We start from the raw sequence: 56,055 nt of genomic DNA, 5'->3' as shown, positions 1-56,055 counted from the left end.
TTTTCAGAAGTTCTTATGGGGGTTGTACCTGTGATTGTCGCAGCCTTCACATACCCGCTTGGGAACCGTAAAATGATGGAGGTTTGCGGAGGCAGGCTGGATACGTTTCAACGGATATTGGGAATGACGATCGCCACGACCCCATTTTGGTTGATTCTCGGATGCTTTGCCCTTTTCAAAACGGGGACACCCAGTTCGTCTCAAGTGGCACAAACGTTTATCGTCGCCATCTGTTCCGGCGTGATTGCAACCTCCCTCTTTTTCCTCGCAACGAATATGGCGAGAAACCATCCCGGCAAGCTTGCGGCAGTAGAAGCAACACAGTCCACACAGATTCTTTTCGTCATCATGGGAGAAGCTTCGATCCTCTCTGTTCCATTTCCAGCAGGATCTGCTCTGATCGGCATCCTCTTGATTATCACCGGTATGATCTTTCATACGATTAATGTGAAACGAATGAATGCCGGAAGTATGAAGCCGATAAAGTCGGCAAGTAAAAAAAGAGGAGCATCCCACCCCGGGATACTCCTCCTTTCCATTTATTTAAATACCTGCCTTCTCATCCACTGGGTCGCAGCCCATTTATCCCCGATGACAACCGGTGCACCACCATGAAGCGTCAAGTCGTTCAACTCCTGATTATCATAGAAGTATTCAAAGTAAACGGCCATCCCTTTTTGAGGTGAGACGGAAAGACCCAGCTTCGGGAAGTACGTTTCGCCGCCTTCCTCGACGTCGTTCAGGTACATGACGAGAGTACTAATTCTCGGGTTTTTAACCGGTCTAGCTGATGCAGAAAAGAAATCGAAATGAGCCTTGTATTCCTGCCCCGGCTTATAGTTCAGGATTTGCAAACCTTCCCCGTGTTCAACGGGGATATTCATGATTTGAGAAACACGCTTTTCAATTCGTGTCACGACATCATGACTCTCTTCCAGAAAGACAGAACTGCTCGTTCTCAGTCCATCAACTGTACGCGTATTCCCGATTTTCGAGCGTTCCACCCGGTCCTTTGACAATTGAATGAGTTCATCACATTCTTCATGGCTCAGCACGTTTCCAAGTACGACAATCAGCGGTTCATCCATCTTCGCGATGATCTGAATATCCCTGTCTTCCGTCTTGATCTTATTCCCCGTATGGTGAAAAATCGTTTGTTCTTTTACAGCTACATCAGTAGTATCCATTGCCAACTTTCATCAACCTCTTATCGAATTTTTAACATTCAGAATTTTTATATTGGTGGAAGCTTCCTTTGTTTCTTCCAATCTAGAAAAACGATAGCAACAATAGCATAACTGTATATTTGATTTGGCTGTTTCCTCCTGCATGTCAAAATATGAGAGTGTATTTTTATATATTTTACACCCGGATTGAGGGGAATTCTATCTTTATTTTTTCTTTTTACTGATGAAAAATAAGGGAAATGACAAGACCTAATAGAATTGTAGGATTGGCGTGAGTTCAGGGGGATTAAGTCCATATAATTGTGTAAAAAGAAAGAGTCATTTTATTCCTTCTTGTCAACACTGTTTTCAACCACGATAAACAATGAGAAGAGGAATAAAATGACTCAATTACAGTTTAACCTAGATTTGGATTCTTTAAAAGAAGCAGTGATTAACTCTAATATCGAAACCGTTGTAAGATCTGCCATCGTTCTTGTTTTAAATGAATACATGGAAAGGGAGAGAGACCAATACCTTAAAGCAGCCTCTTACGAACGATCTACTGATCGTTTAGATTATCGTAATGGCTACTATGAACGAGACTTTACAATGAGTGTTGGAAAAGTCAAATTGAAGGTGCCACGAACCCGTAATGGAGATTTTTCGCCTTCCGTATTTGAAAAATACTCACGGTGTGATCAAGCGTTTGTCCTTTCTATGATTGAAATGGTGATCAATGGTGTTTCGACTCGTAAGGTTACTCATATTGTAGAACAGCTTTGTGGAGAAACAGTTTCTAAATCATTCGTTTCTTCCCTGACTCAAAAGTTAGATCCTATCATTAATGATTGGGCTAAGCGACCTTTGAACGGAACTTATTTTCCATATATATTTGTAGATGCCATGTATGTAAAAGTCCGCGAACACCATCGTGTCGTTTCAAAAGCCGTCTACATTGCGACAGCTTTATCAGAAAAAAATAATCGTGAGATTTTAGGCTTAATGGTCGATCATGCCGAGAGCTACGAGAGTTGGAGTAGATTCTTTCAACAGCTGAAATCCCGCGGTCTACAATCCCCTAAGCTCGTGATTTCAGATGCCCATAAGGGCCTTCAAAAGGCGGTCCTACGTGAGTTTATTGGTACCAGTTGGCAGAGGTGTAATGTACATTTTAAACGAAACATCATCCAACACCTCCCAAAGAAAGATTCTAAAGAAATTAGAACCATGATAAAGAGGGTGTTTGAAGCTGTCAAAATTGAAGATATGAGGAACTTTAAAGAAGAGCTGATGAGTCAGTATAGCGAGGATACCAAATATGAAAAAGCGCTGGCCATCTTTGATGAAGGCTTTGAAGATACCATTCAGTACATGGACCACCCTGATGAAATTCGGCCGCATATCCGCAGCACCAACTGCTTAGAACGTTTGAACCAAGAGGTTCGAAGAAGAGAAAAGGTCATACGGATTTTCCCTAACACGCAGTCAGCCTTTCGATTAGTCGGAGCCGTTTTGTTCCATTATCAACAAACTAATTATTCAAAGAGAAAATCCTTTTAGTAAGCCCTAAGCATTTTTGAATGAAACTTCCCATTCAAATGGTTTCATATCCAGGTCAGGCTGTCAAAGTGAAGAGCCTTTGACAGCCTGACCTGGATATGAAGGAATATCTTCAGGGAAGTTTCGCAAAAAAAATGTTGAATTGAATAGTTATAGCTGATTAATAGTTGAAAAAGACAAGTAAGGAATTTACACAATATTAAGGACTTGACTTTCAGGGGCGTCACAGAAAGGACACGTATGAGTTTTATGCGTCAGAATTGAGATTTATGCGTCGGTTTCAGCGATTATGAGTCAGCTTTCGGTTTTATGCGTCACTTTTCAACTTTATGCGTCGATTCATCCCATTTATTCGTCCCACCCCACTCCATAAAAAAAGACCGCCGAATCCCATTCGGCAGCCCTTCAACTCTATTTCTTCAATCCTTCATACTGAACCAATACTTCTTTCACGATTGCACTATCCACATCCAGTCCGCTCACTTCTTTCAACACGTATGCAGGTCCGTGTTCCTTGATCATGCCCTGGATTTCCATTGCCTGCTCATCTTCCGGATTGTCAAACAATAATGCTGCGGCAATCGCTTTAGCGAGATAGGAATAAGAAAGTCCCGCTTTCTGAGCTTCTGTCGTCGGGCGAATCAGACGGTCGTCGGGGCCTAGTTTCCTAATCGGTGCTCTGCCGACACGGGTAACATCGTCGTTCAGGTACGCATTTTTGAAGCGTTCGATGTTTTTCCCAATATAGGCAAGATGCTCTTTTTCATCCAGCCCGTATTGTTTAACAAGATAAGCTCCAGTCTCTTTCAATGTCTCCTTGACCTGTTCGGCGATGCTGTCATCCGCCAAGGTCTGATCGATGGTTGACTTCCCTTCTAGATAACCAAGGTATGCAATGACCGCATGCCCTGTGTTCACCGTGAACAGCTTACGCTCGATGAACGGAGCAAGGTCTTCGACGATGGTCATCCCTTCAACATTTGGGATATCTTCCTTCGTCTCTACCACCCACTCATAATAAGGCTCAACAAGGACATCCAATGAACTCTGATCCTGCATCGGCACAATGCGGTCGACGGCTGAATTAAAGAAGTATACCTTTCCTTCAAGCTTCGTGATAGTTTCTTCATCAAGATTCTCTAAAATGTGTTTTTTCAAAATATCAGTGGCACCAATTTGGTTCTCACATGCGATCACATATAGGGGATCTTCAGAAGCATCCACACGTTTAGCAATCCCTTTGGCAATCAGGGGTGCGATTCGTGGAAGGATGTTCGGTCCGATCGCCGTTGTCAAAAATGTAGATTGTACGATCGTGTCAATGACTTCCCCTTCCTGATGAAGGTTGTTCAGACCTGACACATTCTCGATCGTCTCTGTTTCCATTGATTCCGTCGCAAGCTTCACTTGGTAGCGACCTTCTTCATTCAGTTTGTTGATCAACTGCTCAGCGATATCCACAAAGGTCACGTGATAACCTGATTGGGAAAACAATGCTCCGATAAACCCTCTGCCTATGTTTCCTGCTCCAAAATGTACGGTTTGTTTCAACGTCATCATTCCTTTATCAAATTAGTTTGTAAGTAATCCAGAAAGAGATCTTCTAATTTCTTTCGTATGATGGCTTCGTTCGTGGACGAATAAATCATCATGCTGATATGATCTTCGATTAAACTTGTACTGATCAGGCTGAGGATCTCCTGTTCCCGCCTGCTCAATTCTTCAGGTGCAAGCATAAGAAGAAGGCTCTTCATCTCCATTTCCTGCCCGTCCATCCCTTTGATCTTGCACGGTACATCCAGATGGGCTACCTGGAAGATGAGCTTCTTCACGTTGTCATCCCGGCAGTGAAAGAGTCCCATATTCGTATTCGGGATCCCAAGGCCACCCTTTTTCTCCCTTTCCATCAGCTGTTGCATGACGACTAGAGGCTCTTGAAGAAGGTCATTCTGTTCACCCTCTTCCAGCATTTCGTTCAGAATTTGAAGATGATTTCCACCAGAGTGCTTCCGGTATACCCGGAAATTGGTGAGGATGGCTTCCATGCTGGAATGAACCTCCTTGATTTCCTGGAGAAGTGTCCGGACTTCGGTCTTCTCCCCTGATTGTGCGGAGGACTTCAAATATTTTTTCCTGGTCAGCTTTTCTACATTATTCTGAAGATAACTTTGAATGAACCCGATATCCTTCTCGCTCAATAACGGGCTCACCAGAATATAGTCCACTTCCGTAAATGGGAGTCTGACCGTGGAAATGACGATATCATAGTCATCCAAGTTCGCCGTTTGGAAATCCTTAATGGACAGGATTTCAACCTTGTTAATCATCGTCAGTTCACGCTGGATGCGGCTTGCGAGCATCTTGGATGTGCCGATCCCCGTCGGACAGACGACCACGGCTTGAATACTGACCTTTTCTTCGTTCATCAGCATCGCCGAACCGAAATGGAGGACAATGAAGGCCACTTCATCGTCTGGGAATGAAATATCCTTAAATTCCATCTCAAGACTCTTTTTCACAGCTAAAAATAGCACAGGGTATTTCTTTTTGATTTCATCCGTCAATGGGTTGAATAAATCCATTTCTTGCTGAAGTCTGAAGATGGACGGCCCCATATGGGCAAGCAGTCCCTGGAACAAGGAAAAGTCATCAGACAGATCCACATGGAGATTCTCTGATACATCCCTGATGACATTCTTGATGAGATGCCCAAGCAGAATGCTGTCATAATAGACGACGTCGGGATCCTGTACCTTGGATCCTTTTAATATGACGGTAAGAAACTGAATATCTCGAATCGTCATCCTCACCGAAAGTCGTTGCTTCAGTTCTTCGACAATCGTATTCATCAATTCAAATTCAGTGGAACCATGACCATCAACCGGTTCATCATGCTGCAATCCGAAGCCGTTTTCCGTACGCTGGATCGTCAAGCAAATATGAACGACCAGACCGATATAATCACTGTCCGTTAAGGTGATCTGCTTTTCTCCCAAGTAATGATTCACCACCTGGTCGACTGCGGTTAAATAGGCTGGATCGAAATATCCGAGCACCGGCTCATCCAGGTGATTCCCCTTCTGCATTCCATACAGGGTCTCAATGATCTCTTCATAAAAATAGACAAGAAAGAAGCTTGCCAGTGCATGTCGTTTTTCGGCTTCATCTGCTGTAAGCTCTACCCCGACCCCTCTCTTACGCGTCAGGGTGATGCCGAATTTATGCAGCCAATCTGCCAGCTCATCAAGATACGAGGTCAAGGTCGTAACACTGATCCCCAGCTGATTTGCCAACACCTGTTTTTTAAAAGAAGGGCCTTCATGAAGAAGGATGATCAATAGATTCAGCTTTCGCTCCTCAGGTGTTTCGTCTGTTGGACTCACATCCGCCAGACTCTGGATCAACTTATAAATATGTTCATTCTTCCCATTGATGAACAGTCCTTCATTAGCTGTCCGCTTCAGTTCTAAGTGATATTCTTTTAAAATGCTTTCGATTGATTTGAGATTTCGCTGAACGGTTCTCCCGCTCACATTCAAAAACGCAGAAAGAGAGTATACGGTATGCTTTCCCGATGTTTTTACAATCAATTCAATGATGGATTTTTCTCTTGACGTAATAAACATACTATCCCCTCTTTCCCTCAAATAGCTTTTCTTGATACAAAGTAGAACAGAAAGGCAGGGATCCCGCCTTTCTGAATGATTGTTCTAGTTGCTGTTGATGATGTCTTTCAGTTCTTTGGCTGACTTCGCTTCAACCATCTTATCGACGTTTTCCTGCTCGGAGCAGACAACGGCGATACCTGAAAGGATCTCCAGATGCGTACCGTCTTTACCGGCGATACCGAAGATCATCTTCGCTTTTTCACCGTTGAAGTCCACGCCATTCGGAACTTGAATGACCGTGAAACCTGATTTGATGACGGCTTTCTTCGCGTCTTCCGTCCCGTGTGGAATGGCTACATTATTACCCATATAAGTAGATGTGATTCCTTCTCTATCAATCATAGCATCTACATAGCTTTCTTCCACATATCCTGCTTTAACAAGAGCTTCTCCAGCGAATCGGATTGCCTCTTCTTTTGTGGCAAATGATTGATTCATGAAGATGTTCTCTTCAAGTAGAAGATCATCATCGTGATCTGCATTCGGTTCAGCATTCACTGCTTCTTCCTCTGCTTCTTCTACAACCTCTGCCTGTTCATCCGTGATTCCGTCCTGAAGACTTGCAATCAGCTTGTCATACTCAGGGCTGGATAAGAAGTTATCTACGGAAATATGATACACATTAGGAAGTTTACTTTTCGCACGTGGCGTCAGTTCTTCCTGTGTGATGACGACTTGCGCATCAGATGGAAGATTGCTGATGGATGTATTTGTTACACTGACATCCAGATTTGCTGCCTTCACTTTTTTACGTAGAAGGGAAGCACCCATGGCACTTGAGCCCATACCTGCATCACAAGCAAAGACGATTTTGTTTACTTCTTCAGGCAGTGTTCCCTTGCTCACATGACCGGCAACGGAACTCTTCTTGCCTTTCATTTCCTGCATTTTCTTTGTTGCACCTTCAATATCTTCGTCTGTCGCTTTGCTTGATTTCAAGACGATGGCAGACACGATGAAGGACACGACTGTTGCAACAAGTACCGCTGCAAAGTTAGCCAGATACGCCATTCCCTCAGGAGGTGTAACGGCCGTAATCGCAATGATACTCCCAGGTGATGCCGGTGATACCAGTCCACCGCCCAATAATACAAGGGTGAAGACTCCACTCATTCCACCTAGGATGACGGAGATGAATAGCATCGGCTTCATTAATACGTACGGGAAGTAGATTTCATGAATCCCGCCAAGGAAATGAATGATGGCTGCCCCTGGTGCCGATTGTTTTGCTGTTCCTCTTCCGAACAACATGAAGGCTAGTAGTACACCAAGACCTGGTCCCGGGTTAGCCTCTAATAAGAATAGAATCGATTTTCCACCCTGTTGTACCTGCTCAAGCCCGATTGGTGATAAAACACCATGGTTAATGGCATTATTTAAAAATAGAATCTTCGCAGGTTCGATCAGGATACTTGTTAAAGGAAGTAATCCTGCCGCAACAAGCCAGTCAACTCCGGCAACGAGTACATTTGTGAAAGAGTGTACTGCAGGTCCGACTCCCAGGAATGCTAAGATAGCAAGGATCCCCCCAAGGATACCCGCCGAGAAGTTATTCACGAGCATTTCAAAACCTGCTCTGATCTTCCCTTCAATCATTCCGTCGAATTTCTTGATGACATATGCTCCTAAAGGACCCATAACCATGGCACCTAAGAACATCGGTGTATCCGGTGCACCGACAATGACACCCATTGTCGCGATCGCACCCACGACCCCACCACGCTGGTCGTGTACGAGCTTACCTCCTGTATACCCGATCAATAGCGGTAACAGATACGTAACCATCGGCCCTACTAGTTTGGCAAGGCTTTCATTTGGAAAGAACCCAGTTGGTATGAACAACGCTGTAATTAAACCCCAAGCGATAAATGCACCGATATTCGGCAGAACCATAGAACTGAGGAAGTTACCAAACTTTTGTACCGCAACTTTCATATTCGATTGCGCCACTTCTCTCATCCCTTTCATGAATAAATAATAATTTCTTATTTTTTATGATAGGCCTTACAGCATAGAGCATTCAAGGATGATGAAAACTAACTTTGTCACCCTGGTGACGACAAACCTATTGTTTCTCGGTCGGGGGAAGTTATTCTGTAGTGAATTAGGTCATAAAAAAAAAGAGAACAGCATCGTACTGTTCTCTTTGTGAAACGAGGCTGCAGGAGCCAAGGTACCTGTCCCCTTGGGTCCCTTTACTCATCCAACTTCAATTTCGTTTTATTATCAATGTATTTGGTCATGCTGTATCCTTCAATGACAAGCTGTTTCGGCACAATGTCTTCATCGGAAGACTGATTATAGTATTCAATTGATTGCTCTGTATCAAAATAGCGGGGTCGTTCCTCTAGATTAAAGACATACTCCTCAGGTTTGTGAATATTCCCGTCTCTGTCCATCAGCACTCCGTCACCCCCATTTATACCAATAGAGATATTATCATCCGCTCTTTCATTATAATCAAAGAAACCGAAATGAATATTTTCGTACTTTCGTTCCTTGTTCACATCATGGGTCAATTTCACATGTGCGGGATTCCCAACTTCTATATTATTAATCGTGACGGTGTTCCCTTGATACTGGAATGTTTGTGGGAGATCGTTTGCGGAACCCAACTCAACCGTTTTGCGATCGTCTACCGTTAGATGGATAGAGTCGAATTGGACCGTCACCTCATCTGGATCGTCAAAATAGAGTGTATCGAAGCTTGACGTAAAGGAGTCCCAGCCCTGTTGATCATATGAGTCAACATACATATTCCCTCCGTATATATTTGCTTTTTTCTTTTCTCCATCGACAGTGATAGAATCAAAGTTGATTCTATCAATTCGTTCTTTCTCCCGATCATTTTGAAAACCATATTGTAGAAGTGTAGTAGTCGGAGCTATGGTCAGTTGATCCAAGCGTACAGGGATCCCGCTTACTTCCACCACCTGATTCAGCATATGTACCCGGGAAGATTGCTTTTCAAATGGGATATCGAAGCTCCAATCTCCTTCAGCAAATTTCATCTCCATACCTCCGGCCATTCCCTCCTTCGGATCGGCTAGCACTTTCATAAGTCTTGCCACGTTCAGTTTAATGGTGCCCTTATCAACGGAAACCGGCAACAGACTCATTGTTCCTCTGTATACATTTTTTTCGTCATTATGTATGTCATCCTGATCGATTGGAGGGGAGTAATATTGGTTATTCGAATCCATCTTCAGAACATCCCGTTCATTCTCGATAAAGATGCCTTCATAATTACTCATCATATACCGTTCATCTTTCTTCTCATTCTCCACTTCATAGAAAACAAGCGTCTGCACGTCGTCAGCCACAACGCTTTTGATTGTGATCTTGACGCCATTACTTTCCGCCTCGAGATCCAAACGTTCAGCGAGACCTTCCTGTAGAAAGGACCGCAGCTGTTCATTCTCTTCTGTATAGGAATAATAGAGCTTCGCAAATCCTCCGGTCACCAATCCCGTTATGAAGAGGATGGCGAAAACACCAGCAACAGAAAGCAGAATCGACTTTCTTTTCTTCTTATGTCTTTGCCTGCGTTCTTCCCTTTCGAGTAGCCTTGATTTGATTCTGTCCATGAAACCTGCAGGAACATGTGTATCTTCCCCCAATTGGGTAAGTGCGAGGGTTACTTCCTGGAACGAGGCAAGGTCCTCCTGACAATTCGGGCAATGATAAATATGTATTTCGAAATCCACTTTTTCTGGGCGATCCATATTTCTTCCTAGGTAATCCAGATAATGCTCTTGATAGTTGTGACAGCCAGCGACCCCGGTATCAGACCCCATCACTTCCCGCAGCTTTCGAATTCCTGAGAATAGATGGGATTTCACCTCATCAACGGTGATGTCTAGGATACTGGCAGCTTCTTCATTGGAACACCCTTTCACATACACCAATGCCACAGCCTCTTTGTCCCCTGCATCAAGGTGTTGAAAAACGCCAAATGAATCTTCTCCATCTGTACTCGATGGGCGGCGTGACATCTCCAAACATTCCTTTAGGAAAAAGGATATGGCAGAAAACCCCTTACTGCGTTTATGCGCTTCTTTCTCAAAATGGATGATCGTACGGTAAAATGCATCCTCTATATCTTGTTGACACTCTATGAAAACCCTACCCATGGCGTAGAACGAATCCTTTTCCCCTTCAAAACGGTTAAGAATCGTTTCCATCTCCCTTTTATTGATCCATTTAGCCGTTACGGTACTGGTTTCCACTTTTACCATAGCTGTCTCCCCCCTTCCAAATACCTACATTTAATTATTTCAAAATTCCCAATACTTCACAATCCTTTTCTTGAAAATCATCTTCGAAACTCTGAAATCTAATTGACGAATCTCCAAGATCTCATCTATAATTTTTTTACCAAAGTGATATTTATTAGGATATGAAAGAGGCGTGAGAATGAAAACAAAGGATAAGTTCATGGACTATTTTCACTCGCAGTCGGAGGAAATCATTGATAAATGGTTAGGGATGCGTGAGGTTGATCAACTTTCAATTTTTGATGCGAATGCTTCTACAGAGGTTGAAGAAAAACTGAAGCAGGAATCGGGAAGTTTTATCCGTTTTATGACGGGTACCATTGCAGATAAGAACGAGGAGCTTCCCCAGGAGCTCCTCGACTGGTCAAACACTATAGCCAAAGAACGTGTGAATGATGGAACAAGCATTGATAAAGTATTGGATCAATTTCACCGATTCAGATTCCTGTATTTTCATTATTTGAAGACCTGGTTGATTGAAAACGAAGAATTAAAGCAGGAAGACCTTTTTGATATGATCGAAACCTATCATTCTACCTTCGATAAAGTGATTAAAACCTTTGTCATCTCATATAAAACTCATTATGAAAATAGATTAAAAGATCAGATGGGGCTGATCAATGAATTAAGCTCCCCCATCATCCCACTGTCTGAAACGATCGCAATCCTTCCCATTATCGGGGACATTGATACAACGAGGGCCAAGTATATAATAGAGCATGCCCTGGCGGAATGTGTCAAAAAGGAAATCCAGCATCTCGTGGTGGACCTTTCAGCCGTCCCAATTATTGACACCATGGTGGCTCAGAAAATCTTTGAATTGATGAACTCTCTCACATTGGTAGGAGTCCATCCACTGATTACGGGGATTCGGCCTGCCATCGCTCAAACCGCCGTCCAGCTCGGGATTCCTCTTGGGGATTTGAACATTCACTCCACCATGATCCAGGCATTGAAGAACCTCGGATACAGCATTAAAGAAAGTAACTGACCAAATGAAAGAGGTCTGGACCCCACTCGGCCCAGACCTCTTTCATTTTTTATTTATAAACGATCCATTTCACCCAACACTGAATGCATATCCAGCTTCACCATCTCCTGTGCTTTAGAAAATGTAAATGCCTCATTCGATACCCAGTGATTATATAATTTAGACAGAGCGTTCCGATGATAGACCGTTCCTTTCACCTCTGTGAAGAAGTAGATGATCAACAGGTTGGTCACATCGGTTGGAAGTGATCTCTTCCGCTCAATCCCTTTTAGAGAGAGGATGTCCAAGCCCCTTAAGGGACTGCCGATCACGGTTTCAGCCATATGAAAATGGTCGGCTGTTCCGCATAGCGCCACGAGTTCTGGATTCAATTCGTCAAATTTCAAGTGAATTCCCCTTTTACATAGAAAGTGTACATATATGTAACACTTTAATCTTACTAGAGTATAAGATTACCTGCTATGTAGTATAACAAAAAAAGGTCACAGAGAGACACTTCTGTGTGTTAATGTTTACTTAACCAAAATTCCATGACTTTCTCATTTGATGAAGGATAAATCAGATTTTTCACCTGATGTTCCATCAAATAACACTCAGTGACCCACTCAGGGAGGACAGCACATTTTTCCTTCCATAGTCGGGTTCGCTCTAACGCATCCTCAACACGCATCTTCACCCATGTATCGGCCACCATGTTCCCTTTATCCCCTGTCGCTTCCATCACCAGTGGATGGACGGACCGGTTGTAGTATGGGGTGCCGTTATCCAGGTGACTCATGTTCCTTACCCATATGACACTTTCCTTAGGCAAAAAACCGATATTCCGGTTCTCTGTTGCAGGCTGAGTATATTCCTCCAAGTAACAGAAGCAGCCAGACCACTCCTGATCAGCCTCTTTTGGCAAGGTGATTTCGGTTGTATAAACCGGTTGCCCCGTATAAAAGAGATTCTGCACCTCCCGATTGATAAAAACCGGATTTCTTTCACCATCCATGCAGTCAGAATTAGGTGATCCACATCTGAATCCATAGTGATGATTCCGGATCATTTTAACGAATTTCATGGTGCCCCCTCCTTCTAGGGTGAATTTCACTAAGGGACTATCTTACCAAATTCACTCTATAATGGGGGTATTTCCCTATATAGATTGGTTTTAAACAAAAAATTTCATCATTAATAAAAAAAAGAGCGATGATTCCACCGCTCTTTTCTTCACCTTACCCCTGTTCGTTTAATGCCCTTTCAAGAGTAGAGGTAACTGAAATATTCTCAAATGAAATTCCAAGTTGAATCGCCGTTTGTGCAATTTCAGGACGGATGCCTGAAATCGTGCTCTTTACCCCGATTAAATTCAAGCTTTCTATGATTTGGAATAGCTGGTGGGCAACCATCGTATCTACCATGATGACTCCGGATAAATCAATGAATAGATGCTCTACATCCTTTTCGACACACTCAGCCAGAGTATTCTCCAGGATGTATCTGGCCCTGCCCGTATCGATGTCTCCGATCAACGGAAGAACACCGGTTTTTCTATTCAACAAGATGACTGGTGAACTTAATTCCTTGATCATCTCCTGCTGAGCATTCAGACGTCTTTGTGAGTACTCATAATTCTCTTCTGCGAACTTTGAGATAACGAGACTAAAGGTCTGGATGATCAAGTTTCTTAATGACTCAATTTCCTCGAGGGAATATTCACTGCCATGCAAACGGATGAATTCCTTTAAGATTTCTAAGTATTGCTCCTGAGTCCTGAAAAATTCCCTCAGGATATAATGGGTCGGGGTTTGCAAATGTTCTTCATCCTTGGCAATTTCCTCGATCCATTGCTCGAAATTGCATAATGTATCCTGACCCACATCTTTAAAAAGATCACAAAAGCGTTCGTGGAACGCGTGGTTTTGTTCCTTCAATGTTTGGATAACATTCGAATCCTTGGAGGCGTATACGCCAGACGAATCACTTTTGTCCAGGGAGTCGTACCACATTTCCGTCAGTTGCCACGTGCGTTCGCTCATAAACTCATAAAACTTTTCCGATACCTGCATATTCGACCTACTTTCCTTATGAAGAGCTAAATAGATTTGATGGTCCGTTCTTGAGTATTTTTTTATTCCTCTAAGTGTAATGTACTATGTCCCACACATAAAAGAAAGCAAAAAGTTCAGCCAATAGCCCCTAGTATTTCCGCCTCACATTTATTGAGACAAAGGGCATGATTTTTTAGGAATTCACTGGAAAGAAAGATAGACCTTTTACATTTTTTCTCAAATCCTAACCATAATCCTTTGACGATTTCAGAGTAAGAGATTTACAGTTTAACGTGAACCCGTAAATGGGATCATCACGATCAACCCATTTCTTGGAGAGCGCTCACCAGGAATGTAATAAAAGAAAGAAGGCGTATGGATTATGTGTGGAATTGCAGGCTGGATTAACTGGTCAAGAGAACTTACAAATGAGGGACGGACCTTGAAGAAGATGACCGATGCCATTGAACATCGTGGCCCCGATGCAGAAGGAAGCTGGATACAGGGTCATGCTGCACTCGGTCACCGGCGACTGATTGTCATCGATCCGGACGGCGGGACGCAGCCCATGCTCTATCAGAACGGAAAAAACACCATTGCTTTGACCTATAATGGAGAGCTTTATAACTATCTGGAGTTGCGGGATGAACTGGAGGAGAAACATCACCGGTTTACGACAAACTCCGATACAGAAGTACTTCTTCATGCCTATCTTGAATGGGGCGAGGATTGTGTGCATCATTTCAACGGCATCTTCGCTTTCGGAATCTGGGATGAAGGAAAAGAAAGACTCATGCTCGGACGCGATCACCTTGGAGTGAAGCCGTTATTTTATACCATAAAAGATGATGCGATTCTGTTCGGTTCGGAAATCAAGGCTTTACTTGCCCACCCGGACGTTCAGGCGGAAATCGATACGGAAGGCTTGTCTGAAGTATTTGGGCTCGGTCCGATGAAGACACCTGGAAAGGCCATTTTCAAAGATATATATGAAGTTCGTGCAGGCCACTATATGACCGTTACGAAAAAAGATCGTAACACCGTGCAATACTGGAAACTGGAAAGTAAGGAACATACTGATGATGTGGAGACTACGGTCGAAACGATCCGCGGACTGCTTGAGGACACAGTCAAGCGACAGCTGATCGCTGACAAGCCACTTGTGTCCATGCTTTCAGGTGGACTTGATTCCAGTGGACTTACGGCGATAGCCGGTAAGGAGTTCAAGGAAGAAAATAAAGTCCTCCCTACCTATTCCATCGACTTCGTCAACAACGAGGAAAGCTTCAAGGAAGACTTCCTTAGACGGGACCTAGATGAACCGTGGGTGAAGCGTGTATCCGATCACGTCGGCACCGATCACACCTCTATCGTCTTTGATGCAGAGAAACTTGTGGACAATCTCTTAACCCCTATGAGAGCACGTGACCTTCCGGGAGTCGGGGAAATCGAGACATCCCTTTACCTGTTGTTCAAAGAAATGAAGAAAGAAGCAACCGTTGCTTTATCAGGAGAATCTGCAGACGAAGTGTTCTCTGGTTATCCATGGTTCCATCAAGATGAATTCCTTGAGGCTGATGTATTTCCCTGGCTTCTGAACATCGGCGGGATCGCCGGTGTGCTGAAGGAAGACCTGAAGGACAAACTGAGAATCCAGGAATACCAGAAGAAACGATATCAGGAAGCACTTTCTGAGCTCCCTCTATTAGAGGGCGAGAGTGATGTCGAGGCGAAGCAAAGAAGGATGTCCTATATGTTCATCACCCGCTTTCTGCCGTTCATGCTCGACCGGAAAGACCGGGCGAGTATGATGACCGGATTCGAGGTACGGGTACCATTTTGTGATTACCGCCTTGTAGAATATCTATGGAATATCCCATTCGAAATGAAGAATATCGATGACATCGAGAAGGGGATCCTCCGCCGAGCATTTGAAGGCTATCTGCCTGACGATGTACGGAATAGACGGAAGAGTGCATATCCAAGTACGAAGGATGACGCTTATCTTGACGGGGTTAAGAAATGGATGATGTCCATATTGGATGACCCATCTTCACCGATTCTCCAGTTGATTGAGGTGGAGACTGTCAGAAAGATTGCAGAAGGAAAAGGCAGCCTGCCTGATTCCAGTGCGAAGGGTTTATTGGATTATTTGATTCAAGTGAATGGATGGCTGAAAGAGTACAATATTAAGATTGCCATCTAATGTAAAGGAGCCAGAGGGACAGTTCCCCTGGCTCCTTTCTTTGTGAAGACCTTATGGAAACGTCGAATTCTACAATTATTTATCAATTTCCGGGGAAATAGTTGTAGAAGTTTGTAAGATGAATGTGCCTGTTTTTCGGATGCTGCCCCCGATCATTCTCCTGTCTACTCCTGAACAGTTTATTTCTTCTTGCCTCTCCCTTGCTCAAATGGAATAATATACCTATAAATTGTTTTATTTCCAAGGAGGAATGTCCTATCCGCACATCACCTGAAGTCGAACATTATTTCCACACCATTGAAATCAGTACTTTCCATGTGAATGAATCCGAAGACACTCTTGTGTTTAGTACCAATCTAAACGGAAACTATAACCTTTGGGCGATGGATCTTCCCCACCTGTTCCCCTACCCCCTGACGACCATCAACCAGAACAGCAGCCTCATCCACATCGGTCAGGATCAGATCGTCGCAACATTTGAGGTGGATGGAGATGAAAATTACCATCTGCATTATATGTCTCTATCAGGAGGAACCCCGGTTCCCTTTCATGAGGAGGAATCCGGTTCCACCTGTTATCATGCCTATTTTACAGATAATCAGGAAATGTATTACTCTACCAATCACGAAAATCCATTAATGAACATCTACAAAACAGATTTACAAACAGGGCAAACCATGTTAATCCAGGAAGGAAAAGAAGCCCCCATCGTGGTGGCAGCCGTATCTGCCGATGGAAGCTATGTATTCACAGAAACCTACTCCAACACCTATGCCACTGCCTTCTATCAGTCTGGCAATAAGAAAATCCCGATGGTTCCGGACCCTGCAAGTCCTCATATGATCAATGATGTTCTTCTGACAAAGGATTTCGTCTATTTCACGACTAACTATGGAGAAGAATTTTCATACCTGGCTTCTTTTAACCTTTCAACCTATGAATTTCACCCTGTCTTTACGTTAGAAAAAGAAGAATGCACATCGATTCAATACTGCGAGAAGTCGAATAGAATCCTCGTCACTACAGAAAAAGGCGTCAAAGACCATCTATATGAGTATGATTTGTCGACATTGAAGGTGGAGCGCATCAGTATCCCATGTGATGTCATCAAAAAAATAAAGATCACCAAGAAAGGGAACCTGTTTCTGCTCGGTCTTTCAGCTGATAGAACCGATGCGATTTACAAAAGAGATACGAGCGGCGAGTGGACCCAGATGACAAATGCCAAAGTACTTGGCGTTTCAGAGGAAAGCATGATCAAACCGGACATCGTGCATTATGAAAGCAGTGACGGACTTGAAATCGAAGCCCTGCTATTCAAACCGGAAAAACCAAACGGATATAGTATTCTTTGGCCCCATGGTGGACCGCAGCAGACGGAGCGGATGAAATACAGACCCCTGTTTCAATACCTGGTCCAAAGCGGCTACACCCTCTTAGCCCCCAACTTCAGGGGCAGCAAACGCTACGGAGCTTCCTTCGAGAAAATGGTGGAACAGAACTGGGGGGACGGACCTCGATATGACTGTGTGGCAGGGTTGGATTGGCTCATCAAGGAAGGGATTGCCGAAAAAGGAAAGATCATCGCGATGGGCGGAAGCTATGGAGGGTATATGAGCCTGCTTCTTGCCGGGCGGCATCCCGAATACTTCTGTGGAATCATAGACATCTTTGGCATTTCCAATCTCCTGACCTTCCTTCAGAAAGCAAAGGCAAGCTGGAAGCCACTGATGGATCAAATGGTCGGAAATCCGGAAAAAGACTATGACAAGCTTATCAGGGATTCTCCTATTACCTATATCGATCACATGAACTCGCCAATGTTCATTGTTCATGGGGAGAATGATCCGAGGGTGAAAACCGAGGAGTCGGCACGCATTGTAGATCAGTTAACAAAGAAAGGAATCCCTGTTGAATATCTCCTGTTCTCTGATGAAGGGCACGGATTTACGAAGAAGAAAAATGAAATGCAGGCTTATAAAGCGATTCGCACATTTCTGGATGGATTGGTAGAGGCAGGGATTTAATGCCACTACATTCTGCAAAAGGGGGTTTCTGGTTGGAAAATATCGGCGTTTCCCTCACGAACATTGCTGCAGCACTTATCTATATCGGTCTCTGCATCCCGTTACTTCTAGGGAAAGCCAGCATGAATACCATTTACGGTATCCGTATATCAAAATCATTTGAGTCCGATGAAGCCTGGTATAAGATTAACCGGTATGGCGCCATGCAGATGATCCTTTGGTCTTTCCCTTTATGCCTGGCCGGAATCGTCTTTCTGTTCTTGCCTCCTTTTACGGGGACAGCTGAGGTGATACTGGTATTTTTACCGTGCATATGGATCATTCCACCTATTGTAGGGATTTTCTTTTATGCCAACAGACTGTAAACATTTCATCCACCAAAGAAGATCTGTCCACATCAGTGCCAGATCTTCTTATTTTTTCGATATATTTTTGGTTCCCCCTTGCTCTGAAACCCGTTTCATACATTACATTAAAGGAGAAGGTGAGAAATCACATTCAAAAGATTGGCGTAACGCTTCTAAAGCGGCGTGACAATCTCGTTATGAAGAGGCAAGGACAAAAGGGCTGTAGCAAAAAAATCCGAACGATGATTCGAAATTCTTTAATGGAAATCGAACTTGTTCGGATTTTTTTATTGTTCTTAAAGAATATAATGGGTATTTTGCAGGTTCTAGCTGTTGATTGGAGTGCATGACGAAGACTCCTGCGGGAGCGATAGCGACGAGGAGGCTCGCCTTCCGCCCGAGGAAAGCGAAGTCTTGCACGGAAATCAACAGCGGTGTAACACGTAATCCTCATAAAATCATGAATACAGAATGTTTGTCTTTAGATTAAATTTATCTAGTTTTGTCCCAGCCTCTTTTTTCATGTCCGTCTTTGCGAAATCCCTCCTGATATGGAATAATGATTACGATTTGGATGAATGATTCATCCAGGAGTTGGAGGATGAAACATGAAAGCACTTGAAAAATATAAGACAATACTATTCTTAACCTTCCTGGCTATCTGTGTTCTCGCTTCTTTATATTTCGTCACCCACAATCAAGGGCTTTATGACCGACCGATTGCGGAAGTGACAAGCTCTAAGATTGTAGAAACGACAGATATGGAGGATATAACCGGAAATAAAGACAAGGTATACATACAGGAGTTGAAAGCCGTATTAAAAAACGGAAAACATAAAGGAGAGACCATTCTCTTATCCAATAAATATTCCATGTCGGGTGCCAACGATCAGCGATATAAACCTGGGAACGAATTATTTGTTACGATTGATGATCATCAAAAAGGCAGCAAGCTGACTGGAAATATTGATGATGTCAAACGGGATCTATATCTTATGATCATCACCTGGGCCTTTATCCTTTTCTTATTGATTGTAGGGAAAAAGCAGGGGCTGTTCTCCCTCATCACACTGGCAGTGAACGCCCTCATCCTTTCTTATGCGTTGGATGCTTATCTGAACTCGCAGAATATCAGTCTCTTGCTAGCTTGTAGTGTAGGAGTGATTCTCTTCACCCTCATTTCCTTGTTAATGGTAAATGGCTTTAATGAGAAGACCTACGCAGCAGTGGTGGCGACCCTGATTTGTACTTTTATGACGCTACTCATCAGCTATGTGGTCATCCGTTTCACTGCAGGTAATGGACTTCGATATGAGGAAATGCAGTACCTCACCCGGCCGTATCAAATGGTGTTTATGGCAGGGATCTTGGTTGGGTGCCTGGGTGCCGTGATGGATGTGGCGATTACCCTGTCTTCCTCGATCTTTGGACTTTTTGAGAAAAACCCTGACATTTCCACGGAAGCTCTTCGAAAGTCAGGATTTGATATTGGAAAAGATATCATGGGGACGATGACAAACATTTTGTTTTTCGTCTATATCAGCGGAGGCATTCCCATGCTCATCCTTTATTTTAAAAATGCATCACCGCTCGGATTCACCCTTTCCATGAATCTTTCTCTGGAAATGACAAGGGCCCTCACTGGAGGCATCGGCATCGTACTTGCGATTCCCATCGGCATTTATACGGCTATCTACTTTGTTAACAGAAAGCGGGTGACATCATGACGGTTCAAGTATGGCTTGCCATTATCCTTTTTGCCCTCATGGTCGGAGTCGGAGGCAAGAAAGGGGCGAGGTCCTTTGTAGCTTTATTCCTTAATACAGGTGTACTTCTCCTCGCCATCATCATGATGAATGACCCTGATATGAATCCGGTCGTCCTGACATTGTTCGCATGCGTTTTGATCAGCTGTATTTCATTGTTCTACATCAGTGAAATCAATATTAAGACCGTAACGGCCTTCATCTCAACGATTGTCACAACAGGTGCCCTGATCTTTTTCATTTTGGAGCTGACCGACGCGGCGATGATCCAGGGATTCAGCGAGGAAGAAACCGAAGAAATCGGGGCTTTCTCCCTGTATGTCGGAGTGGATTTTGTGAAAATCGGGGCTTCCATGATCATCATGAGTACGATCGGAGCGATCATTGATGTTACTATCGCCATTTCATCCCCTATGCAGGAAATGGCTTACCACAACCCAACGATCAGCAGAAAGGACTTATTCAGATCCGGGATCAGCATTGGAAGGGATATTCTCGGAACAAGCGCCAATACGTTGTTCTTTGCCTTCTTTGGTGGATATATGGGGCTCCTGATCTGGTTCAAAGATCTTTCGTATTCCATCGGGGAAATCGTAAACTCCAAAGTGTTCACATCCGAAATGATCTTCATCGGTGCAGCAGGACTCGGAGTCGCCCTTGCCATCCCCGTCACCTCGGCCATCACGGCCTATTATCTCGTGGGACGAAGGGACAGGTCCCCTGTCCCAGATGAACCTCCGGTCGATCAATAGAAGGTCCGTCCCTCATAAGGGAAAAAATAATGATAAAAAAACCCGATTCTAAAAAAGAGTCGGGTTTTTCCATTTACTTCATCTCATTTTCATACCTCTTTATTTTCATCTGTATTTTCTCCAGATTGGCTTCCATATCCTTTATTTGCTGACGGACATTTCGTTCCTGCTCGAGCATCATCTCCATACGTTCAGGAAGAGTCCGCTCCCCGTCCATCGTCCACTGAACAAATTCCCTGATCTTTTTAATCGGCATCCCCGTGTTTTTTAGACAGAGAATCATCTCTAGGAATTTAAGTGAGCCTTCGTCGAAGGTCCGGTCACCGCTATCGGTCCTTTTGATGAAGGGCAGCAGCCCTTGGCGATCGTAGTAATGCAGTTGTGAAATGGTCATATTGTTCATTTTTGCAACTTGCCCGATCGAATAGTCCATTGTTTATCATCCTTTTACCATGGAATGATTCCATTATAATTAAGAATTTTACCATGATAGTCTGTTTCACTCAACGCATATTGAACAATGACTTCGGCTCCTTCAGCCGTCGTTTTCCCACCCGGGGCATTGCCGTTTAAATCAGTAGAGGTGAACCCAGGCGTTACACCTAATACTTCAGGACCCGCACTGCCCAATTCTTTACTAAATGACAATGTCAATGAGTTCACCGCCGTCTTGGATGAGTTATACCCCAGAATATTCAGAGGATGAACCTCACCATTATCGAACATTGTCTGTGATGCCATATCGGTCGTCACATTCACAATCTTACTGTTCTTCTCCTTTTTCAAAAGAGGCAGATATGCTTGCATCATTTGGAATGTCCCAAAGAAGTTCACGTTAAAGATGTCACGCAGCATCTCGACTTTCACTTCACTTGGTTGAATGTTAAAATCCAATGCAATCCCTGCGTTATTAATCAATAGATCAAGGTGATCCGTCATCCCCTCTATCGTTCGGACAGAGTCTTGAATGGACCGCGAATCAGAGATGTCCAATTGAACGAACGTTACCTTCGACAAACCCAAGGATTCCACCGCTTTCTTCCCCAACTCTTCATTTCGTGCACCCAGGAAAACCTCGTATCCACTTTCAGCCAGCTGTTTAACAACCTCGTACCCAATTCCTTTATTTGCGCCTGTTACTAAAGCATATTTTGTCATATATTTTTCCTCCATTTATCTTAATTTGATGTTCTATTTGAAGAATACACCCTGAACCAAGGTTGAGGGCAAGAATATTTTTTAAAATAAAATGTTTGAATATTCTATTAATGGTTAGTATAATAGAAAAAAGGTCAAGGAGCTGATTGTCATGAAGAAGTATTTGCTGAACTCACCGCAGTCTGATGTAAATCACATGGAATCACTATTTGCAGAAATGATATTGGACGAGGCACTGCTTACATTTCGGAAAGAGCAAATCGCACAAGGTATTGACCAGGCATTACGCAATCGGAATAAAGAAGAGTTCCTGCGCTTGACGGAGGAATTGAAACAGATTCAGAATGTTGGATAATGGAATCATTCATGATTAGTAAAAAAGGACGATCTCCTGTTTAGGAATCGTCCTTTTCGTGTTTCATTTATTTTGTCAAGGCATCACGACACATAATCGATCGTTGCTCCGCCGATTTCTGCTTCCCTGCCAAACAACCGTGAATACACTCCCGATTGATTCTGTAACAGATCTCCATGCTTTCCTTGTTCTACAATCTTTCCATCCTCAAGAACGACAATTTGATCAGCAGACAGGACCGTTGATAACCGGTGGGAAACGATGATAATCGTTTGATTCTTTCCTGCCCGAAGGACGGCTTCGTTGATTTTCGTTTCCGTTATGGGATCGAGGGCAGAACTTGCTTCGTCCAGGATTAAAATCGGCGCGTCCTTCAAAAGGGCCCTCGCCAGGGACAGACGCTGTTTCTGTCCGCCTGAGAGCAAGCTTCCCCTTTCACCGACTGACGTATCTAGCCCTTCCGGCAACGTTTCGATCAGGTCACCGAGCCCGCTGTCTTCAAGTGCTTTCAAGAGTTCTTCCTCCGTCGCATCCCGCTTTCCAATCCGAAGATTATCGGCCAGGGTTCCGCTTCGAAGCAGAACATCCTGAGTCACGATCGACATCTGTGACCGGAGCCACGCTGTGTCCCACTCCCGAATATCACGACCATCAACCTCTATCCGGCCTACTCCCGTATCATAAAGTTTGAACATCAGATCGACAATGGTGGATTTTCCAGAACCACTTGGCCCGACCAGTGCCCATTTTTCCCCTGCTCCGATGGAAAAGGATACACCTTTTAATACATTTTCATCTTTACCAGGATAAGAAAACGCTACATCTTGAAGGCGGATGCTGCCAAGAGCTCGCTCTCCTTGTATGCCTTCTGACACCTCGGCTTCAGAAACATCTTCAGCAAGTAAAATCTCGGAACGATCCAATGCCGGACCTGTTCTTCTCACCGATAGCCAGTTCCGGAGCAGCCTTTGCATCTCATTGGCTGCAATCGTCACGAGTCCACCGGCTGTCAGCATTTGACCACTCGTCAGCCCTTGATTCCAGATTAAGAGTGTACTGATCAAATAGACCAGCCCTAGAGCAAATCCATTATAACTTGCGATGACCACAACCGATTGCATCCTCGCTTTCAGTTCTTTCACTGAGTGCTGCACGAAGCTGTCACGAATGGAGATGACGCTATCCACTTCACTATCAGACACACCCATGACCCGGGACAAATGAATTCCCGTCACGGATTCTCTCAGTCTCTCTAGATATCTCGATGCTTCTTTCCTTGCATCTGCAGACGCCAATCGGGTCCTTGCCCCTACCATATTCGAAGTCCAATAGAAAATCACACCCAGGACCACACTAGTGATCATCAAATAGGGATGAATCCAGAGAAGCACCAGGCTGTAGATGAATACCCCCTGTACGCTTGCCATGAAGGTCGAGCCTTCCCATGCGAGAAAATTATGGAGCGTATCCGGATCATCCGACACTCTCGCCAGCATCTCCCCTGTGGAATTATGATGATAAAACGAGTACGGGACGATCTGCAGATGGCGAAACAGTCTCAACTTCTGCCAGTTCGTCACGGTCTTCGCCGTCTGATGACAGAAATATTCGTCGATGACCATCATGACCAGATCCAGTACGGCAGATAAAATCAAGAGCCACATGAGCCCCCATAGCCAGTTATAGTGTTCGTTCGGGATGATCGTGTCCACGAGCCAGCTGAGGGCGAGTGTCGGAATCAGTGCCGAGAATACCTGGCTGATGGCAATGACGACGGAATCTGCTATAACCCATTTTTTATAGGGACGAAGAAAGCTCAGCACCCTTCTTCCGTCACGATTCTTTCCTTGAACGGCCGTCATCCGATCATCTCCCTTTCAAGCTCGCTATATTGAGCCCTGTATAATTCAAAATACTTTCCTTGTTTGAGAAGCAATTCTTCATGAGTGCCTTTTTCCGCCACGACTCCTCCATCGAGGAGAATGATGACATCGGCATTCCTCACCGTGACAAGGCGGTGAGCGATGGTGATCGTGGTCCGGCCCGGAATCAGTTTTTCCAAGGATGCCTGAACCCGCTCTTCCGTTTCCCCATCCAGGGAAGAAGTCGCTTCATCGAAGATCAGGACAGGTGGCTGTCTCAGGATTGCACGGGCGAGGGCGACACGCTGCCTCTGTCCTCCGGAAAGTTTCAATCCCCTTTCCCCGACGATGGTTTCATACCCCTCATCCAGTGAAAGAATCAATTCCTTCAAGCCTGCCGCTTCCACAGCCTGATCGAGTTCTTCGGTCGTTGCATCGGGTTTTCCGTATAACAGATTCTGCCTTAAGGTACTATTCAATAGAAACGTCTCCTGGGATACCACCCCTACCTGCTGACGGAAACTGTTTCGGTTATAGTCAAATAAATTCTTGTTATCAATCATGACCGATCCCTGCTGTGGTTCATAAAGACCCAGTAACAGCTGAACCAGCGTACTCTTTCCTCCACCGCTCGTTCCGACGATCCCGATATGATTCCCCTGATCGAGTGACAAAGAAACACCCTTTAACACCTGTTTATCCGTCCCGGGGTATGAAAACCATAGATTCTGTAAATCTATTTTTCCTTTTACCGGACCAAAAGCAGGAAGCTTCTCTTCATGTTCTTCCGGCAGATCGAAATATTCATAGATTCGCTGCAGTGCTGGAATCGCCTGTTGAATTGTCAAAGCATGTTCTGCCATCGACCTCACCGGCAAGAACATGATGGGGATAAAGCTCAGGCAGGCAATGAGCGTCCCGATCGTGATCGTCCCGTCCCATATCGCCCAGCCACCAACCAACATCACCACGCCGGGTGCCGCGATGTTAAACAGATTCCCTAGACGCCAGTTCACCTTCCCGATCAGGGCTGCACGGATCGAGAACTGCTTCCAATCACTCAGCTTCTTCTCCTGTGTTCCGACTTCCACTTCCTGCGTCTGGTAGGTTCTGACCAACCGGACGCTTTCAATGCTTTCCTGCAGATGCTGATACATATCCGCACTCATTTCCCGCTGCACGGCACTCATCTTCCGCATCTTTTTCCCCAATGTAAAAGAAGGTACGATATAGATCGCGAAGACCGCGAACATGACGATGGCTGCCGGCCAGAATAAAACAAACACAGTGGAAAAGGCCGCAACCGCCCCCACCACCTGCTGCAGGATTCGGGGAACAACGGTATTATTCAGATTCTGGATCGATTCCACATCATGAGTCAGGCGGAAAAGCATATCTCCCCTCGGTGTCTTCGAGAAGAACGACATCGGTGTCCGGTGCAGCTTCCTGAATGCCCGGATCTGCATATCCGTGATCACATCGAGACCGATCTTCACCTGCACATATTCCTGCATCGTTTCAAACAGGGACTTCCCAAGATACGCACCTAGAATCCCTGCGACAACCCAGACCAGGAAGTTCAGATCCCCTCCAACGATGACGTCGTCCACCAATCGCTTCACGAGAATCGATGGAACGATGGTAAAGAGACCGCCGATGATGGAAAACAGAAGTGCTACCAATAACGTTTTCCAATATGGCTTAAAATGATTTAAAGTAGTTTTTAATAAGTTCATGATTGACCCCCTCACAAAATTCTATTTTATACCAACAGTAGGAAATATTCACTATAATTCGAATTGAATATAAATTAAGTATATTCAACCTTACTGTCTGCATCTTCGGCCGTTGGGGTGGATGGGTTCTACGACTTTTGAATGAAGAAAAAGCTGATCCCGTTTTAGTACGGAATCAGCTTTTCTCTGTTCGTTTGATATAACCAATAAGTTCTTCCTTGGGAATGTCCTCCCCGTTCACCCAATCCTGTAAGTTCAAGTCGATTACATCCCTGCATCCTGCAATGGTCGTAAGGATTCTCGACTCCTGGTACGAGTACGAAAACGTGTGAAGAGTGCCGAATAAATCCTCATAATCTGTAAAGAACATAGGAGAATCCTTTCGTTTGAAGTGTTCAAACATATGTTGATGGGACCATTTCTTATCTTTTAGACTCAGTAAATGCTTATTCCGCTCCTGGGATCCAACAATGGAAGGACGATTTTTACTTTTCATTTGTTCATCCTGAAAATGATTGACACATGAAAGAAAAGATTCCCCATACCTGACCATCACTTCATCTGGACTCGCTTCCACCTCCGCCATGTGTCCAAGTCGGCCTCCAAGAGAAAAATTATAACAAGCAGAGTGAGGAATCTCTTTCAGCATGGCCACCGCTTCTTCAAGAGAAGAGCATGTATCCAGCACCATCCGTATCGCCGTCCATGGTGAGACTCCCTTTTGATAACGATCGTTACTGACGAAGTGTAATCCTGCAACCAGACCTTTCTCATTCACCCCATCATGCCTTCCCAGGACTTGAAGATTATAGCCTGCGGATGCAAACGCCTGATTCGGCTGAATCAAACTAAAAACACCGTCATATAAGTCTGGGGAAAAGTCATAATTCCGTACATAATACTCCTTAGTCAATAGACTTGAACAACCCATCGCTTCCGTCTTCGGCATATCATAGCCACTAAATAAGGTGGCCGCCCTTTTGGATGAAATACCGAATCCCTCCGCAAGTCCCTCCAACTCATCCAGCAAGTGGGGAGCAAATGTCGAAAAAATCGACTGCATCTCAGAGATATCTATCTCTTGTTTGGTAATCGATGAGAGCACATGTAAAATGGGTGAATTCCTCAATACTTCACTCGTTTCTAATCCGATTTGAAATGAATCTCCTCGCGTTTGAACGATACGTACGATGAAATCAGACATATCAATCCCTCCTTGATTCCATCATATCGCTCCCTGCTTGTATCACACCTGTCATTTTGTGCTTGATTGAGACTGATAGAATATTGCATTGAAAAAGGACCTGCTCCCGCACAATAAATCTTTTATTGCACGGAGTCGGTCCCTTCACTATTTCTTATATACCCCGTCCGTCAAGACGCGAGCCATTTGCCCTGCCATCAATTCAGGTGATTCAGGTAAATGACGCTCGACCCAATCGATAATTAATGTGACCAGTGCACCCGAAATATAGCTCACCAGAAATTCCGAATCAACGGTAATGTCGTGTTGATTTTTCTTGAATTGATCGATATTATCACGAACGGATTCTTTAATGATGCTTAACATTTCCCAGCGGAATTCAGGTATCCCCTTTTTACTTAAAGTGATTTGATACACTTCAATATACTTTTTAACATGTTCAAATGTTGAACGAACGGGGGGATAGACAACATCTGCAAAGGAATCAACATGAACGGGAACGACCAGTTCTTGCGCCAACCCCTCCAATGTTTCCTCGATTATGACCTGAAGTAAATCCACCTTATCCTTGTAATGATAATAAAAGGTGGCTCGATTGATGTTCGCTTCATTAATAATATCCTGAACCGTTACAGCCCCCACTCCTTTTACGGCCGAAACTGTAAGCAGGGCATCCTTAATTGATTTTTTTGTTTTGATGATTCGTCGGTCCATATGAAATCAGCCTCTTGTTTTCTGTATCTAATTATCTTTATTATACCTCTTGTCATCACGCTTAGCCCAGAAGTTTAAAGGAGGTAGTGGCTGACAGAGAGAATCGTCCCACTTTTTTAAACAAAATCCAAGAAAGTGTTTAATATTAAACAAATCCATTCAGATCATTGGTTGTGTCATGGTCCATTAGGCTATACCCTATGAGTGAGCGCTTTCATTAGGGGAGCGTTATTGAATAGTAAAGCCTTATATTAGCGATACACAAAATAGATCATCAGAATGGAGTAGGATATATGAAAGCAGCTAAATTTTTTGGACCAAAAGATATTCGAGTGGTTGAAACACCAATTCCAACACCAAAGGTAAATGAGGTAAGAGTAGAAGTTGAATGGTGCGGGATTTGCGGAAGTGATATGCATGAATATGTTGCGGGTCCTTTAATGATTCCAGCAGACAATTCTGAAGTTATCATGGGGCATGAATTTTCAGGAAAAGTTGTAGAGGTTGGAGGAGATGTCACAACCGTTGCAGTTGGAGAACGAGTAGTGATTGAACCCGTTCTTCCATGCGGGACGTGTGAATCTTGTCTAACAGGACATTACAATGTATGTGAAAACGGAGGGTTCATCGGACTGATCAATGAGGATGGCGGCTTTGCAGAATATGTAGTCGCTCCAATGGAACGTATACACAAAATTCCTGATACGATGAGTTTAGAACTTGCCTCACTTGTTGAGCCAGTATCCGTTGTCACACAAGCGATTCGTTCAAGCCAATTTTCATTTGGTGATGAAGTCGCCGTTTTCGGGGCAGGTCCTATTGGCTTACTATTGATTCAAGCACTAAAAGCTGCGGGTGCTTCGAAAATCATCGTGGTTGAAATTGCAGAAAAACGTCTTGAAACAGCACTAAAAGTAGGAGCTACTCATGCGATTAATCCGATAGAGAAAAACCCTGTTGAAACGATTTACGCTTTAACAAATGGGAAAGGTGCAGATGTTGTGTATGAAGTGGCAGGTGTTCAACCGACATTTGAAGCAGCATACCTTAGTACAAAATTTAATGGTGAATTAAAAGTCATCAGCCTATGGGAAAAGCCTGTCACCTTCAACCCGAACATTGCGGTTCGAAAAAACGTTAAGATCTCAACGTCCATGACATATATGAACGTTTACCCTAAAGTCATTGAATTACTTTCTCAAGGCATGATCAATGAAGAATTCGTCATCACAAAGAAAATCCATTTAGATGACATTGTAGAAGAAGGATTTGAAACGGTGATCAACGACCGGTCACAGTGTAAGATCCTTGTAACGCCTAAACAGTCAAATCTTTAATTATCTATGAACCTGTTCCTGAACTTGGGACGGGTTCTTTTTTATTTGCCAACTGAACAAGAAAAAGCCGAAGAGTCCGTCTCTTCAGCTTTGATACTTTTATGACAATCAAGACACTCCCTGTGCAAGCTCCCTCATGGAATTCAGCTTCGTTGTCAATTCAATAAACCACTCTTCATCTCCCGTTTCCAAGGCAAGGTCAATGAGGAACTGGATCTGCTCCTTATTTTTGATATGGGTATCCGGGATTTTTTTGATCTGTCTGTTCAATAGAGGGATGGTCTTCCCTTCGATGGTCTTATTGTCGCTGGTCACGATTTTCGCTTTTACGGCATTGCCTTTGGTGTCCAGGTTCTCTATATAGCCGATGACCAGTTCACCTGTAAGTAAGGTACCCTTGATCCAATCGCCGGTTTTTAGAATAGATGGTTGGTTTGACATATTCTTTCACCTTCTCAACTGTAATAATATTTGTTACATTTATAGAGCAAGAAAGCCTTTTACGCTTTCTCCTGATTGATCATATCGACGATGTCTTTAATGGTGTAGTCCTTTAAATAATCGCCCAGTTTCTCTTCTGCTCCAAGGAAAATCTGGAAAAGGACATGTTTCATATTCGCACCGATGAGACACCGTTCGTTTGCGGCTGTGCATTTCGGCTGCAGGGCCCCTTCTGAAGTGATTTTGTATATGTCCCACAGGTTGATGTCGCTCAACTCCCGTGCAAAGATGAATCCGCCGCCTGTTCCTTCTTTGGATGCGATAAATCCCTGCTTTTTCAAAAGGCTAAGGACTTTGCGGATCCGGACCGGATGCACGCCGGCACTTTCTGAAATCGCATCGCTTGTCGACATGCGATCCGTTTGCAGGGCCAGATACGTTAAACTGTGGATGGCTAAGGTAAAGTTGCTATTCATAGCCTGCCTCCTTCACGGATGTTACTGTAATGGTATCTTTTACAGTTTATACTGTCAAGAATCCCGTTTATCGTCAGTTGGCCAGCTTTTGCAGCTCATGATATTCGAAGTTACGTACTTTCCTTGGAAGAAAGCTGCGGATTTCTTCATCGTTATAGCCGATCTGTAGTCTTTTTTCATCCAGCATGATCGGTCTTTTCAGCATAAGCGGGTTTTCTCTGATTAATGTATATAAGTCCTGGAGTGGCAACGAATCAATGTCTACCTTCAACTCCTGATACGCCTTTGATTGTTTGGAAATGATGTCCTCTGTTCCATTTTCCGTCAGGCGAAGAATCGACTTGATCTCATCAGGTGTCAACGGTTCTGTCAGCATGTTACGTTCCACATAAGGTATTGAATGTTCGTCAAGCCACGCTCTTGCTTTCCGGCAGGACGTACAGCTTGGTGTCAGAAATAAATTGACCATGTGTTTACACACTCCTTCTAAATGTAATAAAAAAAGTAACAGTTATGTTTTAAAATATAACCCTTGTTGCGGGTACACTGTAATAATAATATTTACAGTTAGAGATGTCAACCGTTTTTATGAAAAAGAATCCTTTCTGTTGAGAGAAGGATTCCTTTTTCACACGTGAATCTGAGCATCTGCCCCTTTAGTAAGCATGGTGGACCGAATCAACTTCTCCATCTTCTCGGGCTGTTCAAGGATGGTCCAATGACCACTTTCTTCAATTTCAGTGAGGGCGGCATTCGGCAAATGGGCCAGCACATTTCCTTCCAAATATGCAGGCGTTAAAATGTCATGTGATCCTTGTGCGATAAAGATGGGAAGGGAACGTAGCTCAGGCAAGGATGGGATCAGGTTATAATGTTGTTCCAGTTCCTTCCCTATGTTTTTAAGAGCATTCTTGTTGTATGAAATCTCTCTTTTCTTTTTTAATGTTTCACTGGAGTATACATATAAAGGATCCAGAAGTCCCTCTAGCTTCTTTGAGGCATTGACATTGAAAATAGAGGTAAAAGAATACCATCCGAGAAGCATTTTCTTATAAAAGCCGAGTTTTTGGAGGAGATTTTGTTTGAAAGCCCGGTAATCTTTTGAGCTTAGACCGACAACGGCAGTCAGTATTAACTGATCGATGTGTTCCGGATACTTTGCCGCATACGAAAGGGCGAGAATGCTGCCCCACGACTCGCCGAAAAGGGTCATCTTCTCCAGGTTGAGGACTTTTCTGATTTCTTCAAGATTGTTGACTTCATCAGCAATTGAATATGTATGACCTTCCTTTACTTCAGAGTTCCCACACCCCGTTTGGTCATAGAGAATGATCTGAAAATCTTCCGCAAGGGGTTCCATATGTGGAAGGAAATATTCAAGACTCCCCCCTGGTCCACCATGGAGGAAGAGTATTGGCTCTCCTTCTCCTTTTTGTTTAACGAAAACATTCCTTCCATTGATCATGATATACTTCTTTTCCATTAATCCAAGAGCCTCCTGTTTATGAGTAGATACACGGTCATTAATAGAATCAGCATAGTCGCCATGAATATGGTCCTCTCATGCGCAATCACCATTGCCGCGATCCGCAGTTCATATTAATTCCTACATATTTTCAAGTTAATACATGTACGTATCAGTTCAGTAAAGGTTCCCAGTTATTCAAAAAAAGACAGATCCCTTGGTGCTTTGAAATGGCGCACCAAGGAATCTGTCCCTGTTAAAGCTTTATACCTTACTTATTATTACGCTCCTGTGCTTTCATCGCTACTTTCTCAAGACCGTTCTGAGCAAATTCAACATCGGACTTAGGCATAGCTTTGTTATGCTGAAGGTCTTTGTTCTTTTTCTTAGACATCCTTTCACCCTCCTTTGTCATGTGTTTTTCACACGGTATACCTGGAATCAAGCAGACTCACTATTTTATTTTGCTTTCTTTCTTTTAGGATATTCAAAACTTTTTAAGAGTAAAAACGACCTGTGGCTCTTGAACCACTGGTCGTCTATGCTTGTTGAATATTATAAAGATTGACTCGTACTTATATTAGCCGCAGAACTTTTCCCCTTCACTCGCTTCAACGTTGCCACAATCAAAAAGCTGACGATGACAAGCAGGAGCCATGAGCTAACCTTCCCAAGATGCACGAGGCTCCAGGCGTCCGTTTGATTCGGATATTCCCATGCGCCGAAGAATGTGGCGATGTTCTCAGCAATCCAGATAAAAAAGCCGATAAGGACAAAAGAAAGTGCAAGGGACATGTGGTAACGTGTCCGCCCCACCTCATAAGCGACCCACGTTCTCCAAAAGACGACGATGACCATTCCAGACAGCCACCAGCGGATATCGATCCAGTAATGATGGGTAAAAAAGTTCAAATAAATCGCAGCGGCAAGAAGAACGACGAGCCAAAACGGCGGCCACTGGATCAACTCGACCTTCAATCTCCTCCACGCCTGGCACAGGTAACTTGCGACACTGGCGTACATGAATCCGCTGTACAAAGGGACACCGAACAGTTTCGAATAGCCTTCCCCAGGATAAGACCACGAGCCCATATGTACCTTAAAAAGTTCAAGGCAAAGTCCAATGATGTGAAACAATGTGATCACCTTCAGTTCATCACGGGTTTCAAGACCCGACTTCACCATCCCCCATTGCATCAGAAGGCAGATAAGAAGCAACCAGTCATACCGCGGCAGAAATGGAAGCGGAATTATCTGGGTTAGGGCCAGAGAGGCAAAGATGACAACCGGAAACAAACAGGAAAGTGCCTGCTCCCAGCCGAAGCTAAGAAGTTGTTTGACTGCTCTAGTCATCATGATTCTCCTGCATCATCATCCCGTTGATACTCCAGCAGATCCCCCGGCTGACAGTCGAGGGCCTTGCAGATCGCCTCAAGGGTGGATAATCGAACCGCCTTTGCCTTTCCATTTTTCAAAATCGACAGGTTCGCCATGGTGATCCCCACCTTTTCCGAAAGCTCCGTCACACTCATTTTCCGTTTTGCAAGCATTACATCAATATTAATAATAATCGCCATATTCTCACCTCAGACCGTTAAATCATTTTCAGATTTGATTTCAATGGCATTTTTCAGAAGCTTCTGCAGGACGGCGGCAAAGACGGCGATCACGGCTGAACCGAAGACAATGATCAAACCGATTAAGATGACACCTGGCGCGTCTTCCACTTGTGCCACCGCATAAAAGAGCGGCATTCCCAACACATAGAAGAAACTGATCACAATGGCACATGTTTTGATCGTCTTCAACGCTTTAATGGATGATTCCGAGAACGCATTGTTTAGATCAATATACTTTAACAGTTTGTAAGCCTGAAACAATGCGGTGAAGAAAGGAATCGCCGACGAATACATCACGGCCAATAACCCATAGACTACATAGGCCAGACTTGAACCTGCTGCATCTATAGCGACTATAGGTAACCCAATGAAGCATAAAGCTGCAATGGGAGCCCCGATAAGAAAAAGAGCAATCTTCAAAAGATTCGTTTCCCGTTTCATACATAGCACCTCGCTAGATAATATAGTATGAATTTACCATAGGATTTATTGTTTTTCAATAAATTTTTGTTATTTTTTATAATGTTTTTATTGATTTAATATGAGGGACGGACCTTTTCGACGTGTGCAACCAATGAAGTTACTATACCTTTTGGAGGTCCGTCCCTCAAAAAAAGTCCGGCTATGTGGCCGGACTTTTTTAAGAGATAGCTGCATTATGGCATGATAACTCCTTATGCCATATCAACGGAAAGACTTTCTTCATTATTTAATCCATCTTGAGCAATTATTTAACCGTTATAAAATTTATTAATCCTGATTTCGATTTATTAACCCTGTATGGATGATAATTAATCCGTATTTTCATTAATTGATCCTTCATGTCGAATTTTCTTTATAGAGGATCATGTTAAATGGGCAGTGCAGTTATAAAGTGGGCAATTCCATTCCCGGCTCATGTACTTGAGAATCGTAAGGGAAGTATTATCGATATATGTTTCAGGGAATTGCATAGGAAGTAAGTGCTGAAGGGTTAAGCCAATCAATGCGCCGTGACTCACAATTAATATTCGTTGGCCAGGATATGTATTGACCAATTCTCGCAAAGCTTCCTTCCCTCTCCTCCCTACTTCCTCATACTTTTCCATTCCCTTCACTATATCTCTCCAGTTCTTCCCCCATGTTTGCAATCGGTATTCTTCAGTCGTCCCTTCAATTTCCCCACAGTTTATTTCTCTGAGTCTAGCATCTTGATTGATAGGTATGTTTAATGCGCTCCCGATGATTTGAGCTGTTTCCCCCGCCCTAGATAAATCACTTGTGGCAATCAAATCCCATTTTCCTTCGTTCATGAGCCTTCCTCCTATAAGAAAAGCTTGCTCTCTTCCGTTTTCATTCAAAGGAATATCAGATATTCCTTGTGCTTTACCGAGATCATTCCAATCTGTGATCCCATGTCTGATTAAACCGAATGTTGTCATTTGTAGGTCACTCTTTCAAGTATATTTCTCTTCCTCTTCCCATTACCACGTTACAACCACCATTTTTCCTGTGGAATCAAACGGATCCTACTAAACTCAAACTCCCTCTCAAACCAACTCTTCATTAATGTCCTATGTACCAAATATTCCGACGCAGAATGGGACACACCGATCAGTGACATCTTCGTATCCCCAGCATACCTAATCACTTCTTCGTATCTTTTTCTTCCGTACTCGTTGTCGATATGACAATGGATTTCACCGGAAATATAGGCATCGACCCCTTTGCCTTCAGCCTCTTTCATCCAAGCAGTTTTATCGCCACAGCCCGCTACGACGGCCACTTTTCTTATCTTCCTCTTCCTTCCCTCGAAATCGACGTAGGGGAGATCGAATATTTCTTCCATCCGATGTATCAACTCGTCTGTATTCGTCTCGGTGACTTCCCCTATGATCCCGATGTCTCCATGTTTCTCATCATGAATAAACCGGTCTGTTATTTTTACATTCATAGCCTCTGCGATGGCCTGACTTGTCCCTAATGTCGTGTGGTAATCAAGTGGAACATGACACGTATAAATGGAAAGTCCTTTTTTCCTTATCCGGTCAATCAGACATTCCTTGATCGGGACGAACCCTCTTCCCCAGTTTCCTTTTGGGTCACCGCATTCCATCAAAAGTGGGTGATGCATGAATAACAAATCGCCAGGCTCGCCTTCTTGAATAAATGTCTCTAATACATCCTCTGTCGGAAAAACAGCGAGGAACACACTCTTAACTTCACTCTTTCCTTTAATCATCAATCCATTGAATAATTCGCTGAAAGCAGGCTCAAATTTCGCCTTCCAGTCCATCTTCCCATCGTACACCTGTGGAATGAACCGGCTGAATGCAGGATCTTTCCCATAGCTTTTTATTTCGAAAGTTTGATTCAGCCGCTGAACAATATCTATTAACCTTTCCAACATACCACCCCTACGACTGTGTTTTTCATTAACTATACAGATTTACCTATATTAGGTAAATAGTATAGTGGAAAACTTGCCTACATCTCCCACAACTCTTCTTCACCTGTTATCATATTCCTCACCTTATACTGTCTCTTCCTGATTTCCTCCTCCCCAATCACAATCACATTCCGAACCCCTTCTTTATTCGCTTTTTCCAACAGCTTGCCCAGTTTCCTCCTGCTCATCTCAAGCTCAACAGTATAGCCCTTTTGTCGGAAGTCAGCCGCGACCCGTAAAGCCTCCTTCTCGGTACCAAGGGGGATGATGTAATAATCAATGTTGGAGGTCTGATTCACGTTTTGCCCGGAAACCATGATTGCTGCATAAATGACGTCCAATCCAAAGGAGATGCCGACTGTCGAAATGGATTCATCTGTTCCAAGCAGTCCCCCAATGGCGTTATCATAACGTCCTCCGCTTCCGATGCTTGAAGTGATTGATCGGTCCGTTAAGAATATTTCGTAGATGGTCCCAGTGTAGATTTCAAGCCCTCTGGCTAAAAAGGGATTGAATACGCACTGCTCTCTAACGTCCAGGAAGTCAAGGTAGGATGCAAGTTCCCTTACTTCCGCTAATCCTTCTCTTACATTTGAATTTTTATTGGAACACGATTCGAAATAATCAAAGCTGCCATAGTTTTTCTCTATTAAAAATTGTTCTATAGCGCTAATGGTTGAATCTGATATCTGCAGATACTCAAGTTCTGCCACGACCGCTTTGACACCGATTTTCTCAAGTTTATCCAAGATGAGGACCGTTTGATTGAGTTTATCCGGTTCCACACCAAACACTTGAAGCATCCCAATCAGAAGTTTCCGGTTATTGTACTGAATCGTTACATTCATGTCGAGCTTCCCGAACGCATCTAATGCCATCACCATCAACTCCGCTTCGGCAACCTGTGATTCGACACCTACAATATCCACATCACATTGAGTGAACTCCCGGAACCTCCCCGCCTTGATAGGTCCGTCCCTGAACACTTTTCCAATTTCATAGCGTTTGAATGGCATTGTGATGGTGGGGTTCATGGCCGCCACTTTAGCGAACGGGATGGTCAGGTCATATCGCAGGGCAAGGTGTCGTTCTCCCCTGTCCGTTAAAGTGTACATCTCTTCCAGGATTTCTGCTCCTCCCGCATATTTTGACGCGAGTAATTCTGTGTAGTTCAAGATAGGCGTTTCGAGAGGCTTGCATCCGTATTGAATGAACACATCCTCCAATGTCCTTCTGACTTTCCTTCTGATCACTTCCGCCTCCGGTAAATAATCCTGTGTCCCTTTGACATTTTGATAATCCATTTTCTTCATTTTCATCTTCCTACTCCTCCTTTTTAAATAAAAAAGAACCGCACTTGATATAAGCGAAAAACTTAATCAAATGCGGTTCTATGGGAAATAACCTTCCTATGTGCGATTGTTTAAAATCGGATAGCAAGGTTACTTGATATGATGATGGAATTGTGTGAATGAGCGTTGCTTGTTAATGAGTGTCATTTTTATCCACCTCTTATTTTCAATTATGTTATCACGATGGAAGATTGTTTTCAATAAATAATGACTTCTTTGAGGTCTGTTTGACTATTTATCATTAAGTTTCTCCTCACCAGTTTATCAAATCGACGTCGATGTATATTCTTCCTTTAAACATAGCTTAGCTATATACAAAATCTGTCCCATATGTTCGGAAAAGTGTGCAGCACATTGATACAGAACTTCTAGATTTGTACGTTCTCTACCTCTGACGAATTGAGTTTTGAGAAGAGACTCCTCCGACAGTTGACTAATTGTATCAATTACAAATTGAAATTGATTAAGCACAAGCTTCTCTAATTCTACCTTAGTAATATACACATGCTTAAATTCATCTTCACGATCTCTAATATATGTTCCGTTACATATTCCTTTGTAAATTCTCTCTTTGATATTTCCATCGATGTGACGAATAAGTGTAGAAACACAATGACCTGCGTTTCCAGGTCTCCAATTTAATTGTTCATCTGACATTTGAGCGATTGCTTTTAGAATCCTTTTTTTAAGTTCTTCGAATTTGTTGATTAGCCAAATTTTATTGAAGTCTTCATTCATAATTAGGTGATTCTCCCTAACTTAGGATGCTTGCTCTTTAAATCATCCAAAAATTCGTCGAATACGCAACAGCAAATAGCAACGTGTAAAATCCCGCTTCCATTAACGTATAAACAGATTCCCTTTTATCTCTCAGCCATTTCTTCTCCATATAAAATTTATACAATAGCCTTCCTACCACAAAGAACGCGATGATAAGATACGGTTGCAAAAACCGGTTATCTGGATCAACATCCGTACTTACATCCATGATAAAGCCGGCTACCATTGCCAACACGGTCAGATTCCCGATAAGCTTATCTCCTTTTTTATGCCGTTCATTTATGACCTCATGAGAAAAGGCCTTTCTTCTCTTCATCTTCAACCACTTGCTGACTACTCTGTGAAAGATCGCTATCAAAATGACATATAGTGCAGTTATAGCCAGCAGTTTCAGGAGGAAAATCAACAACCATCTCACCTCCTATTATTTCTATTTTATGAAAGATAGAACTTGCCTTTCATGGCCTCATACTCCCTATCCAACATGCTCATAAAAACATCCGTCTCAAACTTCCCCTCAATCAACGCTCCTTCCCGTTCAACCCCTTCTTTCACAAACCCACACTTTTCATAACAGGAAATAGCTCTGTGATTATATTCCAACACCCTTAAATCCACCCGATGTAATTGGAGTTCTTCAAAGGCGAATACCACTATCAGTTTAGTGACTTCCGTTCCCAGACCTTTCCCTAACATGGAAGGGTTGAATATTCCTATGGAGAAACGCGCTCGTTGATCTTCTTCATTGACGGTCAGTCGCGCCTGTCCAACACAATGACCGTTGTATTCTATACACCAGTTGTATTGGTTGGCTGAAATCTTTTCAACAAACGTTTTGGCCTCTTCCATCGTGAATGGTTTCAAGTTTCTCGTATCGCCACCGTACATCCGGACGATTTCTTGATTTCTGCCACATTTTAAGCGATCCATAATGTCGTTTTCTTTTGGCTGCCGGAGGAGAACCTTTTTCCCTTTAATAAGAGGAGATTGATTCATTGCTTCACCGCCGTTCAATATTTCGAATTTCTCAAAACAAACCCGTCCTTTATAGATGGCCACTCCTCATCAATGATCGAGTAAACAACGGCATTTCTGACATAGCCTCCCGACAAAATCCTTTCTTTCCTAAGGACTCCCTCTTTTACGGCACCTAGCCGTTCAATCGCTCTCTGAGAACGTAGATTTCGTTCATCGGTTTTAATCTGAACCCGCATCATCCCCAGTTCTTCAAAGCAATAGCGCAGGATCAAATACTTACAATGGGAATTCACGAAGGACCTTTGATGATCTTTGCTGTACCAGGTAGAACCGAGTTCACAAGATTTTTGAGTAAGATTGATTTCGAATAATCTGGTCGATCCGATGATTTTGTTCTGTTCTTTTAACACTACTGCAAAAGGTATGGCGGTCTCTTGCTCCCTTAAGCGGACAGCGGCTGATACCCATTGTTCCATTTGTTCATGGGTGGTGATTTCGGTAAGCATAAAGCGCCATATATCAGGGTCATTCGCTTCCAAAAGTTCTTTTGAATGCTTAACCTCTAATGGGATCAGTTTTATTTTCTCGGATTCTAATGTTGGTGGGGAGTGAAAAAGATTTTTGTTCATTTGGTCCTCCTATTTTTCAGTTTTATTCGATGAGGTCCGTCCCTCACTTTCTCTCGAACTGAAATTCATCAATTATCTTCTCCGCAACCTCTTCCGGACTCATGTCCGTATTATTGATCTTTATATAATTCTCTCTTTCTATTTCCCCTTCCTGGGAGTTCAGGCGGAGTTTCTCCAGTGACGCGAGCAATCGTTTCTCGGAGTCTTCGATATTACGCTTGGAAGGTTTATGCTGCAGACGGTTTGGAGTAGTGTTTCTTTGCAATCTCACTTCCAGGTCGGATTCAAGCTCAACGAAATATACTTCTGCACCGTTGGATTCGAAAATGTTCGTGACCTTCTCGACCCATTTCCAGTCATTTTCCTCGTTAAATGCCCACATGAACGTGAAGATCATTCCGTACTGTTCTGTTTGTGAGAAGGATTTGAAGATTTCTTCTCTCATCATGCCGCATATTCTCCACATTTCCTCTGTAAATCCGAAGAAAGGCTGCAGCAATTCGATGGTCATATGATTATGAAATAGTTTCAGTTCTGTTCTTTTTTCTAATTCTTGCCCCACCGTCATTTTTCCGACGGCCTGTGGTCCAAATAGTAAGATGAGTTTCATAGAATTGCCCCTTTTTTGTCGTTTTCCCGTATAGTTGAAGTGAAATGAGCATTAAATCCCCAGATGGCTTTTACATTCATCCTGGTTTAAACCCCTATTTGAGCCGGTTTGAACTCTTTATGATCCACTTCAGAAATATATGAGCCGGAATTAGGTACTTATGATCCGGAATATCAATTTATGAGCTGAATATTCATTTTATAAGCTGTTTGTCGAAAGGATACAGAAATCTACTCGTCTCTTTCAGCCTCTCTCTTCGCGATCTCTAAATTCTCAAAATGGATACTCTTCATTCCTTCAAAAAAAGAATACCTCTCGCGGCAAAAGGCTTCGACCTCTTCTTCATCCTGTAAAAGATGATTGATATAATACAAGGACTCCTCCAGTCTTCGCGTCATTTCAGCCCTGTCATCCGTCACGGTTCCATGACCTGGGACATGAATCAGGATCGAGTGATGTTCCAAGATCGATTCAGCCTTTTTCATCGTTTTCTTATAATCTATGTAGCTGCTGCAAATGAATGGGAACTCAACATTAGACAGATAATCCCCTGTTAAAAGAATGCCCAAGGGTTCTATGACAGTGAAAAGGCCATCATGTGTATGCCCCGGTGCTTTGTAAAACGTTAAAGTAAGCTTTCCGAGATTGAGCTTCTCCCCATCACTGGTTATGGCGTGATCGACGGACGGATAGTAGGGCTCGTAGTCCCGTTTTATATAATATCGTTGATCAAACTGTTGGATTTTCTGAACGATTTCCTTCTTTTGTTCATGATTTTCAAGTTCTTCTGTAGCGATCACCTTTGCCTCTGGAAAGGCACCTGAACCGATGATGTGGTCGAAATCACTATGCGTGTAGATGATGTACAGCTGTTTGTCGCCTAACTCTTGATCCACATATTCCCGGATGGCTTGTATTTCATGTGGCAGCCAATTGGGATCGGTCATGATTATAACATCGTCGGTTTGGATGATGGCCGATGTGGTTTGATATAGTGAGCTTTGAAAAACAGTTAGAAATTCGTTTTTGTAGTGAATCATGATTTCCTCCTTATACTACTTTACTATTCTATTTCACTCCCATACTTCTCCGGCAGAAGTTCCATCACATTACACTTCACTAATTTTCCACGATAAGATAGGATGACATCGGTCTGTGTACCGTAATCACTGATTAACTCTCGACACATGCCGCAGGGTGCGACGACCCAGCATTTCTCGATATCTTCGTGTGGATGAGGGTGAGCGACGGCTACAATGGTTTCGAATTCATGGTCTCCTTCGGAAATAGACTTTCCGATAGCCATCGCTTCCCCGCAGACGGTGATCCTGCCAACATTCGCTTCTACATGAACGGCTGCATAAACCTCCCCGGTTGTGGCTCTGACGGCTGAACCAATATGGTGACGACCGTATCGATAATTCTTTTCTATGACTTTTTCTGCTTCTTTGATCAGTTCATAGTCTCGTTCTTCTAATGGTTTTACGTGTAACATGATGCACTCCCTATTTTCATATTTGCTTTGAAATCAATTCCACTATTTCATCCTGCGTCATCTCATCCGTCAAAACCACTTCCCCATCCACACCCAGATAATCCCGAGGAGTCCACCACTCACGCAAAGAATCCTCCCCGAACTCGCTCCGTTTGGAACGGGAATCATGACGACGAACGGTTTCTTGAAACGATAAATCATAATAATATGTATGAGCTTTTCCGTTATAGAAGCGGATTAACTCCCTAATCATGTCCCCGTAGCGCTGTTCGGAAAAGATTCCTTCCAATATGACCACTTCACTCTTGCCTTTACCGTACTCTGTGATTTGCCGGATCAAATCTATGGACAGGTTGCCGTCCCGGTCCTGAACCTTCAACATGTCCCTCCGAACGACATCCTGGGAGACCAGGAGTGTCCCCCGGCCGAAATGATGTTGAAGGCGTTTAGCTGTCGTGGTTTTTCCACTTCCCGAGTTGCCTCGAATGATGATCAATGTAGATTCCATACTTCCTCCCTGGTGTTAAAGCTTTATATTGTATTCCTCCAATAAATCCTTTAAAGCCGGTCTTTCGTTTCCATCCCTGCCCACCACGTGAGTTGCGGTGATCAAGGAGTTCAAGACCGCTTCTTCCGTCGCTTCCCCGATTGCCCGGAAGGCAACGTCCATCTCTTCTTCATGGATCATGGGAACAGTCATGCATTGGGACGTTTGGTCATGTGGGATCTTTGTTGCCGTCGAGAAGCCTATGACCACCTCGCCGCTCCCGGTTGTGATGATTGAGCCGGTGCGTGAGAGTCCCGTGACCGTCCGCTTGATGATCCGGTTGAGCTGCCTTTCGGATACAGGGAGGTCCGTCCCTGCAATGATGATGACGGAACCTTTGTCCTTTTCTTCACGGGTCTTGAGGATAGCTTTTTTCAGTTCTTCTCCCACCGGGTTCCCGTTAACGGTCAAATCGCTTAGTATTCCGAAGTTTGTTAGGACAAGGATCCCCATTGTGTAGGTCCCGTGGTCCAATTTCATGATCCTTGATGCTGTCCCGATGCCCCCTTTCAAGGAATAACAGAGCATGCCGGTACCGGCGCCGACTGTCCCTTCCTCTACTTTTGAAGAGGTGTTTTCAAGTGCCCTATGGAAGTGATCCCTCGTGATGAACCTTGCTCTGACATCATTTAAAAACATGTCATTGCATTCACATACAACGGGATTGACGGTCCCCGTCGTCCTGCCGATCTCGGGATTCCGTTCGAGCATGTATTCAATCAAGGCATCGGCAGCTGTTCCGATGCTCAATGTGTTCGTTAATAGAATCGGAGTTTCCAATGTTCCCAGTTCATTGATCTGGATCGTTCCCATCGTTTTGCCGAATCCGTTGATGACATGTGTGGAAGCGATGAGCTTCTCTTTGAACAGACTCCCCTGATGAGGCAGGATCGCCGTGACCCCGGTCTGCATGTCTTCCTGGCTGAGTGTGACATGACCGACCGTGACCCCTGCCACATCCGTGATCGAGTTTTGCGTGCCCGTTTCCAGCTTGCCGATCTTCACTCCGTAGTCTCGTATCCTCTTTTGTCGCTGAGTATCCATGACGCTCCCCCTTTAGGTGAATATTCCGAAAAATTCAGTTGTAAAAAATAACAGCAATGTAGCTGTCAGGAACGTTAACTGTGCTAGGGTGAATTTATAATCATTGGGATTGTCTGAATGCTTTTTTTCAAAAACAGCCCTGACTGATTCCGACAGGAGGATAAATCCGAATACCAATATATGCGTTTCTAAGTACCACACTTTCCCGATGGAATCGGGGTTAGAAATATGAAAGAAAACACCTGCGATGATCAGGACCACAAATGCCATTCGAATCGTCCAGTCCACCTTTTTATGTGTTTCATTCAAATGATGATAAGAGAAGATCTGCTTCCTTTTGACGTTCAAAAGCCTTCTCATTCCTGCGTTGAACAGGAAGATGAGGAGAGCATAGATGGATAGGAATAAAAAAAAATTCAACCAAATCGAATCCATTACATCACGTCTCCTTTTCTCAGATGATACACTACCAATTATTCCAAAATATTCAATCAAACTCAATCTTTTCTTTGATTCGGTATGTACGTTTCATTCGATATAACATTACAAAAAACAATATAAATTTATTGTAATACAATAAATACTGATATAAAATAAATGAATAAGTGAGGTGCTTTTATGAAACAAGCTACGACGCTCTTATTAAAAATAGCTGTTTTTGTTATCGGTATCCCCGTTCTTGCTTTTTGTCTATTTTTAGTGCCCCCATTCGCGAATTTCGCAGCAAACTTGAATACAGGTATTGGTCTAATGAAATATCTCATTTTTATTGTGATGTATGGAGCAGCTTTGCCTTTTTTCTTTGCTCTATATCAGGCATTCAATCTTTTACGATACATTGATGAGAACACTGCGTTCTCGGAATTATCTGTGAAGGCGTTAAAGAACATTAAGGGTTGTGCGATTACAATCAGCGGTTTGTATGTAGTAGGTATGCCATTCCTTCATTTAATAGCCAGGAACATTGACCCTCCCATTGGATTTTTGGGAATCATCATCATTTTCGGTTCGTTGGTTATCGCCGTTTTTGCGGCTATTCTACAAAGGCTTCTACAAGACGCAATTCACATAAAATCAGAAAATGATTTGACGGTTTGAGGTAGAGAGTATGGCCATTAACGAAGATATTAAAGTGGGGGGAGGGATAGTTAGTAAGCTATCCCTTTTTGCGTAAAAAACAGAAATTTAGTCAGTGAATCGAAAACTTAGCGGAAAGAAAATAAAGGGCCACATCAGAAACAGATCACCCTTTTGGAACTTTAACAATATGATCCGCTCTTCCGATTGGGTCGTCATGGAGGAGGTAATGGTCTTCAGCCTTCCAATATCTCCGTTCATACTTGGCTACTCTTTCCTTTTCATCCCCTAAATAGAGGTCGCGTCCGATGACTCTTTCCGTTCTTTGCTCATGGGTACAGTCCAGAAAGATGACATAGTCAAAGAAATCACGCCATTCTTTCCGTTGAAGGAAGACGCCTTCTATCAGGACGATGGTGTTTTGATCGTAGATGAAATCTTTCTTTATAATCATGTCGCTGAATGAATCGTAGAAGGGTAACGTGACATCAAGGGTATGATGCAGCTTCTGAAACAGAGAGGATTGGAGTGTTCCAATGTCCCATTGAAGAGCATAGTATTCATACCATTCTTCTTCTCCAGTCCCGTAACGCCTCCTCTTTTCCACTATGTAATCGTCCAAATGAAGGATGGTGGTTTTCTGCTTGAGTTTATTTTTCAACGCTTTTGCAAACGTGGTCTTACCTGCGCCTCCCAGTCCGTCAATTCCTACAATGAAAGGGCGGTGGTGCGTAGATCTCTTCTGATAACGCGGGAGCAATGTTTCTGTCACTAGATCCATCGCATCAATCATGATTTCAACACTTGTCCGCTATACGTGTCATGCTTCTCTAAACTCGCATTCTGGTATTGCCATTTCATACCTTGAAGGTGCATCTCCAGAAAGAATCGATCTTTGTTCATCTTTTTCCTCCTTACGAATCCTCTATTTACCAATTATTTCAAATCAAGATAAAAAACTCAATCCTAAACTCAAAGGCTAGGATTCTTTCATAAAAAAAAGGCCTGCCCTCTCCACATTAAACTCTAATGTGTCGGGGACAGACCTTTTTATCGAAGTTTATTCTTCTGAATCATCTTCAGCTTTGTTTTCATCATGGTCCTTTTGGTGGTCATCTTTCATTTTCACACCAGGTATGCCGGAAATATAGCCGACTCCTCCTGTTTCCATGATGCCAAGCGTGTCTTTCATGGCTTTCTCTAATTCTGTTTTATCAACGGCTGTGATTTCTTTCTCATCAAGATCCGCTCCAGGATGTTGATAATTACTTAGGACATAATTCGAGTCCTTCATTGAATCCACCGCTCTTAATCCTGTTGCTTCTGCTCCGACGGGAACGGAAAGGATTCTGGAAAGCTTTTTCGTTTGTACATCATACGCCCACACGAAGTTGTTCGTATGCATATCGCTGTCTTCTCCGATGAAGAGGGTATTCAGATCTTCTGAGAAGCTCAGGTTGTCAGGGTTGGCCACAAGATCAGGGTTGGCCGTGTTTCCTAGTGCATCCGGAGAAGCAAGGTCCTCTCCCAATACAAATCCGTTCATGCTGGCAGGAACATAGCCGCTGTCAATCTTCTCATCGTCACGATCTGTTTGACCTTCTTGAAGATTTAATTCATATGTGACACCTGACTCAATCTTCGGAAGTTGAATGTCGTCCTGAACGGCTCCTTCTTGTTTTTCCATGCTTCCTTCTTGATAAGAGATGGCCATATACGCTTTATGATCTTCGGCGTTGACGGCAAGTCCCTCCATTTTGTTGAATTCAGAAGTCGCACCAAGGATGGCTCCGTAACGGCGTGGTTCTAAGAATGCTGCCGCTTTTTCCATGCCTGGCTTCACTTTTAGATATTCGACAGAATCATGGGAGTTCGTCTTAACAGCCGTAAACCCTTCTGCTGGTTCTTCCGTTGTTTCGAAAATATCGCTGAATGTCACTCCACCGTCTATCATGTCTTTGATTTCTTTGTCGGTACCGTGTCCAAGTTTGATCCAGTTTAAGTCACCAGATCCGCCTTTTTCTGTACCGGTTTGATTGAACTTAGCAGCATATAAAGTTCCTGCTGAGAAATCTTCTTCTTTATCGGCTACATACATGAACATCATCGTATTGCCGCCGTCGTCACCGAAAATGGCCGTCTTATTATCCGGAAGGACTTGCATCATTTCATGAGAGAAACGGCCAGTGCTGTAATGTTTAACAACAGATGGCTTTCCATCATTAGAAACCGAGATCTCAGGAATCCAGCCATAATTGTAAGGATTCGCTTTTGCCTCGTCATTGAAATAATACTTGGCAAAGTTGCTGACTTCTTTATAGGCATCAGAATCTTTGTTTTCAAAATCTCTTGCGTCCGGCTCATATTCCTCTGAACCGAGGTGCGTGCCCCAATCCGTTGTGGATCCGTTACATGGGTTCCATAGTCCGTCTACTCTCGAGAAATCAATCTTATGGGCTTCTTTCACAGAAAGCTTGCCCGTTTTTTTATCATGGTCAAGCTCTGACAATGTCATCGATGCAGGAAGACCAGAAATCTTCTCACCTGCGTTATTTTGTGAATCATATTCAAAGTGGGAAACCATAAATGACTTGTTCCCTTTCTTTAGAAAGCTGTTGGAATCCGGCGCGTCCGAAATGAAATAAGATGGACTGGATGGAACGCTTTTGTCCATGATCGGATCACCGTTCACGTCGATCGGTGTACCGGCTGGAATCATTTCTCCCTTATTGTCGACGATTTTATCTTTTGATAGGTAGAGTTGATCATAGTTAAGAGGCAGTTCTTTGACTGTCCCGTCTTTATAAGTCACTTTGACTGTTGCTGTTGTATAGGTTTTCACCATATTTTTGATATTATCAGGAGCTTTCATGGAAGAGAATTCAACACTCTCGATTTTCTTGTGTGAATCTTTCTTTTCACCGTGGCCTCCGTTCTCTTGAGCCATGGCTGTTAAGGATGAAGATGCTAGTAACGCCATCGATAATCCGATTGATAGTCTTTTTTTCATCTTTAAAACCTCCTACTGTATTTACTACGACTCTAGTAAAACATCGAAAGTTTAAGCCAGTATGAATACAAGTGGGATAAGTTTAAATCTATGTAAATATTCATTTACGTTACGATATCAATTTTATGAGGATATGTTAAGGACGCAATCTCTAATACATTCCCGTCCAGATCAATCACATGAAATACCGACCTGTTTATGTCTCTCCTCACTTTAAAGTGTCGTGTTTCAAGCATCCGATAATAGCGAAAGATACGCGATGGGTCACTCTGTTTGATTGCGGTTGAGAGATTCTGAATCATTTCGGGATTGGCGAATGCAGGAACCGGTGTGTCTTCATTAACAGCTGTCAGCTTTTTTCTGGAACGATGAAGGGCGGTTTTGATGAACTCATCGCTAACTCTCAACATGGCGGCGATTTCCTTTGTTGTATAGTTGAAGACATCTTTCAAGGTGATGAGCATCCCCTGCTGCAAAGGCAAAGCCGAAAGCAGGATTTCGATCAATCCCTCGAATTCAGATGGGTCATATACTCCATAGATTTCTTCATGTAGAGTAAAGGATTCCCTTTTCTTTCTTTTTCCATCGATAAAAAGGTTTTTGGCGACCGTGTAGAGAAATGAAAAAGTGAACGCCCGATCAGGATCCTGCTTTTTCAATGGGTAGACTTTCAGGAGCGTCTCCTGTACGAGGTCTTCTGCTTCCCATGTGGAACCCGTTAATTTCAGGCAATACCGATACAGTTTGGTGACCGTATGTTCCAACTCATCAAAAATCAGTTCAACCACCTCACATTTTTTGTAACTTTTTCTTCATTATATTCGTTATACATATGAATTTCATTTATAAGGAGAGGATACGATGTTTAAGATTGGAAGTGTATTTGTCCCTGTGACGAATCTTGAGAAATCAACCGCCTGGTATGAGGAGCATTTAGGGTTGAAGAAAATCGATTCGTGGGACGGGGGTGCCTGCTTTTACTTACCAAACGGTTCGACACAGTTTGGGTTGATTGAAGTGGAAACCCCTCAACCGACGGAGTTTATCATTAAGGGAAAGCAAAAAAATAGCTATTTCAATTTTGTTGTACAGGATGTTGATTCAATTCATGAGGAATTGAACGGCAAAGGTGTCGTCACGTCCGATATCGACGACTTCGGCGGGATGCGCTTTTTCGATTTCTTTGATCCGGACGGAAATCCCTTCAGCGTGGTGAGCGAAGTGGAAGGATCACCGTTTCATTCGGATAATATTAAAAAGCTCCAGGAAATGAATCGCTGAAGAAAAAAGGTGTCCGGGATCCCGGCCACCTTTTTATTCTGATTCAACCGCTGTTTTGAGTGCGTCGAATGGTTCTTTTTCTTGTGAAGTGATTGTATAAACAGTCTTTCCTTTTTGCCACATCACCACGGTTGCGGGGTGGTCCTTAAATCCGTTGATTGTAATCACTCCCCTGTCTTCCGGAGCGGGCAAGTAGTTCGTCTCCAGATATTCTACGACGTTCTTAGCCATTTCTTCGGCTCCATCATATCCATCAATACCATACTGTGGATCTAGCGGAAAGTTGACTTTGATCAGCCAGCGACCTTCATTCCAATAAAGATACTCATGACCGGCCGCCCCTTCCTGGAGTCCTTTGATACCGTGACCAAGATCGATGTTCGTCTGATCGACCTTCTCATATCCTTCGATTTGAGCCGCCGCTTCTTCAGGTGAAGGATACTCCTTTTTCTGAATATCCTCGTTTTCACTGCTGGCATCACTTTCTGTTTCACCATTGCTGTCTCCAGCGTCTTCATTGTTTTCATTCTCATCGGCGTTCATATCTTCACCGGCATTTTCCTCTGCACTGTTTTCATCATTCATATCCACGGAGGTATCCTTTTGGTTTTCGTCCATGGACTGAGTGTTTTCATCTTGATCTGATGCAGTCCCGTCCCCGCTGCAGGCCGTTAGGAGTAAAGCACTGCCAAGAAGGAGAGCTGCCGAAGTTGTTTTGAAAGTCATTTCTGCACCACCTTTTATCGTATATATACCACGTTAAGATGAATATATTCAATAAATGATGGAAAAAGAGTTACTACTTGGACGAAGAAGGGTATGGATACATGAGTATAAAGGGGAGTTGTTTTCATGAAGATGACAAAGCTAGATCTGATGACCTGTTTATTATCAAGGGATCAGCATTCATTCAAGAAGTTTTATCAGGATTATGAAACATTTATGTTCCGTACAGGCTATCGGGTGACGGGATGCAGTACCGCGACGGAACAGTTGATTTTGATGATCATGAGGAATATATGGGAGCAACCCTCGGTCATTTCACGATCTTCGGACCGCTATTTATCGGTTATTTTGCAGAAGTTGATGGTGAATCATAAGTGAGACCTTCTATTTAATGTAAGAACAAGAATCCTTGAATTGAAGAGTAGAGGCAAAGTAAGCCCACTGATATTAATAACACTCCCCTCCCCTTATGGTCCTTTTTAATTTCTTCTATCCCCATGATTCCAATTGATAGACTAAACATCAACATCACAAGTTCAATCCATCTATATTCTTTCATCACCAGTACATAGATGGCCAGAATGAAGCTTGTTAAGGAGAATATACTCCCAAAAAATTTCATGATTCCATCACTCCGCTTTCTTGCCGTTTTGAAAGGTCATTTGTTTCTTTTCGAAAAAGTCGTCTTCCTTGATATCTCCGATTAATAGAGATTTGAATTCATCGAATAACAAATGTACCTCCGACTCTTCGTTTAATCGCTCCATACTCCTTCGGTACTCATTTTCATCCTGATAACGAGATATTTCCATCCATTTTGTTTCATCATTCTTACTGTTTATGTAAATAGTTTGGTAGTCAATATACTGACCATACAATTCCCCTGCTCGTTCTTGGATGTCCAGAAACTGTTCTACCTTCTCTTTCGGAATATGATAATGATAGATTTTGACGTACATTGAATCCCTCCATATTGTAAGTGTTAGGACCCATTTGTAGAAGAAAGCTTCTTTGCCTTATTATATTCCTGCATTGACCGAAGCAACATTAGGGTCATCATAACGATCAAATACAGGGGCTGACGATCGAAATGATCCTCAATGAATACATCCTTGATCAGAACATAGCAGCCATACAAAATCCAAAATCCTGTAAAGTAGGTGAGAAAACGCCAGAATCTCGGATACGCTTTTTCTTTTGTCATTTTCCGCCTCCTAGCATTCTATTTTATGAATAAGAACATCCTCATCTTTCAAAGCACCCTGCTTCACATACCGGATCAAACTTCCCGATTCCTTTTTGACCCGTTTGATCCCCGTTTCACTTAGGAACCAGTTATCTTCTCTAGTATTGTCATCTTCTGCCGGGCATAAGGTGAATGATATCCATTCAGGCATATAGGTTTTCAGCGTCAGATGAAGTCTTCTCATATGGTAGGAAGATGTTACGACGAGCAGCCTCCTAATGTTGTGTAAATGAAATTCCCGATCAAGAACAAGGAGGGACGCCAGAACATTTTCAAGGGTGTGTAGGGAAAGCGTTTCTGTTAAGATATCTTTTTCCGGAACTCCTAATGAGATTGCTCCCCTTTTCAATTTTTCGGCTTCGGTATACTCACTCCCCCGCCATTTCACGCCACCGGAAAACAGGATTTTACCGGCTCTTCCCTGTTTATACAGCTCCACGGCTTTAGGTAAACGGTATGTCATGGCCTTACTGCTTCCCGCCACGAAGATACAATCTCCATGCTGTTGATCGTCTTCAATATCCGAGAATAATAGATTCCCCATCTGATCAGGTGTAAGCCTTTCAATCTCCAAAGTCGATATGTACATACTCAAATACTCACCATGACAGAATAAAAGAACAACAGTACCGAAATCATTCCAACCGCATAAAGGGACAGCTTCTTAAGGCGATCGCTTTCAAATGTCTTATTGAGCAAGTAAAAAAAGCCGACTACCCAAATCCCGTCTAAAAAGAACGTCGAAATGATATTCCTGAACACATTAAAGATTAAAAGCATCATGTTAAGCCCCTTCTTTCTCTTTTTTCATTTGATTAAGGGTCAAAATAAGCCCCGTAAATCCTGCCAAAAAAGAAGGTGGTAGACTCCACATTAGATATCTCCATTGACCCGTATACAGAGAGACAAAGAGAAAAAAGAGTGGAAATCCGACTAATACGACCCACGACACAAGTAAAGCCAATTGATTATTGTTTTTCATATAGAACCTCCGTTCAAGTATACTTGGTATGCCATTCCCATATTAACATAATTTTCCTACATAAGTTCTCAAAAAAAGAGGCACTCTTCCCATTTAAGAAAAGTACCCGTTCAATCACCTTTTGAATAAAAGGAATAAAATAAGAAAAATAATCATTCCCAAGAACAAAAGATACCCCATTCCCATGCTGTAGACGAAGTACACCCTCACATGAAGGATAATGCGGATGATATGAAAGATCAGGATGCACAAAAGCACCAGAATGACGATGTTCACCTGTCTGTCACGATTGCGATACATTGAAATCAGCCCCTATCAGAGAGCCAGATACAAGTTGGAACTTGTACCGTTCGTCTTTCTATATACCTATTTTCCATGCAGCTTCAATATTCATGAAACATATGATGATGCTTAGTCGATGGCATCCAGTTTCCTATGTAGCTGAGATAGCTCCTGCTCAAGTTCGTCCAACTTTCTTTGTTGAATATCCGTGTTTCTGCCGAAGGTTTCCAGCTTCTCAAGATCTCCCTGGATGCGAATATACTCTAATTTCACTTCGTTGATTTGATATTCTAATTCTGATTTAGTCATGGTGCTTCCTTCCTTTCAAAAGATGTTTTTGTTTTGGATTACAGCAATAAGTCAAATGAATATCCAATTGAGATAAAAATGATAAAGGCAATGAGCCCCATAAATGTAATGATGTATTCTCTTTTTGAGTTTTCGTGTTTCCACTGCATATAGGTTTCGAATGCCCAGATGACCACGATGAGAGCAACATTGATCACCCCTGAAGGATAGAATATGACACAAATGAAGAAGACAGTCCAAAGGAGTCGTTTTCCCCAAACATGAACGCTATTGATTCCCTGTGCACTTGAACGATCTGGTTTTTCAATGCTCCACTTTCTTCTAGCCTTTTTTTCAATAACAAAAAAGACCAATAGAAACGCGGTAAAATAAAGGATAAATTGAAAGATATCATTGAATATGATGTTCAAAAGCTCCGGAACCCCTTTCTTTCGAACTGATTACTATAGCTGAATGAAGGTCTGAATGTGGAACCAATAAAAGTAGCTTATTAATACAACACCGATGACCTTAATGAACATATTGTGACCACGAGCGGCCTTTTTGGTACCTCCGAAATAGAAATAGAGTGCTCCTATCAAGAAGACGATATATAGTATGACTTTTATTATGAGCTCCATATTTCACCTCTTTTATATGAATCTACAAATAAGAATTCCACGCCACAATCACTAACACCACTAAAAATCCTATACGATAAAACGCCTTTTCTTTTCTTGTGGCACCAATCTTATCATCTGCAAATTTAAAATACGAAACAAGTAATAAATAACCAAACATCGTCAGGCCGTATCCCACATGATCGTTCACAACGGATAAATTCCTTAAAATCGCCAGTCCTATGAGAAGGAGTCCTGAATATCCCAGTATGAGATACATATGTTTTCTGGCTTGTTCCTCCTTCATGCATCAGCCCCCTTTTCAAAACCTATCGGGTCTTTCCCTCACTTCCTCTGTTCGTTCGCCTTTTCATGATTCCCAACGATCCAGGCCATTGCTAACACGGACCCTGTTACAACGATTGGTGTGAGTAAACTCATAATGCCCCCTCCTTTCATTTCTTTATAGAGTAAGATTCCCAGGTAGCCTCCCCTTGAAAGATTACTTGCAGGATATCCACCAACTTCTCCGTCGTCTCCTCGACAAACTGCGTAACTTCATCAGGGGTTAAATAGGTAAACATATAATCCGGTTCCAGAGCGAAGGCATAAGAATCACCTAGATAAAAGGCCGTAATCCGTTTAATTTGTTTGGTAATCTGGTTCTCTGGAAAGATGTCCAGGTAATCTGGAAAACTCTTAATATGTTGAAAAACACGATGAAATACTGTATCCGTGTTTCCTTGTAAATAGACGAAATCCGTTCCATACCAGTCCCCTTTTATTTTTCTCGTGTATTCAGGTGTTCCGAGAATCGTTTGATAAATGGGTTCTTTCTTCTTTTCGTGATGCATCTTGCTCCATTCCACATCCGTCACCAGATGAAGGTAGTACCCTAAAAAAAAGGATGAGCGGGGATCGGTGAAACCCTGTCGACCTTCTATATATTGTTTCAGAAACAGGTCTGGATTTATTTTCCCATTTTCTCTAAAATGAGTGACGATTTTATCAGGATGAAAGATACCTGTCTCTGGATCAGGCAATCCACAATCCGGTCCGATGTTTCCGACCACAAACTCTTCTTCAGCAACCTGTAATCCTTTATTCAGCAGATTCTCTGCGATTCTGAAATGTACCAACCACGTTGCCAATGCGTTCAACTCCTTCTCTCAATATCCTAATAACTTACTCCTTATTCCCAAACATATATACATTCGTTGTAGCCGACACGTTATTGATGATGCTCAAGGCGAAGATCGTTCCGAGCACAGAGCTCCCTCCGTAACTGAGCATTGGGAGAGGAATTCCGGTGATTGGGACCAGGCCTATGACCATCCCCACATTCTCGAAAATATGAAAGGTTAACATCGAGATGACACCTGCCCCGACAAGGATTTCATACTGGCCTTTATTCCTAAGCACGATGGTAATGATTTTATAGATCAAAATGAAATACAGGCACAGAACGATGGACGATCCGACAAACCCAAATTCTTCTCCGATCACCGTGAAGATAAAATCGGAATGGGCTTCGGGAACGGCCACCTGCCCGTCGGTGAACCCTTTCCCCATCATCTTGCCTGATCCTGAAGCAAGGATGGATAATCTCAATTGATAGCCAATACCCTGGCCGTTCCCGAATGGGTCCAGCCACGAGTAAATTCGATCAAGCTGATATTGACCCATAAACGATAACAATACCTCTGGGCGATATATGAAGACCCAGACCAGTGAAGCAATGCTTGATACCCCTATGAGGGATAAGAAGAAAAGGATGTATTTATTGATTCCTGATATGAAAATCAACCCGATCATGATGCACATGATGACCATCCCTGTTCCCGCATCTGGCTGCTCCAATATGAATGCCAATGGAATGAAAGTGAAGGACACGACTTTAAACAGTAAAAATCCATCCGAAGACAGCGTCCTCTCCTCGTAGTTTTCATTATGGCGGGAAATGACGTGAGCTAAAAAGAGAATAAGAAATACTTTCATAAATTCTGAAGGCTGTAAAGATCCGAATCCGGGGATGGAGAACCAAGCTTTCGTTCCTTTAATGATCGGTGCGATGCTTGAAGGGGCCACCATCAAGAAGGCCAATAATAGGACACCAAATCCATATAAATAAGGGGACAGCCTTCTGAGTTGTTCAAAATCGAAGTAGTAGACGATAGAGGTCAAAATCGCACCGCCAATGAACCAGATACATTGCTTCATGGCGAAATTCTCTTCATAAGGTAAATATTTTTGCGCGCTGTAAATCGACACACAGCTGATGATCATAAACACAAACACAAGAAACATTAAATCTAAATCGAGCTTTTTCCATTTACTTCTTTCCATAACCCCACCTAACCTGACCTTCCAAGATTACGCTTCTCCCATTCCCAATCCCAGTACCAATACACACAAAATGGAAACGATTAATAATACGGCAAACGTTAACCCCACGAGAGCAAACCCGTTCTTTTCATTTCGTTTTCTCAAAGCGATGATGCTCAGGACAAGGGAAAGGGGAGCCCCGAGGAAAAGTGTATAAAAAATCGTATAGACGACTGATCGATCGTTGATATGTGAAACGTTAAACAATAGAACGAATAATACGAGCGGGATTCCTGCTGACACATAACTGAGCCATGAGTATTTTTTCACAGTGATAACCGCCTTTCTATACCATTCTCTTCTTAATAGACGATTGTAAGGCTAGAGAAGTTTCATAATCATCCACTCTTTTCCAATAAAAACAAATAACCCTCTACAAAAAAGAAGCTCATCCTGGTGGACAAGCTCCGTTCGTTTGATAGATCTATTCATCGTTCATGCCCTTACCGTCCAAAATATGCTGCACATATTTCTCAACTCTCGACTCCCTAGTCTTCGATTGTTTCGCCTTGGATATAAAAAGGATATATGCCCTCTGACGTCCCGGCGTCAGGTTTTCAAAAGCTGTCTTTAACTCCGGCATATCATCAAATTTCTGTTGAAGTTCATCTGGAACAGAGTACTCTTCTGTCTTTTTCAATTCCACTTGGAGACCGGCTTTTTCGATTTCGATGGCTTCCTGGATATACGCTGTCAGGATCGATTTCATTTCGATGATTTCTTTCGCACTGGTGAACCGGATCTGACGGGCAGACTGCACATTTTCGGTTTGTTGAATGAGAATCCCTTGCGGATCTTTCATCAGTGCCCCTTTGTGAAACAGCAGCGCACAGTATTCTTTAAATCCATGCATCAGCACGATGTTTTTCCGTTCTAGTGTGTAACAGGGATGCATCCACTTGATTTCTTCCTCCAGTTCTTCAAAGGAAAGCAGGATACTCCTCAGCCTCTCATATTCTTCGTTCCACTTCTTGGCTTTCTTAATAAAACCATCTACTTTACGATTCGGTTTTATCATCATGTACACCTCCTATCAACGAGCGATCTATTTTCGCCAAAAGCTCGTGAGTTCTGCTTTTTCCTGAATGTTATATGTAATGATATCTTCTAGCAATGCGTAGTTCACCGGATC

Annotated in this window: 67 protein-coding genes (2 of these 67 only partly in view); 13 read left to right on the top strand and 54 right to left on the bottom strand. The window is 43.1% G+C overall.

The features are described from left to right. Positions 1 to 615 carry the 3' portion of a DMT family transporter gene (locus tag ACIGG7_RS03970; protein WP_397549092.1) on the top strand. 462 nt of this gene lie to the left of the window's left edge, so 615 of the gene's 1,077 nt are visible here — the last part of the coding sequence; its start codon lies off the left edge, out of view; its stop codon occupies positions 613 to 615. On the opposite strand, the gene ACIGG7_RS03965 is transcribed toward ACIGG7_RS03970, so the two are convergent. Next, positions 540 to 1,187: a 2OG-Fe(II) oxygenase gene (locus ACIGG7_RS03965; protein ID WP_397549091.1), complete on the bottom strand. Its 648-nt coding sequence runs from the start codon at positions 1,185 to 1,187 to the stop codon at positions 540 to 542. The two genes, ACIGG7_RS03970 and ACIGG7_RS03965, sit on opposite strands and share 76 nt — an antisense overlap. 381 nt (positions 1,188 to 1,568) lie before the next feature. On the opposite strand from ACIGG7_RS03965, the gene ACIGG7_RS03960 reads away from it, so the two are divergent. Next, on the top strand, positions 1,569 to 2,729 hold the full coding sequence (locus ACIGG7_RS03960; protein ID WP_397548901.1) for an IS256 family transposase: 1,161 nt from the start codon (positions 1,569 to 1,571) through the stop codon (positions 2,727 to 2,729). Between the two features lie 411 nt (positions 2,730 to 3,140). Here the strand turns inward: ACIGG7_RS03960 and ACIGG7_RS03955 are convergent, their stop codons facing one another. The 4 genes from ACIGG7_RS03955 to ACIGG7_RS03940 all read right to left on the bottom strand — a co-directional run bounded on the left by ACIGG7_RS03955 (position 3,141) and on the right by ACIGG7_RS03940 (position 10,635). After that, the gene (locus tag ACIGG7_RS03955; protein WP_397548900.1) at positions 3,141 to 4,280 is read right to left on the bottom strand and encodes a mannitol-1-phosphate 5-dehydrogenase; all 1,140 of its coding nucleotides are present in this window, start codon (positions 4,278 to 4,280) and stop codon (positions 3,141 to 3,143) included. A 5-nt stretch (positions 4,281 to 4,285) separates the two neighbouring features. Continuing rightward, positions 4,286 to 6,355 (bottom strand): BglG family transcription antiterminator, encoded by a 2,070-nt coding sequence (locus ACIGG7_RS03950; RefSeq protein ID WP_397548899.1) that lies wholly within the window; start codon positions 6,353 to 6,355, stop codon positions 4,286 to 4,288. A gap of 84 nt (positions 6,356 to 6,439) precedes the next feature. Then, entirely contained in the window at positions 6,440 to 8,347 is a 1,908-nt protein-coding gene (locus ACIGG7_RS03945) for a PTS mannitol transporter subunit IICBA (RefSeq protein ID WP_318246438.1), read from the bottom strand. Positions 8,348 to 8,592: 245 nt separating this feature from the next. Further along, the gene (locus ACIGG7_RS03940; RefSeq protein WP_397548898.1) at positions 8,593 to 10,635 is read right to left on the bottom strand and encodes a DUF4179 domain-containing protein; all 2,043 of its coding nucleotides are present in this window, start codon (positions 10,633 to 10,635) and stop codon (positions 8,593 to 8,595) included. A 178-nt stretch (positions 10,636 to 10,813) separates the two neighbouring features. On the opposite strand from ACIGG7_RS03940, the gene ACIGG7_RS03935 reads away from it, so the two are divergent. Next, positions 10,814 to 11,665 carry an STAS domain-containing protein gene (locus ACIGG7_RS03935; RefSeq protein ID WP_397548897.1) on the top strand — a complete coding sequence of 284 codons (852 nt, stop codon included), beginning with the start codon at positions 10,814 to 10,816 and terminating at the stop codon, positions 11,663 to 11,665. A 53-nt stretch (positions 11,666 to 11,718) separates the two neighbouring features. On the opposite strand, the gene ACIGG7_RS03930 is transcribed toward ACIGG7_RS03935, so the two are convergent. From ACIGG7_RS03930 to ACIGG7_RS03920, 3 genes are all read right to left on the bottom strand, one after another. Then, positions 11,719 to 12,051, bottom strand: a complete 333-nt coding sequence (locus ACIGG7_RS03930) for a hypothetical protein (RefSeq protein WP_397548896.1) — start codon at positions 12,049 to 12,051, stop codon at positions 11,719 to 11,721. Positions 12,052 to 12,170: 119 nt separating this feature from the next. Beyond that, positions 12,171 to 12,728, bottom strand: a complete 558-nt coding sequence (locus tag ACIGG7_RS03925; RefSeq protein WP_397548895.1) for a hypothetical protein — start codon at positions 12,726 to 12,728, stop codon at positions 12,171 to 12,173. Between the two features lie 154 nt (positions 12,729 to 12,882). After that, positions 12,883 to 13,716, bottom strand: coding sequence for an STAS domain-containing protein (locus ACIGG7_RS03920; RefSeq protein WP_397548894.1), 834 nt, complete (start codon positions 13,714 to 13,716; stop codon positions 12,883 to 12,885). A 364-nt stretch (positions 13,717 to 14,080) separates the two neighbouring features. On the opposite strand from ACIGG7_RS03920, the gene asnB reads away from it, so the two are divergent. The 5 genes from asnB (at position 14,081) to ACIGG7_RS03895 (ending at position 20,796) form a co-directional block, all read left to right on the top strand. Then, positions 14,081 to 15,904 (top strand): asparagine synthase (glutamine-hydrolyzing), encoded by a 1,824-nt coding sequence (gene asnB / locus ACIGG7_RS03915; protein WP_397548893.1) that lies wholly within the window; start codon positions 14,081 to 14,083, stop codon positions 15,902 to 15,904. A gap of 317 nt (positions 15,905 to 16,221) precedes the next feature. Next, entirely contained in the window at positions 16,222 to 17,931 is a 1,710-nt protein-coding gene (locus ACIGG7_RS03910; protein ID WP_397548892.1) for a S9 family peptidase, read from the top strand. A gap of 32 nt (positions 17,932 to 17,963) precedes the next feature. After that, complete coding sequence (locus tag ACIGG7_RS03905) at positions 17,964 to 18,296, top strand: SdpI family protein (RefSeq protein ID WP_397548891.1); 333 nt, start codon at positions 17,964 to 17,966, stop codon at positions 18,294 to 18,296. Between the two features lie 590 nt (positions 18,297 to 18,886). Then, positions 18,887 to 20,005: a YibE/F family protein gene (locus tag ACIGG7_RS03900; protein ID WP_397548890.1), complete on the top strand. Its 1,119-nt coding sequence runs from the start codon at positions 18,887 to 18,889 to the stop codon at positions 20,003 to 20,005. Beyond that, positions 20,002 to 20,796 carry a YibE/F family protein gene (locus ACIGG7_RS03895; protein WP_397548889.1) on the top strand — a complete coding sequence of 265 codons (795 nt, stop codon included), beginning with the start codon at positions 20,002 to 20,004 and terminating at the stop codon, positions 20,794 to 20,796. The genes ACIGG7_RS03900 and ACIGG7_RS03895 overlap by 4 nt, the downstream gene beginning before the upstream one ends. Before the next feature lie 73 nt (positions 20,797 to 20,869). Here ACIGG7_RS03895 and ACIGG7_RS03890 read toward each other — a convergent pair whose 3' ends face one another. Together ACIGG7_RS03890 and ACIGG7_RS03885 are read right to left on the bottom strand one after the other, a co-directional pair. Then, entirely contained in the window at positions 20,870 to 21,229 is a 360-nt protein-coding gene (locus ACIGG7_RS03890; protein WP_397548888.1) for a MerR family transcriptional regulator, read from the bottom strand. Between the two features lie 14 nt (positions 21,230 to 21,243). Beyond that, positions 21,244 to 21,954 carry an SDR family NAD(P)-dependent oxidoreductase gene (locus ACIGG7_RS03885; RefSeq protein ID WP_397548887.1) on the bottom strand — a complete coding sequence of 237 codons (711 nt, stop codon included), beginning with the start codon at positions 21,952 to 21,954 and terminating at the stop codon, positions 21,244 to 21,246. 151 nt (positions 21,955 to 22,105) lie between these two features. On the opposite strand from ACIGG7_RS03885, the gene ACIGG7_RS03880 reads away from it, so the two are divergent. After that, positions 22,106 to 22,309 (top strand): IDEAL domain-containing protein, encoded by a 204-nt coding sequence (locus ACIGG7_RS03880; RefSeq protein ID WP_224942799.1) that lies wholly within the window; start codon positions 22,106 to 22,108, stop codon positions 22,307 to 22,309. Positions 22,310 to 22,392: 83 nt separating this feature from the next. Here ACIGG7_RS03880 and ACIGG7_RS03875 read toward each other — a convergent pair whose 3' ends face one another. From ACIGG7_RS03875 to ACIGG7_RS03860, 4 genes are all read right to left on the bottom strand, one after another. Continuing rightward, positions 22,393 to 24,171, bottom strand: a complete 1,779-nt coding sequence (locus tag ACIGG7_RS03875) for an ABC transporter ATP-binding protein (RefSeq protein WP_397548886.1) — start codon at positions 24,169 to 24,171, stop codon at positions 22,393 to 22,395. Then, positions 24,168 to 25,907 (bottom strand): ABC transporter ATP-binding protein, encoded by a 1,740-nt coding sequence (locus ACIGG7_RS03870; RefSeq protein WP_397548885.1) that lies wholly within the window; start codon positions 25,905 to 25,907, stop codon positions 24,168 to 24,170. The genes ACIGG7_RS03875 and ACIGG7_RS03870 overlap by 4 nt, the downstream gene beginning before the upstream one ends. A gap of 175 nt (positions 25,908 to 26,082) precedes the next feature. After that, positions 26,083 to 27,111 carry a C45 family autoproteolytic acyltransferase/hydrolase gene (locus ACIGG7_RS03865; protein WP_397548884.1) on the bottom strand — a complete coding sequence of 343 codons (1,029 nt, stop codon included), beginning with the start codon at positions 27,109 to 27,111 and terminating at the stop codon, positions 26,083 to 26,085. A gap of 147 nt (positions 27,112 to 27,258) precedes the next feature. Then, complete coding sequence (locus tag ACIGG7_RS03860; RefSeq protein WP_397548883.1) at positions 27,259 to 27,825, bottom strand: TetR/AcrR family transcriptional regulator; 567 nt, start codon at positions 27,823 to 27,825, stop codon at positions 27,259 to 27,261. 293 nt (positions 27,826 to 28,118) lie between these two features. Between ACIGG7_RS03860 and ACIGG7_RS03855 the strand changes: the two genes are divergently transcribed. Continuing rightward, positions 28,119 to 29,162 (top strand): 2,3-butanediol dehydrogenase, encoded by a 1,044-nt coding sequence (locus ACIGG7_RS03855; RefSeq protein ID WP_397548882.1) that lies wholly within the window; start codon positions 28,119 to 28,121, stop codon positions 29,160 to 29,162. 108 nt (positions 29,163 to 29,270) lie between these two features. On the opposite strand, the gene ACIGG7_RS03850 is transcribed toward ACIGG7_RS03855, so the two are convergent. The 21 genes from ACIGG7_RS03850 to ACIGG7_RS03750 all read right to left on the bottom strand — a co-directional run bounded on the left by ACIGG7_RS03850 (position 29,271) and on the right by ACIGG7_RS03750 (position 43,461). Further along, complete coding sequence (locus tag ACIGG7_RS03850) at positions 29,271 to 29,603, bottom strand: IDEAL domain-containing protein (protein ID WP_397548881.1); 333 nt, start codon at positions 29,601 to 29,603, stop codon at positions 29,271 to 29,273. Between the two features lie 59 nt (positions 29,604 to 29,662). After that, entirely contained in the window at positions 29,663 to 30,079 is a 417-nt protein-coding gene (locus ACIGG7_RS03845; protein ID WP_224942778.1) for an RrF2 family transcriptional regulator, read from the bottom strand. A 73-nt stretch (positions 30,080 to 30,152) separates the two neighbouring features. Then, positions 30,153 to 30,548: a transcriptional regulator SpxA gene (spxA, locus tag ACIGG7_RS03840; protein WP_224942776.1), complete on the bottom strand. Its 396-nt coding sequence runs from the start codon at positions 30,546 to 30,548 to the stop codon at positions 30,153 to 30,155. A gap of 159 nt (positions 30,549 to 30,707) precedes the next feature. Continuing rightward, positions 30,708 to 31,562, bottom strand: coding sequence for an alpha/beta fold hydrolase (locus tag ACIGG7_RS03835; RefSeq protein ID WP_397548880.1), 855 nt, complete (start codon positions 31,560 to 31,562; stop codon positions 30,708 to 30,710). 253 nt (positions 31,563 to 31,815) lie between these two features. After that, positions 31,816 to 31,938 (bottom strand): hypothetical protein, encoded by a 123-nt coding sequence (locus ACIGG7_RS03830; protein WP_397548879.1) that lies wholly within the window; start codon positions 31,936 to 31,938, stop codon positions 31,816 to 31,818. 161 nt (positions 31,939 to 32,099) lie between these two features. After that, a complete protein-coding gene (locus ACIGG7_RS03825; RefSeq protein ID WP_397548878.1) occupies positions 32,100 to 32,900 on the bottom strand; it encodes a DUF817 domain-containing protein in 801 nt (266 codons plus the stop codon). After that, positions 32,897 to 33,121: a helix-turn-helix domain-containing protein gene (locus tag ACIGG7_RS03820; protein WP_224942769.1), complete on the bottom strand. Its 225-nt coding sequence runs from the start codon at positions 33,119 to 33,121 to the stop codon at positions 32,897 to 32,899. Before ACIGG7_RS03820 ends, ACIGG7_RS03825 begins: the two co-directional genes overlap by 4 nt. Positions 33,122 to 33,130: 9 nt before the next feature. Further along, complete coding sequence (locus ACIGG7_RS03815) at positions 33,131 to 33,604, bottom strand: DUF2975 domain-containing protein (RefSeq protein ID WP_224942767.1); 474 nt, start codon at positions 33,602 to 33,604, stop codon at positions 33,131 to 33,133. Between the two features lie 404 nt (positions 33,605 to 34,008). Further along, a complete protein-coding gene (locus tag ACIGG7_RS03810) occupies positions 34,009 to 34,584 on the bottom strand; it encodes a histidine phosphatase family protein (protein ID WP_224942766.1) in 576 nt (191 codons plus the stop codon). Between the two features lie 50 nt (positions 34,585 to 34,634). Beyond that, on the bottom strand, positions 34,635 to 35,549 hold the full coding sequence (locus tag ACIGG7_RS03805; protein WP_397549090.1) for a Nif3-like dinuclear metal center hexameric protein: 915 nt from the start codon (positions 35,547 to 35,549) through the stop codon (positions 34,635 to 34,637). Between the two features lie 80 nt (positions 35,550 to 35,629). Continuing rightward, entirely contained in the window at positions 35,630 to 36,904 is a 1,275-nt protein-coding gene (locus ACIGG7_RS03800; protein WP_397549089.1) for a histidine--tRNA ligase, read from the bottom strand. Between the two features lie 303 nt (positions 36,905 to 37,207). Next, positions 37,208 to 37,681 carry a DinB family protein gene (locus tag ACIGG7_RS03795; RefSeq protein ID WP_224942758.1) on the bottom strand — a complete coding sequence of 158 codons (474 nt, stop codon included), beginning with the start codon at positions 37,679 to 37,681 and terminating at the stop codon, positions 37,208 to 37,210. A 37-nt stretch (positions 37,682 to 37,718) separates the two neighbouring features. After that, positions 37,719 to 38,132 (bottom strand): DUF4181 domain-containing protein, encoded by a 414-nt coding sequence (locus tag ACIGG7_RS03790; RefSeq protein WP_397548877.1) that lies wholly within the window; start codon positions 38,130 to 38,132, stop codon positions 37,719 to 37,721. Between the two features lie 26 nt (positions 38,133 to 38,158). Further along, entirely contained in the window at positions 38,159 to 38,782 is a 624-nt protein-coding gene (locus ACIGG7_RS03785; RefSeq protein ID WP_224942756.1) for a GNAT family N-acetyltransferase, read from the bottom strand. Further along, positions 38,734 to 39,330: a GNAT family N-acetyltransferase gene (locus tag ACIGG7_RS03780; protein ID WP_224942752.1), complete on the bottom strand. Its 597-nt coding sequence runs from the start codon at positions 39,328 to 39,330 to the stop codon at positions 38,734 to 38,736. Before ACIGG7_RS03780 ends, ACIGG7_RS03785 begins: the two co-directional genes overlap by 49 nt. A 43-nt stretch (positions 39,331 to 39,373) precedes the next feature. Next, entirely contained in the window at positions 39,374 to 39,940 is a 567-nt protein-coding gene (locus tag ACIGG7_RS03775) for a DEAD/DEAH box helicase family protein (RefSeq protein ID WP_397548876.1), read from the bottom strand. Between the two features lie 230 nt (positions 39,941 to 40,170). After that, positions 40,171 to 40,980 (bottom strand): MBL fold metallo-hydrolase, encoded by an 810-nt coding sequence (locus tag ACIGG7_RS03770; RefSeq protein WP_397548875.1) that lies wholly within the window; start codon positions 40,978 to 40,980, stop codon positions 40,171 to 40,173. 23 nt (positions 40,981 to 41,003) lie between these two features. Continuing rightward, on the bottom strand, positions 41,004 to 41,435 hold the full coding sequence (locus tag ACIGG7_RS03765) for a cytidine deaminase (RefSeq protein WP_397548874.1): 432 nt from the start codon (positions 41,433 to 41,435) through the stop codon (positions 41,004 to 41,006). 16 nt (positions 41,436 to 41,451) lie between these two features. After that, positions 41,452 to 41,943 carry a kinase gene (locus ACIGG7_RS03760; protein ID WP_397548873.1) on the bottom strand — a complete coding sequence of 164 codons (492 nt, stop codon included), beginning with the start codon at positions 41,941 to 41,943 and terminating at the stop codon, positions 41,452 to 41,454. 15 nt (positions 41,944 to 41,958) lie between these two features. Further along, positions 41,959 to 43,026, bottom strand: coding sequence for a DmpA family aminopeptidase (locus ACIGG7_RS03755; RefSeq protein ID WP_397548872.1), 1,068 nt, complete (start codon positions 43,024 to 43,026; stop codon positions 41,959 to 41,961). Positions 43,027 to 43,038: 12 nt separating this feature from the next. Beyond that, a complete protein-coding gene (locus ACIGG7_RS03750) occupies positions 43,039 to 43,461 on the bottom strand; it encodes a DUF4181 domain-containing protein (RefSeq protein ID WP_397548871.1) in 423 nt (140 codons plus the stop codon). 183 nt (positions 43,462 to 43,644) lie between these two features. On the opposite strand from ACIGG7_RS03750, the gene ACIGG7_RS03745 reads away from it, so the two are divergent. Continuing rightward, the gene (locus tag ACIGG7_RS03745) at positions 43,645 to 44,124 is read left to right on the top strand and encodes a DUF2975 domain-containing protein (protein ID WP_397548870.1); all 480 of its coding nucleotides are present in this window, start codon (positions 43,645 to 43,647) and stop codon (positions 44,122 to 44,124) included. 145 nt (positions 44,125 to 44,269) lie between these two features. Here ACIGG7_RS03745 and ACIGG7_RS03740 read toward each other — a convergent pair whose 3' ends face one another. The 3 genes from ACIGG7_RS03740 to ACIGG7_RS03730 all read right to left on the bottom strand — a co-directional run bounded on the left by ACIGG7_RS03740 (position 44,270) and on the right by ACIGG7_RS03730 (position 47,901). Next, positions 44,270 to 44,896, bottom strand: coding sequence for a kinase (locus tag ACIGG7_RS03740; RefSeq protein WP_397548869.1), 627 nt, complete (start codon positions 44,894 to 44,896; stop codon positions 44,270 to 44,272). Between the two features lie 267 nt (positions 44,897 to 45,163). Next, positions 45,164 to 47,113 carry a PhoX family protein gene (locus tag ACIGG7_RS03735; protein WP_397548868.1) on the bottom strand — a complete coding sequence of 650 codons (1,950 nt, stop codon included), beginning with the start codon at positions 47,111 to 47,113 and terminating at the stop codon, positions 45,164 to 45,166. Between the two features lie 104 nt (positions 47,114 to 47,217). Further along, the gene (locus ACIGG7_RS03730; RefSeq protein WP_397548867.1) at positions 47,218 to 47,901 is read right to left on the bottom strand and encodes an RNA polymerase sigma factor; all 684 of its coding nucleotides are present in this window, start codon (positions 47,899 to 47,901) and stop codon (positions 47,218 to 47,220) included. Positions 47,902 to 47,974: 73 nt separating this feature from the next. Here ACIGG7_RS03730 and ACIGG7_RS03725 point away from each other — a divergent pair, with 73 nt between their 5' ends. Beyond that, positions 47,975 to 48,394: a VOC family protein gene (locus tag ACIGG7_RS03725; protein ID WP_397548866.1), complete on the top strand. Its 420-nt coding sequence runs from the start codon at positions 47,975 to 47,977 to the stop codon at positions 48,392 to 48,394. A gap of 33 nt (positions 48,395 to 48,427) precedes the next feature. Here ACIGG7_RS03725 and ACIGG7_RS03720 read toward each other — a convergent pair whose 3' ends face one another. After that, positions 48,428 to 49,120 carry a hypothetical protein gene (locus tag ACIGG7_RS03720; RefSeq protein ID WP_397548865.1) on the bottom strand — a complete coding sequence of 231 codons (693 nt, stop codon included), beginning with the start codon at positions 49,118 to 49,120 and terminating at the stop codon, positions 48,428 to 48,430. 126 nt (positions 49,121 to 49,246) lie between these two features. Here ACIGG7_RS03720 and ACIGG7_RS03715 point away from each other — a divergent pair, with 126 nt between their 5' ends. Next, positions 49,247 to 49,498, top strand: a complete 252-nt coding sequence (locus ACIGG7_RS03715; RefSeq protein WP_397548864.1) for a hypothetical protein — start codon at positions 49,247 to 49,249, stop codon at positions 49,496 to 49,498. A 10-nt stretch (positions 49,499 to 49,508) separates the two neighbouring features. Here ACIGG7_RS03715 and ACIGG7_RS03710 read toward each other — a convergent pair whose 3' ends face one another. From ACIGG7_RS03710 to ACIGG7_RS03640, 15 genes are all read right to left on the bottom strand, one after another. Continuing rightward, a complete protein-coding gene (locus ACIGG7_RS03710) occupies positions 49,509 to 49,742 on the bottom strand; it encodes a DUF3953 domain-containing protein (protein WP_224942722.1) in 234 nt (77 codons plus the stop codon). Positions 49,743 to 49,749: 7 nt separating this feature from the next. Further along, complete coding sequence (locus ACIGG7_RS03705) at positions 49,750 to 50,079, bottom strand: hypothetical protein (RefSeq protein WP_224942721.1); 330 nt, start codon at positions 50,077 to 50,079, stop codon at positions 49,750 to 49,752. A 23-nt stretch (positions 50,080 to 50,102) separates the two neighbouring features. Continuing rightward, entirely contained in the window at positions 50,103 to 50,324 is a 222-nt protein-coding gene (locus ACIGG7_RS03700; protein ID WP_224942720.1) for a hypothetical protein, read from the bottom strand. Between the two features lie 10 nt (positions 50,325 to 50,334). After that, on the bottom strand, positions 50,335 to 50,955 hold the full coding sequence (locus ACIGG7_RS03695; RefSeq protein WP_397548863.1) for a YdcF family protein: 621 nt from the start codon (positions 50,953 to 50,955) through the stop codon (positions 50,335 to 50,337). Positions 50,956 to 50,957: 2 nt separating this feature from the next. Further along, positions 50,958 to 51,149 (bottom strand): hypothetical protein, encoded by a 192-nt coding sequence (locus ACIGG7_RS03690; RefSeq protein WP_397548862.1) that lies wholly within the window; start codon positions 51,147 to 51,149, stop codon positions 50,958 to 50,960. A gap of 1 nt (position 51,150) precedes the next feature. Continuing rightward, on the bottom strand, positions 51,151 to 51,348 hold the full coding sequence (locus ACIGG7_RS03685) for a hypothetical protein (protein WP_397548861.1): 198 nt from the start codon (positions 51,346 to 51,348) through the stop codon (positions 51,151 to 51,153). A 411-nt stretch (positions 51,349 to 51,759) separates the two neighbouring features. Continuing rightward, positions 51,760 to 51,939 (bottom strand): SE1832 family protein, encoded by a 180-nt coding sequence (locus tag ACIGG7_RS03680; protein WP_224942713.1) that lies wholly within the window; start codon positions 51,937 to 51,939, stop codon positions 51,760 to 51,762. Positions 51,940 to 51,977: 38 nt separating this feature from the next. Then, positions 51,978 to 52,349: a DUF4181 domain-containing protein gene (locus tag ACIGG7_RS03675; protein ID WP_397548860.1), complete on the bottom strand. Its 372-nt coding sequence runs from the start codon at positions 52,347 to 52,349 to the stop codon at positions 51,978 to 51,980. Positions 52,350 to 52,382: 33 nt separating this feature from the next. Next, positions 52,383 to 52,559: a hypothetical protein gene (locus ACIGG7_RS03670; protein ID WP_397548859.1), complete on the bottom strand. Its 177-nt coding sequence runs from the start codon at positions 52,557 to 52,559 to the stop codon at positions 52,383 to 52,385. 22 nt (positions 52,560 to 52,581) lie between these two features. Further along, positions 52,582 to 52,845: a hypothetical protein gene (locus ACIGG7_RS03665; RefSeq protein ID WP_397548858.1), complete on the bottom strand. Its 264-nt coding sequence runs from the start codon at positions 52,843 to 52,845 to the stop codon at positions 52,582 to 52,584. Positions 52,846 to 52,993: 148 nt separating this feature from the next. Then, positions 52,994 to 53,689, bottom strand: coding sequence for a zinc dependent phospholipase C family protein (locus ACIGG7_RS03660; RefSeq protein WP_397548857.1), 696 nt, complete (start codon positions 53,687 to 53,689; stop codon positions 52,994 to 52,996). A gap of 34 nt (positions 53,690 to 53,723) precedes the next feature. Continuing rightward, positions 53,724 to 54,884 (bottom strand): FtsW/RodA/SpoVE family cell cycle protein, encoded by a 1,161-nt coding sequence (locus ACIGG7_RS03655; protein ID WP_397548856.1) that lies wholly within the window; start codon positions 54,882 to 54,884, stop codon positions 53,724 to 53,726. A 27-nt stretch (positions 54,885 to 54,911) separates the two neighbouring features. Continuing rightward, positions 54,912 to 55,193 (bottom strand): hypothetical protein, encoded by a 282-nt coding sequence (locus ACIGG7_RS03650; protein ID WP_397548855.1) that lies wholly within the window; start codon positions 55,191 to 55,193, stop codon positions 54,912 to 54,914. Between the two features lie 154 nt (positions 55,194 to 55,347). Further along, positions 55,348 to 55,944 (bottom strand): YdeI/OmpD-associated family protein, encoded by a 597-nt coding sequence (locus ACIGG7_RS03645; protein ID WP_397548854.1) that lies wholly within the window; start codon positions 55,942 to 55,944, stop codon positions 55,348 to 55,350. A gap of 24 nt (positions 55,945 to 55,968) precedes the next feature. After that, positions 55,969 to 56,055, bottom strand: the 3' portion of a protein-coding gene (locus ACIGG7_RS03640; protein ID WP_397548853.1) for an iron chaperone. 285 nt of this gene lie beyond the right edge of the window; 87 of the gene's 372 nt are visible here — the last part of the coding sequence; its start codon lies off the right edge, out of view — the gene reads right to left on this strand; it ends in the stop codon at positions 55,969 to 55,971.

This window comes from Rossellomorea sp. NPDC077527 (assembly GCF_044542955.1).
Taxonomy (GTDB): Bacteria; Bacillota; Bacilli; order Bacillales; family Bacillaceae_B; genus Rossellomorea; species Rossellomorea aquimaris_E.
This window is presented reverse-complemented; position numbering and strand designations above follow the sequence as displayed.

Coding starts and splice junctions, on each gene's coding strand:
- ACIGG7_RS03800 (WP_397549089.1), bottom strand. CDS start 36,904: ATGAAGAAAATGGATTATCAAAATGTCAAAGGGACACAGGATTATTTA.
- ACIGG7_RS03735 (WP_397548868.1), bottom strand. CDS start 47,113: ATGAAAAAAAGACTATCAATCGGATTATCGATGGCGTTACTAGCATCT.
- ACIGG7_RS03820 (WP_224942769.1), bottom strand. CDS start 33,121: ATGGCGATTATTATTAATATTGATGTAATGCTTGCAAAACGGAAAATG.
- ACIGG7_RS03775 (WP_397548876.1), bottom strand. CDS start 39,940: ATGAAACTCATCTTACTATTTGGACCACAGGCCGTCGGAAAAATGACG.
- ACIGG7_RS03780 (WP_224942752.1), bottom strand. CDS start 39,330: ATGAACAAAAATCTTTTTCACTCCCCACCAACATTAGAATCCGAGAAA.
- ACIGG7_RS03925 (WP_397548895.1), bottom strand. CDS start 12,728: ATGAAATTCGTTAAAATGATCCGGAATCATCACTATGGATTCAGATGT.
- ACIGG7_RS03815 (WP_224942767.1), bottom strand. CDS start 33,604: ATGAAACGGGAAACGAATCTTTTGAAGATTGCTCTTTTTCTTATCGGG.
- ACIGG7_RS03855 (WP_397548882.1), top strand. CDS start 28,119: ATGAAAGCAGCTAAATTTTTTGGACCAAAAGATATTCGAGTGGTTGAA.
- ACIGG7_RS03870 (WP_397548885.1), bottom strand. CDS start 25,907: ATGAACTTATTAAAAACTACTTTAAATCATTTTAAGCCATATTGGAAA.
- ACIGG7_RS03670 (WP_397548859.1), bottom strand. CDS start 52,559: ATGGAGCTCATAATAAAAGTCATACTATATATCGTCTTCTTGATAGGA.
- ACIGG7_RS03715 (WP_397548864.1), top strand. CDS start 49,247: ATGAAGATGACAAAGCTAGATCTGATGACCTGTTTATTATCAAGGGAT.
- ACIGG7_RS03740 (WP_397548869.1), bottom strand. CDS start 44,896: ATGATTGATGCGATGGATCTAGTGACAGAAACATTGCTCCCGCGTTAT.
- ACIGG7_RS03850 (WP_397548881.1), bottom strand. CDS start 29,603: ATGTCAAACCAACCATCTATTCTAAAAACCGGCGATTGGATCAAGGGT.
- ACIGG7_RS03880 (WP_224942799.1), top strand. CDS start 22,106: ATGAAGAAGTATTTGCTGAACTCACCGCAGTCTGATGTAAATCACATG.
- ACIGG7_RS03950 (WP_397548899.1), bottom strand. CDS start 6,355: ATGTTTATTACGTCAAGAGAAAAATCCATCATTGAATTGATTGTAAAA.
- ACIGG7_RS03695 (WP_397548863.1), bottom strand. CDS start 50,955: ATGTACATATCGACTTTGGAGATTGAAAGGCTTACACCTGATCAGATG.
- ACIGG7_RS03760 (WP_397548873.1), bottom strand. CDS start 41,943: ATGGAATCTACATTGATCATCATTCGAGGCAACTCGGGAAGTGGAAAA.
- ACIGG7_RS03885 (WP_397548887.1), bottom strand. CDS start 21,954: ATGACAAAATATGCTTTAGTAACAGGCGCAAATAAAGGAATTGGGTAC.
- ACIGG7_RS03835 (WP_397548880.1), bottom strand. CDS start 31,562: ATGGAAAAGAAGTATATCATGATCAATGGAAGGAATGTTTTCGTTAAA.
- ACIGG7_RS03745 (WP_397548870.1), top strand. CDS start 43,645: ATGAAACAAGCTACGACGCTCTTATTAAAAATAGCTGTTTTTGTTATC.
- ACIGG7_RS03965 (WP_397549091.1), bottom strand. CDS start 1,187: ATGGATACTACTGATGTAGCTGTAAAAGAACAAACGATTTTTCACCAT.
- ACIGG7_RS03810 (WP_224942766.1), bottom strand. CDS start 34,584: ATGACAACATTCGGTTTAATCAGACATGGGATCACAGATTGGAATGAT.
- ACIGG7_RS03755 (WP_397548872.1), bottom strand. CDS start 43,026: ATGGATACTCAGCGACAAAAGAGGATACGAGACTACGGAGTGAAGATC.
- ACIGG7_RS03935 (WP_397548897.1), top strand. CDS start 10,814: ATGAAAACAAAGGATAAGTTCATGGACTATTTTCACTCGCAGTCGGAG.
- ACIGG7_RS03725 (WP_397548866.1), top strand. CDS start 47,975: ATGTTTAAGATTGGAAGTGTATTTGTCCCTGTGACGAATCTTGAGAAA.
- ACIGG7_RS03655 (WP_397548856.1), bottom strand. CDS start 54,884: ATGGAAAGAAGTAAATGGAAAAAGCTCGATTTAGATTTAATGTTTCTT.
- ACIGG7_RS03680 (WP_224942713.1), bottom strand. CDS start 51,939: ATGACTAAATCAGAATTAGAATATCAAATCAACGAAGTGAAATTAGAG.
- ACIGG7_RS03960 (WP_397548901.1), top strand. CDS start 1,569: ATGACTCAATTACAGTTTAACCTAGATTTGGATTCTTTAAAAGAAGCA.
- ACIGG7_RS03690 (WP_397548862.1), bottom strand. CDS start 51,149: ATGATGCTTTTAATCTTTAATGTGTTCAGGAATATCATTTCGACGTTC.
- ACIGG7_RS03750 (WP_397548871.1), bottom strand. CDS start 43,461: ATGGATTCGATTTGGTTGAATTTTTTTTTATTCCTATCCATCTATGCT.
- ACIGG7_RS03710 (WP_224942722.1), bottom strand. CDS start 49,742: ATGAAATTTTTTGGGAGTATATTCTCCTTAACAAGCTTCATTCTGGCC.
- ACIGG7_RS03895 (WP_397548889.1), top strand. CDS start 20,002: ATGACGGTTCAAGTATGGCTTGCCATTATCCTTTTTGCCCTCATGGTC.
- ACIGG7_RS03825 (WP_397548878.1), bottom strand. CDS start 32,900: ATGATGACTAGAGCAGTCAAACAACTTCTTAGCTTCGGCTGGGAGCAG.
- ACIGG7_RS03765 (WP_397548874.1), bottom strand. CDS start 41,435: ATGTTACACGTAAAACCATTAGAAGAACGAGACTATGAACTGATCAAA.
- ACIGG7_RS03900 (WP_397548890.1), top strand. CDS start 18,887: ATGAAAGCACTTGAAAAATATAAGACAATACTATTCTTAACCTTCCTG.
- ACIGG7_RS03705 (WP_224942721.1), bottom strand. CDS start 50,079: ATGTACGTCAAAATCTATCATTATCATATTCCGAAAGAGAAGGTAGAA.
- ACIGG7_RS03860 (WP_397548883.1), bottom strand. CDS start 27,825: ATGGACCGACGAATCATCAAAACAAAAAAATCAATTAAGGATGCCCTG.
- ACIGG7_RS03720 (WP_397548865.1), bottom strand. CDS start 49,120: ATGACTTTCAAAACAACTTCGGCAGCTCTCCTTCTTGGCAGTGCTTTA.
- ACIGG7_RS03865 (WP_397548884.1), bottom strand. CDS start 27,111: ATGTCTGATTTCATCGTACGTATCGTTCAAACGCGAGGAGATTCATTT.
- asnB (WP_397548893.1), top strand. CDS start 14,081: ATGTGTGGAATTGCAGGCTGGATTAACTGGTCAAGAGAACTTACAAAT.
- ACIGG7_RS03845 (WP_224942778.1), bottom strand. CDS start 30,079: ATGAATAGCAACTTTACCTTAGCCATCCACAGTTTAACGTATCTGGCC.
- ACIGG7_RS03830 (WP_397548879.1), bottom strand. CDS start 31,938: ATGTCTAAGAAAAAGAACAAAGACCTTCAGCATAACAAAGCTATGCCT.
- ACIGG7_RS03875 (WP_397548886.1), bottom strand. CDS start 24,171: ATGACGGCCGTTCAAGGAAAGAATCGTGACGGAAGAAGGGTGCTGAGC.
- ACIGG7_RS03920 (WP_397548894.1), bottom strand. CDS start 13,716: ATGCAGGTATCGGAAAAGTTTTATGAGTTTATGAGCGAACGCACGTGG.
- ACIGG7_RS03700 (WP_224942720.1), bottom strand. CDS start 50,324: ATGACAAAAGAAAAAGCGTATCCGAGATTCTGGCGTTTTCTCACCTAC.
- ACIGG7_RS03940 (WP_397548898.1), bottom strand. CDS start 10,635: ATGGTAAAAGTGGAAACCAGTACCGTAACGGCTAAATGGATCAATAAA.
- ACIGG7_RS03795 (WP_224942758.1), bottom strand. CDS start 37,681: ATGAATGAAGACTTCAATAAAATTTGGCTAATCAACAAATTCGAAGAA.
- spxA (WP_224942776.1), bottom strand. CDS start 30,548: ATGGTCAATTTATTTCTGACACCAAGCTGTACGTCCTGCCGGAAAGCA.
- ACIGG7_RS03665 (WP_397548858.1), bottom strand. CDS start 52,845: ATGAAGGAGGAACAAGCCAGAAAACATATGTATCTCATACTGGGATAT.
- ACIGG7_RS03685 (WP_397548861.1), bottom strand. CDS start 51,348: ATGAAAAACAATAATCAATTGGCTTTACTTGTGTCGTGGGTCGTATTA.
- ACIGG7_RS03890 (WP_397548888.1), bottom strand. CDS start 21,229: ATGGACTATTCGATCGGGCAAGTTGCAAAAATGAACAATATGACCATT.
- ACIGG7_RS03770 (WP_397548875.1), bottom strand. CDS start 40,980: ATGATTCACTACAAAAACGAATTTCTAACTGTTTTTCAAAGCTCACTA.
- ACIGG7_RS03645 (WP_397548854.1), bottom strand. CDS start 55,944: ATGATGATAAAACCGAATCGTAAAGTAGATGGTTTTATTAAGAAAGCC.